Here is a 47481-nt window from a genome sequence, read left to right on the forward strand (position 1 = left end):
CGCACTGACCGTGGTGTTGACCGGGACGCTCGATGCGTTCGGAACGGGGGACTGGCTGCCGACGGTGAACGGAGGAGCGGAGATCACCACCACTACGTCCACGAGGTAGCTGGCGGTGGACCGGGAGGCAGGGAAGTCTCCACTGTAGGAGTAGGCTCCCGCGTCGGAAACTGTCCGCAGCGGCCCTACGCTCATGCCTGATCCAAAGCCGTTGGTGGTTGCCGAGTAAGCCCCTGTAAGCGACTTGTAGCTTGCAATGTACTCAGTATTGGCTGCCATTTGGACCGGTTGGCTGAACATCGCCGTCTGCCACCCGGAGCTGCTTTCGTTGGCGAATGTTACCGTTGCCAGCTGTTGCCCGCCTGCGGTGTAAAGGGCGCCAGTGTGTGTCCCGGTATTTCCGGCCGACTTGTAGAAGCGGACACCGGTGACCTGCCCGGCGGAGACACTGGTGAAGCGGACGCCCAAAGTCAGCGGCACTCCATCCTGGATTTCCGCGATGCCCGGTGTCACGGTGTCGTCATAGAGGCTGCAGGGGCACGAACCCGGGACCGAAGCCGTGGCCGCGGTAGTGAATGTCCACGTACCGCCGGACGTTACCTGGCCTCCGGTGCTGTCGGTGCCGGCCAACGTTGCCGTGTAAACAGTGCTGTAGGCCAACTGGGAGGTCGGTGTGAACGTGGCCTTCCGAGTGGTTGCGTCGTAGCTCGTAGTTCCCGCTACAGGTCCAGCTGAAGACTTAAGGGAAAGTTGGACGCTGGCCGCAGTGACGGGCTTGGAGAACGAGGCGCTCACCTTGGTGGTCACAGCCACGGACGACGACGACGGGATGGGAGACTGCCCATTAACCGTCAGCGGGGAGGTATCGACAGTGCTGAAGAGGGCATCGACAAAGTAGTTGCCGCCGTTGAAGCTGGTGGTTGGGAAGCCTTGCGAGGTGTTGTAGACACCCGCAGGTTCGGCTCCGAAACCACCGACAACCTTCAGGGGTGGGTCATTGAACCCAAAACTCGCCCATTGGTAGTCCTTCGTAGCGTAATGCCCCTTGGGCGCCCAGTAGGAGACCGTGTACTTCTGCCCTGCGGAAACTGCTACCGGCTGGCTGAAGAGCACGCTTTGCCAACCCGAGGCGGTTTCGTTGGCGAAGGTTGCAGTTGCCAGGCGGGTGCCAGTCGAGCTCCACAGGGACCCGATGTGGGTTCCGGTGTTCGCCGTGCTCTTGTAGAAGCGGACGCCGGTGATGAAGCCGTCCACTGAGGGAGTGAATCGCAGGCCCATCTCGTAGGCGCCGCCGTCCCCGGAATCAATAGTTGCAGGCACCGTTTGACCGAACACGCTGTATGGGCCATTGAGGTTCAGGTTCCTGGTGGCCACCGCTCCGATATTGGCGCTGTCGTCCACAGCCCGTACCTGAATTGTGGCTGTGTCCAAGCCCTTCTGGATGTAGCTGTAGGTCCAGGTGCCCTTGCCTTGGGCCGGATGCCACGTGGTGCCGCCGTCGGTGGAAACCTCGACGCCGGCTACTACGCCGCCGCTGTCCGTTGCCGTTCCAGTGACCGTCACGGGCGCCCCATGGGCAATGGTGGCGGCATTGGCCGGCGCCGTGATGGAAACGGTGGGGCCGGTCACGTCCGTGCTCGCGCTCGCAGCCACAAGGCCTGATGCCAAGGTTGCCGGTTGTACGCCCATATCGGCGAACAGGTTGATCTGCGCCTGCCGCATGCGCACGTCGGCTGCGGCGCCGTCGCCGTCGTGTTCCTGGTCCAGACCCCACGTCCACTGGACGCTGCCCGCAGAGAAGACCAAGGCGCCGCTTGCCGCCCGGTACAAGGTGACGTGGTGGGTGGTAGTCCCGGGCTTAACGGTGTTCCCGTAATCCTGAAGGTACTCACTGACGCTGCCCACAGTCGTTGAAAGCTGGATCAGGCCTGACGGCCGGAAACCGTTATCGAGGTCTTCGTCGGATTCGTAGCCCACAGTGTGAGGTGCCAGGGCGGCAGTCGAGCCCGCCGGCAGCGAAGCCAGAGAGGTATTCCGCCACAGCCTCGACTTACCTTCGGCGGCGGAAACAGTCACGGGCAAGTCAGTGTAGTTGGACATATACGCCGTGCCCGTCAGACCGTTTTCAGGCAGGCCTCCGCCATTGGCCTGGGAGGCGTAGCGCGGGTCCCTCCACGTGCCGGTCCATTGGCTGGTGGGGTCGATCTTTCCGTTGCTCCAGGTCTCCTTGTAGCAGGTCAAAGTGCGACCCGCGGCGCCGTCCACGGAGGAGGGCTCGAACCGCGTACGCCAGTACATCTCGTTGCCCGAGAGGAACTGCAGGTTGACGCCCGCGTCGCGGGCCGCAGTTACGTTGGCCCTCTGCGGGCCGGACCAGTACTCGTCGTGTCCGACGGAAAGAAATACTTTGTGGTTCAGCAGTTCAGCGCCACTTCGGTCGGCATCCAGGCCGCTGATGTAGCTGACGTCATAGCCGTTTTGCTCCAGGAACCTCACCATGGGGTATTCGTTGGCGAAGTAGAAGTCCCTGCCCCCGATGCCTCCACGGGTATTCACCGGGCGGTTGTAGCTGACCTTGTAGGCCCGCCCGTTGACGGAGCCCTGATAGAAGTCGGCACCGCCGTAGGTGTTGTAGGCCTGCCAAGTCCGATCCGCCGTTTGGAAAACCACTGACGAGCGGTTGCCGTCATTGCGGACGATGAAGGTGATGTGGCTCTGCCCGCCCGTGTCCGGTCGCGTCAGCAGGGCGATATACACTCCCGAAACAGCGGTGGCGGGAACCTGCCAGGTTGCCGAGACCGCCCATGTGCCGCAGTCGTACAGCTCGGTAGTAACGTCGCTGCGGCAAGCAGGTTGGGTTTGTCGAAGGACTGAAGGAGTGACGTCGGCGATCTTCCTGGCGCCATTGCCGCCGTACCAGCCAGTGCGGTAGATCGCGATGGTGTAGCTGGGTGCTTTGGTGTCGATCTTGAAGCGGATGGGCTGCCCGGCGTTGACGCTGATCTCGGTGGAGAAGCCCTGGATGGTGTCATCACCGGCGCCAAGGATGTCCCACTCCGATGGCGGGCTGCCTGGTTTTGAGTTCTCACAAGCGACGGCGTTTACTACTGGGTCACAGGGACCCGCCGCCACAGCAGCCGGCGCGGTCAGCGGCAGCAATGCCGCCACCATGGCCAAGACCAAAGGGAAAAGCAACCCTTTGAGGGCCCGCTGGGATGGGGTTGCTGAAGGACCGGCCATGAGAACTCCTGGGGTGGTACGCCAATTGCAATGACGGTGCTGCGCCTGCGCGCAGTCCCTGCTTGCCGCTCCCCAGCCAGGGTCAAACCAAGATCTTCAGTTATGGAACCCAGGGTCCTTTGCGGATCGACGTTCCTCTTGCGGGACCGGACCCGGCTGCGGACGAACAGAAGTTCAAGCCAAAGCCGGATCACCGGAACGAACCCACCAAAGTAACCCTTGGCAGGAGTGTAGGGGCGTGGCATGTCCGCCGCAAGGCTTTCCCGCTTCAGATCCGGGGATTTCAGCTGAACAGCAGTAGATTTAGGGGATACAAACACCCAGGCCACGCAGGAGAACCGAAGCGCCTTGCATTTGAAAAGTTTGACCGTCCGCGGATTCAAGTCGTTTGCGTCGGCCACGACGTTCGACTTCGAACCCGGCGTCACCGCTGTTGTCGGTCCCAACGGTTCCGGCAAATCCAATGTGGTGGATGCACTGGCGTGGGTCATGGGCGAGCAAGGCGCCAAGACCCTGCGTGGCGGAAAGATGGAAGACGTCATCTTCGCCGGTACCTCCGGCCGCCCGCCGCTGGGCCGGGCGCACGTCTCCCTGACCATCGATAACGCCGACAACGCACTTCCCATTGAGTACAGCGAAGTAACCATCTCCAGGACACTGTTCCGCACCGGGGGATCTGAATATGCCATCAACGGTGCGGCCTGCAGGCTCTTGGACATCCAAGAACTTCTTTCCGATTCCGGCCTTGGCAGGGAGATGCACGTCATCGTTGGCCAAGGCCAGTTGGACCGTGTCCTCCACGCGACACCCGAAGACCGACGCGGATTCATCGAAGAGGCCGCAGGCATCCTCAAGCACAGGCGGCGCAAGGAAAAGACAGTACGCAAGCTGGAGGCCATGCAGGCGAACCTCGCACGCCTTGGCGACCTCACAGCAGAGATCCGGCGGCAACTGACACCCTTGGGCAAGCAGGCCGAGATCGCCCGCCGCGCGCAGACCGTCCAGTTCGACGTCCGCGACGCCCGCGCGCGTCTCCTCGCCGATGATCTCGTACAACTGACAACCAGCCTGGAAAAGGACGTCGCTGACGAAGCCGCGCTGAAAGAGCGGCGCAAGGTGGTCGAAACCGGGTTGGGGATGGGGCGGCGGCGCCAGGCGGAGCTTGAACAGCAAGCTGCCGAGGCAATCCCCCGCCTCAACGCCGCCCGCGACAACTGGTATCAGCTCTCAGCCGGCAGGGAGCGCCTGCGTTCGCTCGGTTCACTGGCCTCAGAACGCAAGCGCTTGCTCGGTTCCGCGGAAGCCGCCGTCGAATCGGGCCGGGACCCGGAACACTTGGAGCGCCAGGCGGCAAGGGTCCGGGAAGAACAAGCGGCCTTGGAACACGACATCCTGGCCAAACAGGCGGCGCTTCTGGAAGCCACTGTCGCCAAGGACGCAGCCGAAGCGCTCGCAGCCGCCGAAGACAAACGCCTCACCGGTATGTTGCGCGCCGCAGCGGACCGCAGGGAGGGCCTTGCCCGGCTCGCCGGCCAGGTTGCGGCAGCGCGATCCCGGGCGGAGGCGGCAGAGGCCGAACGTGGCCGGTTGCGGGAGTCCCTTGGGGCCGGTGATGAGCGGCGCCGCCAGGCACACAGCGAATTTACTGCACTTGAAGCCCAGGTGGCAGGAGCCGAAGATGGCGAAGAAAGCCTGGACGCCGAGTACGAGGACGCCAACGAGGCACTGGACGCCGTCATCGCGGAGATCGAAGACCTCAAGGCCGCCGAGCGGGACGCGATTCGGGAACGCGATGCCCTGGCCGCCCGACGCGATGCCCTCCAGTTGGGGCTCAACCGCAAGGATGGCTCCGGTCACCTGCTGACGGCCGAGGACGTGCTCGGGCCGCTGACTGGCATGGTCACCATAGAGCAAGGCTACGAAACTGCGATCGCCGCAGCCTTGGGCAGTGCTTCGGATGCCCTGGTGGTGGCCGGCGTGGAGGCCGCCGCGGCGGCAATCACCAGGCTGAAAGAGGACGACGCCGGCCGTGCGGCGCTGCTTCTGGCCGACACCCTGCCCGGGGATGGCGGGGAAGGCAACGACCTGGCGGGTACGAACGAACTGCCCGCTGGCTGCCGGTGGGCCGCCGACGTCGTCAAAATAGCCGACCCCTCAGCCCAGGGTGCGCTGCGGCTCTTGTCCGCTACCGCCGTCGTCGACGACGTAAGGACGGCGGCCCGGGTGGTCCGGGAGCAACCGGGGCTGAAAGCTGTCACCATCGAAGGTGACGTGTTCACAGCGGTGACGGTCCTCGGCGGGTCAGCTACCGCGCCCTCCCTGCTGGAGGTCCAGGCAGCTGTCGACGACGCCGGCGCCCGCCTTCAAGAGGTCACTGCCAGGCTGGAGCGGGGCCGCTTCGCCCTGGCCGGGGCCCAGTCCCGTCGCGCCGAGGCACAGGACCGTGCCGATGCCGCCTTGGAAAGGCTCCATGAATCCGACGCCCGGCTTGCCGCTGTCGCTGAACGGCTGGGCCATCTGAACTCCGTCCTACGCAGCGCGGTGGGCGAAAGCGAGCGGCTTGCCGCGTCCATGGCCAAGGCGGAGGCCAACATCGCCGAAGCGCAGCTGGACCTGGAAGTTGCAGCTGAACGCCTTGCCGCTGCCCAGGAGGTCCCGGATGAGGAACCATCCACCGATCAACGGGATCAACTCGCTGCGGACGCACGGACCGCCCGCACCCTTGAAACAGAAGCCAGGCTCGCCCTTCGCACGGCCGAAGAGCAACTCGGGGCCATCAGCAATCGTGCAGCTTCCCTGGAACGGGCTGCGGCCACCGAGCGCCGGGCCCGTGAAGAGGCCGCCCGAAGGGCCCAGCGCCGCAGGGCACAAGCGCAACGTGCTGCCGCCGTGGTTTCGGCCGTGGAGCAGAGTCTGCGCTATCTCGACATCTCCGTGGATCTTGCGGCCAAGGAGCGCGACCAGGCCGAGCAGACGCGCGAGCTCCTCGAAAAGGAGCTTGCGGATGTCCGGACCGCCAATGACACCCTTGCCCGGGAGCTGGCCGAGCTGACTGATTCCGTGCACCGGGATGAAATGGCACGGACCCAGCAGCGGCTGCGGATCGAGGCACTGGAGACCCGGGCCGTGGATGAATTGGGGCTATCGGCTGAGCAGCTCATCGCCGACTACGGTCCGGACCAGCCGGTTCCGCTTCCTGCAGGGTCCACCACGGACAAATGGGCAGAACTGCGGGCACCGGTGGACGCCAACGGAGAACCCATTGTCGAGGGAATCCCATTCGTCCGCTCAGAGCAGGAAAAACGGCTGAAGAAGGCAGAGCGCGAGCTGGCAGCCCTGGGCAAGGTCAATCCGCTGGCACTCGAAGAGTTTGCCGCCCTTGAGGAGCGGCACCAGTTCCTCAGCTCGCAGTTGGAGGACCTCAAGTCGAGCCGGAAAGACCTGCTGGACATCATCAAAGAGGTCGACAACAGGGTGCAACAGGTCTTCACGGAGGCCTTTGCCGACACCTCCGCCCAATTCGACCACGTATTTGCCCGGCTTTTTCCCGGTGGGGAGGGCAAACTCGTCCTCACCGATCCTGATGACATGCTGACCACCGGGATTGAAGTGGAGGCCCGTCCTGCCGGAAAGAAAATCAAACGCTTGTCGCTTCTTTCCGGCGGTGAGCGCTCCCTGACGGCAGTTGCGCTGCTGGTAGCCATCTTCAAGGCCAGGCCGTCGCCGTTCTACGTCATGGACGAAGTCGAAGCGGCCTTGGACGACACCAACCTGGGCCGCCTGATCACCATCTTCGAAGAATTGCGGGAGTCCAGCCAGCTCATCGTGATCACCCACCAAAAGCGGACCATGGAAGTGGCCGATGCACTATACGGTGTCACCATGCGGGGCGACGGCGTGTCCACTGTCATCAGCCAGAGGCTCAGTTCCGGGGCTTAGCTTTATGAGAAGGTAGGGGAGTGAACGATTTCCTACCCATAATTCTGTCCATTCTCGCTGCGCTCGTAGTGGTCGGCGGACTGGTTCCGGTTCTGCTGAAAGGCCGGAGGTCAGGCTCGAAGTACCCCGGTACGCGCGACGCCAACGATCCCGTGCAGTCCACTGCAGCAGGCGGCGGAACCCTGGTGGAGGACCGCCCGGATGCGGTGAAGGCGCCGGCTCCCACTTTTGACGGGACAGTTGACGGAGCCGGGGTTCCGGATGACACTGCAGGCCTTGAGACCATCGCCATCGACACTCCTGCGCCGGTGGAAGGGCGGTTGACCCGCCTTCGCGCCCGCTTGGTCAAGTCCAACAACATCCTCGGCAAGGGCCTGTTGGCTTTGCTGTCCGGCGACAAGATCGACGAGAACGTCTGGGACGAGGTGGAAGAAACCCTCCTCCTCGCCGACCTCGGCACCGAACCCACGATGCAACTTGTCGACGCCTTGCGTGAGCGCGTCAAAGTGCTGGGCACCCGCAGCCCTGAAGATGTCAGGACCATGCTGCGGGAAGAACTCATCAAGCTGGTTGATCCGGGTATGGACCGTTCACTGAACGTCGACCGTAAAGGTGACCGTCCCGCCGTCGTACTGGTTGTCGGTGTCAACGGCGTCGGCAAGACCACCACAGTAGGCAAGCTGGCACGTGTCCTCGTGGCCGAAGACAAGGATGTGCTGCTGGGTGCGGCAGATACCTTCCGTGCTGCCGCGGCCGAACAGCTGGCTACATGGGGCCAGCGGGTGGGCGTGCCCACGGTGAAGTCCGACATCGACGGCGCTGATCCCGCCTCGGTTGCCTACGAGGCCGTTAAGGCCGGCATCGACCAGGAAGTCGATGTGGTCATGGTCGATACCGCAGGCCGCCTGCAGAACAAGACCGGCCTCATGGATGAACTCGGCAAGGTCAAGCGTGTCATTGAGAAGCTTGCCGAGGTGGACGAAGTCCTGTTGGTCCTCGATGCCACCACCGGCCAGAACGGACTCAACCAGGCCCGGGTATTCGCAGAGGTCGTCAACATTTCGGGCATCGTGCTGACCAAGCTGGACGGTACTGCCAAGGGTGGCATCGTTGTGGCCATCCAGAAGTCACTCGGTGTCCCTGTGAAGCTGATTGGCCTCGGTGAAGGCCCTGACGACCTCGCTCCGTTTGAGGCCGAAGGCTTCGTCGACGCACTGCTCAACTAACGCGCGCGCCCAGCGGCTCGCGGGCTGCCAACCAGCCCGCGGCCGCCAGCAGCAGCACGCATCCGGTGATGGCGAAAGCCCAACCGTAACCCCAGTGGTCGGCCATCAGGCCGGCCACGACCGGGCCGATGATCGCGCCGGTGTCAGCCGCCATCTGGAAGACGGCAAGCACCTTGCCGCCGGATCGTCCGCGTCCAATCACGTCGGCGACGGCGGCCTGCTGGGCCGGGCCCAGCAGGCCGGAGCCGAACCCCGCCACCGCGGAAGCGACGAGGAACGCAGTGAGGTCCGTCGTCAATCCGATAAGGCCGGTGGCCACGCCCGTAATCACGAGGCCCGGAATTAACAGGAACTTGCGCCCCCGCGCGTCTGCCAAGCGGCCGGAAAACGTCAGGGCAAGGGCATTTCCCACGGCAAAGACCGCCAAAGCCCAGGCGGCCGTCTCTGGCCGTGAATCCAGGACAGCCACCGCGAACAGGGGGATGGTGGCCATGCGGACACCGAAGGTCACCCAGCCATTGCCGAAGCTGGAGAACACGGCTGCCCGGTAGGCCGAGTCAGCCAATGCCTCGCCCAGCGCCATGGCTGGTGCATGCCCGGTTTCCTGGGAGACGCTGCCGTTGCCACTGAGCATGGTCCGGACCACTACAGCGGCCACAAGCAGCGCACCGGCATAGGCCAGGAAGGGAACCCGGAGCCCGAAACCCGCCAGCAGGCCACCTGCCACCGGTCCCAGCACGCTGCCGATCAGGAACGCCGAAGCATAAGCGCCGGAAACGCGCCCGCGGCGTTCCGGCGGGGCAAGCCTGATGAGCAATCCCATGGCGGCAACGGTGAACATCACTGAACCGGCACCGCCCAAACCACGGAAAATCACCAGCTGCCAGTAATCCTGGGCGAAGGCACAGGCTGCGGTGGACACCGCCACGATCAAAAGGCCGCAGACGTAGACGTTCCTTTCCCCGAAGCGCCCGATCAACGCACCGCCGGCCGGCGCGAAAACCAGCCGCATGAAGGCGAAGATGCTCACGATCACGGCAGCGGCAGTGGCGCCGACGTCGAAAGTGGTAGCAAATTGCGGCAGCACCGGAGCGACGAGCCCGAATCCCAAGGCGATCAGGAACGCCGCTGCCAACATCACCTTGATGTCACGGGGCAAGGGAACCTTCTCCTGCCGGATCCTTGGAGCTTTGACGGATCGTGGCGACTGGGTCATTCGGTGCTGGTCCTTCTGGTGGGATCTGGCGTTTGAACGCCTTGAGTGACGGAAAACCGGGCTCAGCCTATGAAGTCCGACGCCTGAAACATATCCGTAACGTCGCAGATATGCACCATTTACGTTGGGGAGGTTGTTGTAACGGCCCCGCAATATAAAACCCGCGCAGGTGAAACACTGCGGCACAAAACTCTTAAGCAGGACGCAAAAGGCGTCAGGACAGCGGTTGAACCGCAGATCTAGCAAGAGAGGAACGTGCACCATGGAACTTACCGCAGGTCACGTATGGGTCATGGTGGCGGCGGCGCTTGTGCTGTTCATGACACCTGGTTTGGCATTTTTCTACGGCGGCATGACACGCGCCAAAGCAGCCTTGAACATGATGATGATGAGCTTCATCTCCATCGGCATCGTCGGCGTTGTCTGGGTGCTGTGGGGCGCGTCCATGAGCTCCGGCGAAGGTTTCCTGGAGATCGTGGGCAACCCGCTCGCCACCTTCGGCCTCGAAGGGGTCAGCGCGACTCCGGATGGCCTGATCAAGGTTGGCTACGCAGCTACCTTCGCCATCATCACGGTGGCCCTTATCAGTGGCGCCATTGCAGACCGCGCCAAGTTCGGGGCCTGGAGCATCTTTGTGCCTGTCTGGGTCACCCTGGTTTACTGCCCCCTGGCGTACATGGTGTGGGGCGGCGGCCTCTTCGGCCCTGAAGGTGCGATCGGCAAGGCCCTGGGCCACGCCATCGACTTCGCCGGCGGCACCGTGGTGCACATCAACGCAGGTGTGGCGGCCCTTGTCCTGGTCCTCATCATTGGCAACCGGCGTGGTTTCGGCAAGGACCCCAACCACCGTCCCCACAACATCCCGTTCGTCATGCTCGGTGCGGCCATCCTCTGGTTCGGTTGGTTCGGCTTCAACGGCGGCGCAGCAGCGACTGCTGAACAGGGCGGCCTGATCTGGATCAACACCCTCGCAGCCCCGGCAGCGGCCATGATCGGCTGGCTCATCACTGAGCGGATCCGTGACGGTCACCCGACGTCCCTTGGCGCGGCCTCCGGTGTCGTGGCCGGCCTCGTGGCCATCACCCCGGCTTGTGCCGATGTCAGCCCCGTGGGTGCCCTCGGCCTCGGTGTGGTTGCCGGTGTGGCCTCCGCCCTTGCAGTCGGCCTGAAGTTCCGCTGGGGCTTCGATGACTCGCTGGACGTTGTAGGCGTCCACCTCGTCTCCGGCATCATCGGCACCGTGGCCCTCGGCTTCATCGCAGTCCCGAGCGAAGGCTCCACCCCCGGCGGTCTCTTCTACGGCGGCGGATTCGCCCAGCTGTGGGCGCAGCTCGCAGCAGCCGGCGTGGCAATTGTCTTCTCGGCGGTCATGACGGCCATCATCGCCCTGGCCATCCACAAGACCATGGGCTTCCGGGTCTCCACCGAACAGGAGAACGTCGGTGTCGACCTCAGCCTCCACGCTGAGACGGCCTACGAGTTTGGCGTCAACGGACACGGTGGCAGCTTCCAGCCGCTGCACGAGGCCATGATCGGCAAAACGGAAGCCCCGGCAAGCAAAGCATCCGCAGAAGGCAAGGAGAGTGTCCAGGCATGAAGCTCATCACGGCGATCGTTCGTCCCGAAAAGCTTGAAGCAGTCCGTGAAGGCCTCGAGGCCTACGGAGTCCAGGGCCTGACGGTCAGCGCGGCCAGCGGTTACGGCCGCCAGCGTGGGTACACCGAGGTGTACCGGGGAGCTGAATACAACGTGGATTTGCTGCCGAAGATCCGCATCGAGGTCCTCGCCACGGACGAGCAAGCGGACGACATCCTGGATGTCCTCATCGCCAGTTCAAACACCGGCAGGGCCGGAGACGGCAAGGTGTGGACGGTTGACGTTTACGAAGCCGTGCGGGTTCGCACAGGCGAACGGGGCGCAGCCGCCATCTAAGGCGAAGCCGGACATCAGGGCAGAACACAAGCGGGCCGGGTACCACTTAAGGTACCCGGCCCGCTTTTGCGTTCGACGGCGGCCTCAGCTCCTGACGGCGGTGGGCCAGGAGGCCGGCCCGGCGCTTCCGGCGTCGTATTCTTCCAACGGAACCTCGTCCTTTTCCCAGGCGCGAAGGACGGGCTCGATGATCCGCCAGCAGTCTTCAGCGGTGTCTCCTCGAACGGACAGCAAGGGATCGCCGGTGAGGATGCCTTCCAGGACTTCACCGTAGGGCAGCAGGTCCGCTGCGCTGAGCTGGGCCACCAGGCTGGCTCTGTCCAGGGTGAAGATGTCTCCGGGGCCGTTGACGTCGACATCCAGTTGCAGGACATCAGGGCCGAATCCGATACGGAGCTGATTGGGCGAGTCCACCCCCGAGAATCCCTGCGGCAGGTGCGGAACCGGCCGGAAGGTGATGACGGCTTCCTTGCGCCGCTGCCCCAGCGCCTTGCCTGAGCGGAGGATGAAGGGAACTCCCGCCCACCGCCAATTGTCGATTTCGACCTGCACCTCTGCGAGAGTCTCGGTGTTGCGGCCGGGATCCACGCCTTGCTCGGCCGTGTAGTCGGGCACAGTGCGCTCACCCAGCGTTCCGGCTGTGTACCTGGCCCGGCGGGTGGAGGCTTCGTAGGGCGCTTTGATGCTGCTGGCCCGCAGCACGGTGGCTACGGCATCACGGAGGTCCCGCTCTTCGATGGTGGCCGGGGCGTCGATGGCCAGGAATGCCATGATGTGCAGAAGGTGGCTCTGGATCATGTCCCGCAAGGCACCCGCGGTGTCGTAGTAACGCGCCCGGCCTTCGAGGGCCAAGTCCTCATCGAAGATGACTTCCACTTTTTCAATGTGGTTACGGTTCCAGACGGGCTCAAGGAACCGGTTGGCGAAGCGGAGGCCCAGGATGTTCAGGACCGTGGCTTTGCCCAGGAAATGGTCCACCCGGTGAATGTGGTCTTCGGGGACCAGTGCAGCCAACGTTTTGTTCAGCTCGTGTGCTGATTCCGTGCCTGAACCGAAGGGCTTTTCCATGACCAGTCGCGTTCCTGCCGGCACTTGGTCCCGATGCAGTACTTCGCAGGCCTTCTGGCTGACATGGGGTGGCAGGGCGAAGTAGACGGCGACGGGACCCTCCAGCTGTGCCAGCAGATCAGCCAGGGGGCCGTCGGCTGTTACGTCCACCTGGTGGTAGGAAGTGTTGTTGGCAACAGCGTCCAGTGCCGCGTTTCCGGCCGTATCCGCCGACGTCGACGCCGCCGCGAAAGCGCCCCTCACTCTTTCCTTCCATTGTTCGGGGGACCAAGGGTCGGAGCCGGCACCCACCAGCCTTAGGCCGGGCGCGCGTCCGGCCGCCAGCAGCCCCGCTAGCCCGGGCAGGAGCAGCCTGCCTGTCAGGTCCCCGGACGCGCCGAGGATGAGCAACGTTTTTACAGTTGTTTTACTGGTCACTGTGCCAGCATGCCACCTTGCCAGCGTGACTTGGTACCCTAGATAGTCGAGTCCCGTGGATAACGCAGATTTGTTGTGGTTGAGACACATCTGTTGGGGCAGTAATCGTCAAGACTCTGGTGTGCCGGACCGGCCACCATTCGTAGACCATCGAAAGAAGTGCACGGCGCGTGTTCAATTCACTCTCTGACCGGTTGACAGCAACCTTCAAGAACCTTCGTGGCAAGGGCCGCCTCACCGAGGCTGATGTCGATGCCACAGTCCGGGAGATCCGCCGTGCCCTCCTGGACGCGGACGTCGCCGTGTCCGTGGTCCGTGAGTTCACCGGGCGCATCCGCGAACGTGCCCTGGGCGCCGAGGTTTCGGGGGCGTTGAACCCGAGCCAGCAGATAGTCAAGATCGTCAACGAGGAACTCAAGGAGATCCTCGGTGGCGAGACCCGCCGTATCCGCCTGGCGAAAACCGGCCCGACCATCATCATGCTGGCCGGTCTCCAAGGTGCCGGTAAGACCACCCTGGCGGGCAAGCTGTCCAAGTGGCTCAAGGCCCAGGGCCACAGCCCCCTGCTGGTCGCCTGCGACCTTCAGCGCCCCAATGCAGTAACCCAGCTCCAGGTTGTTGGACAGCGTGCCGGTGTCCCGGTCTTCGCTCCGCACCCCGGCGCCACCTCCTCCGAACTTGAGCACCCCGCCGGTGATCCGGTCGCCGTTGCCAAGGCCGGTGTCGAGGAAGCGCGCCAGAAGCTTCACGACGTCGTGATCGTGGACACGGCCGGCCGCCTCGGTGTTGACGCCGAGATGATGGACCAGGCCCGCCGCATCCGCCAGGCGATCATTCCCAACGAAGTTCTGTTCGTTATCGACTCCATGATCGGCCAGGACGCCGTCAACACGGCGATGGCCTTCGATGAAGGCGTCAACTTCACCGGCATCGTCCTTTCCAAGCTCGACGGCGATGCCCGCGGTGGTGCCGCCCTGTCCGTAGCGTCGGTGACCGGCAAGCCGGTCATGTTCGCGTCGACGGGCGAAGGCCTGGACGATTTCGAACTCTTCCACCCGGACCGCATGGCCTCGCGCATCCTGGACATGGGTGACGTCCTCACCTTGATCGAACAGGCTGAGAAGGCGTGGGACAAGGAAGAAGCAGCCCGGATGGCGAAGAAGTTCGCCGACCAGGAAGACTTCACCCTGGACGACTTCCTCGCCCAGATGCAGCAGATCCGCAACATGGGCTCCATGAAGAAGATGCTCATGATGATGCCGGGTGCGCAAAACATCCGCCAGCAGCTGGAGAACTTCGACGAAAAAGAGATCGACCGCGTCGAAGCTATCGTCCGCTCCATGACACCGCATGAGCGTGTCGCCCCGAAGATCATCAACGGTTCACGCCGTGCGCGTATCGCCAAGGGCTCCGGTGTCCACGTGTCCGAGGTCAACGGGCTGTTGGAGCGTTTCGCCCAAGCCCAGAAGATGATGAAGAAGCTGGCCCAGGGTGGCGGCATGCCGGGGATGCCCGGAATGCCTGGCCTTGGTGGTCCTGGCGGCGGACGCAAGAACGGCAAGAACGCCCCCAAGAAGAAGGCGCGGTCCGGCAACCCGGCCAAGGCGGCCCAGGAGTTGCGCGATGCCGAGGCCAAGCGGGCAAATGCAGCTTCGGCAGCTCCCAAGGGTGCAGCTTTCGGCCAGGGCGCAGCGGACTTCGATCCGTCATCGCTGAACCTTCCCAAGGGCTTCGACAAGTTCCTCGGCAAATAACCGCGCTGGCATCCCAGCGGCACAGGTTGGGATGTCGGAGCCGTCGCATAGGCTGAACCAATGCAGAAGCAGCGCGTAGTCTTCCTTCACGGAGTGGGCAGTTTCGGTGCTGCGGCGTGGCCGAAGCAGCACGGAATGGCCCTTCGCTACGACGCCCTGTTTCTCCGCAGGCACGGCTTCGATCCCGTGGCCGAGCCCGTGGAGTCCGATGTCGCTGCCGATGTTGCCATCGTGATCCAGGCTCTGGCTGATTCGGGCGGAGGTCACGTGGTGGCGCATGAGCAAGGTGCCATTCCTGCCATGCTGGCAGCCGTGGAGCGCCCGGACCTTATCCATTCCCTGGTCCTGGTGGAGCCGGCCTGCCTGTCCTTGACTGCGGAGCTTCCGGCCACTGCTTCTTACCGCGCATTGATGGAACCGCTGTATGAGGTGCGGGGCCAGCTTAACGACGCCGATTACCACCGCGAGTATTACCTGCGTGCCTTCTCTGCTGAAACGGGTGGCTTGGAAACCCTTGAGGCACAGCGCTCGGCCCGCCGCTTGAGGCTGCAGGCGCCCCCGTGGGAAGCGCCGCTGCACATCGTTCCCGGAGTACCCACCCTTGTCCTGACGGGCGGGTGGGAACCCCTGTACGAGGAAATTGCCGCGTACCTCCAGGAGACCGGTGCCCTCCGCCGCGTTGCAGCGGGCGGGCACCGGCCCCAGGATTCATCCGACGGCGATCACATCATCCGCAGCTTCGTTGCAGACGTGGGACGGACCCGGTCGGTTCAGGCATCCTGAGTTCGCGGGACTTGAAGTTCCGGCAAATATACCTTCCCGCCGGCGGCGAGGAATTCAGCACTCTTTTCCCGCATGCCCTCTGCCCTCGCGTCGTCGTACATCCCTGCGATGGCCGCTTGTGACTCCGCCGAGCCATATTCGTCGCGGATATCCTGGCTGATGCGCATGGAGCAGAACTTTGGACCGCACATCGAGCAGAAGTGTGCCGTCTTGGCAGGCTCTGCCGGCAGGGTTTCGTCGTGGAACGACTCCGCAGTGACCGGATCCAGGGACAGGGCAAACTGGTCCCGCCAGCGGAATTCGAACCTGGCTTTGGACAGGGCGTCATCGCGCTCGTGGGCTCCAGGGTGTCCCTTGGCCAGATCTGCTGCATGCGCCGCGATCTTGTAGGTGATTACTCCTGTTTTCACGTCGTCCTTGTTGGGCAGGCCCAGGTGCTCCTTGGGGGTGACGTAGCAGAGCATGGCTGTGCCGTACCGGGCAATTTCAGTGGCACCTATGGCCGAGGTGATGTGGTCATAGCCGGGAGCGACGTCGGTGACCAACGGTCCCAGCGTGTAGAACGGGGCCCCCTTGCACAGTTCCTGCTGCCGTTCGACGTTCTCACGGACCAGGTGGAACGGAATATGCCCGGGACCTTCCACCATGACCTGCACGTCGTATTCCCAGGCTCGCTGGGTCAGTTCGGCCAGCGTATCCAGCTCAGCAAATTGTGCGGCATCGTTGGCATCGGCAGTAGCACCCGGGCGCAGGCCGTCTCCCAAGGAGAACGCGACGTCGTACTGGGCAAAGATTTCGCATAGCTCGTCGAAGTGCGTGTAAAGGAAGTTTTCCTGGTGGTGGGCCAGGCACCATCCGGCCATGATGGATCCGCCGCGGGAGACGATGCCCGTGACGCGGTTGGCGGTCAGCGGCACATACCTCAGCAGCACACCGGCGTGGATGGTCATGTAGTCCACGCCCTGTTCGCACTGCTCGATCACGGTGTCGCGGAAAATCTCCCATGTGAGCTTGTTGGCCTCGCCATTGACCTTCTCCAGCGCCTGGTAGATGGGCACTGTGCCGATGGGTACCGGCGAGTTCCGGATGAGCCACTCGCGGGTGGTGTGGATGTCGTCGCCGGTGGACAGGTCCATGACAGTGTCAGCGCCCCACTGGGTTGCCCACTGCAGTTTGTCCACTTCCTCCGCGATGGAACTGGTGACAGCCGAGTTTCCGATGTTGGCGTTGATCTTCACCAGGAAGGCCTTGCCGATGATCATGGGCTCGGACTCGGGGTGGTTGATGTTGTTGGGAATGATCGCCCGGCCGGCGGCAACTTCGCTGCGGACCAGTTCCACATCGCAGTTTTCACGCAGCGCCACGAACCGCATTTCGGGCGTTACCATTCCCTGCCGTGCGTAGTGCATCTGGGTGACGGTTTTGCCTTCGACGGCGCGGCGGGGCACCGGTTGGGCACCCTTCCATTCGGCAGAGGCGGCGCCCCGCCGCAAAGCCGCCTTGCCGTCGTCGAGCAGGTTGCGTTCACGGCCCGTGTACGCGGCAGTGTCGCCGCGGGCCTCGATCCAGGCGGCCCGGAAGGGTTCAAGGCCCACTACGGGATCGCTCCCGGGGCCGGCCGTCCGGTACACCTGCAGTGGTGGGTTCGACTGGCCATTGGGGGAGGGCTCAAGCGAAATTTCGGTCACCGGAACGCGGATGCCCGTGGCTGGGTCTTCGACGTAGGCCAGCGAATGGGACTTCAGGGACTGCGTAACAACCTCGTTTTGGGCAGGGCTGTGCTGTGTTTCGATGGTGCTCAAGGATTACTCACTTCCTTCGCCGGCATTACCCGGACAGGTTCAACGGTCGCAGGCCGCCTCAGCCCGATCTCAGCCCCTGCAAGGGCCCCCGTGTGGTCATGACGAAGCTACCACAGCTCCCGTGCGCCACCCAGTCACATGGCACCTGGTCAGATGTTGGCTGCACTAGCCGGCCCTGTAGCGGACTAGGATTCTGGCATGCCCAACATCATCGAATTCAGCGGACCCGTGCTCGTCGCCGCAGATCAGGAACGACGCGGGATGTGGTCCGTTGGGGGCACCCTTACTTTCGAGCGCCCCAAGGAGCAACCGGACAGCGTGCTTGACGGCTGGGTCCTGCCGGGATTCGTTGATGCCCACTGCCACATCGGACTGGGCGCCGGTGGAGCGGTGGATGAGCCCACCACCCTCGCGCAGGCCCAGGCGGACCGGGACGCGGGAACCCTGCTCATCCGCGACTGCGGATCGCCCAGCGACACGCGGTGGGTGCAGCAGCGCGAGGACTTGCCCCGCCTGATCAGATCCGGCCGCCATATAGCCCGAAGCCGCCGGTACCTGCGCGGATTGGGTCACGAGATTGAGCCGGAGCAGTTGGTCGAGACCGTCCGGAAGGAAGCCCGCGACGGCGACGGCTGGGTGAAACTGGTGGGCGACTGGATTGACCGGGGCATTGGTGACCTGGCTGCCTCCTTTCCGGCGAAGACGGTCAAGGACGCCATTACCGCCGCCCACGACGAGGGCGCCCGGGTCACGGCACATTGCTTTGCCGAAGACACCATCGACGACATGCTTGATGCCGGTATCGACTGCATCGAACACGCAACGGGTCTGTTGCCACGCCACATTCCACGGCTCGTGGAGCAGTCCGTTCCTATCGTTCCCACACTCGTCAACATCGCCACATTCCCGGATATCGCCGCCCAGGCCGCGCCCAAATTTCCGGGATACGCGGACCACATGACGCGCCTCTGGGAACGCAGGCATGAACGCGTGGTGGAGGCGTACGAGGCCGGAGTAGCCATTCATGCCGGTACGGACGCGGGCAGCGTCATCCGGCATGGCCGGATCGCAGACGAGATGAAGGAACTGCACGACGCCGGCCTGCCGCCCGCAGCGGTCCTCGATGCGGCCACTTGGGGCGCCCGCAAGTGGCTGGGAGCCGAGGCCATCAGCGAAGGGGCGAGTGCCGACGTCGTGATCTGCCATGAGGATCCGCGCCGGAATCTGGCTGCCGTTTCCGCGCTGAAGCACGTCGTCCTTCGAGGGCAGCTGATCCGCTAGGAATAAATTGAAGCTTCAAGTAATTTAGATAGGTAGAACGAGCCGAAAGGCGGCCGCATCGACACCGGGAGCTTCACATGTCCGCTTCATCCAACCAGGACCTATTGCCTGCCGACCTCGCCATGGGCACTGTCATGCTCAAAGTCGGCGACATGAAAGTCATGAGTGACTACTACCAGCGCGCCTTGGGGCTGGAAGTAGTGGCCGAGCAGGACGGTGGCCTCTACCTGGGGCGGGTCGGCAAGCCCGTCGTCCATCTGGCGCCCGCAACCGGTCTCCAGCTGCCAGGGCGTGGTGAGGCCGGGCTGTTCCACACCGCAATCCTCTTCCAGGACCAGCCCTCCTTGGCTGCCACCATCGCAACAGCCGCCGGTTATGAGCCCCGGGCCTTCGTGGGAAGCGCCGACCACCTCGTCAGTGAGGCGTTCTACTTCACCGACCCCGAAGGCAATGGCATTGAGCTCTACTACGACAAGCCGCGCGACGGCTGGCAGTGGGACGGCAAGAATGTGGTCATGGACAACGTGGCACTTCCGCCGCAGCGCTTCCTCCAGCAACACCTGAGCGAAGCCGCGGTCACGGGCCAGCACGAGGCTGCGGCCGGGGTAGGGCACGTCCACCTCCAGGTTGGCGATGTCGCGACGGCCCACACCTTCTATGTCGAGACCCTGGGCTTCGAGAAGACGGCTGGGTGGCATGGCCAGGCGCTGTTCGTCTCTGCCGGTGGGTACCACCACCACATGGCCATGAACGTGTGGAACAGCCGCGGTGCGGGTCCCCGGAAGGACACCTTGGGACTCGGCGAAGTGCTCATTGAGGTCCCCACGGGGGACGACGTTGGCGCGCTGGCCGATCGTCTGCGGGTTGCCGGAGTGCAGAACCACCACACGGGCGCTGAATTGCAATTTGAAGACCCGTGGCGGAACAAATTGCGGGTGGCAGTTCGCCGTCCTGATTCAACTCCCGGAGTCCAGGCAGGCGCTTAGCTGCACTAGGCTGGGCAGTGAAGGTGCAGGACCACCTGTCCTGGGCCCCATGCCCCGTCAGCACGAAGGATTGAGAGTACTTTCCATGGGCTTTGCCGAAATTTTTGTAGCCACCCACGACGAAGCACTCAAGCGGGCAGCTGCCTTGGAAAAAGGTGCCGATGTTGCCGGCCCCGCAGTCCGGATCAACGGCATCACGGACTACGAAGTGGAACAGCTTGGAGACCTGGCGGGACAGGCAGTCCATGCTGCTGGCGCCGACTACGAACTCGCGTTGGTGGATGTCACCAGTGACGCGCTGCTCGGTGTTCCGGAGGCGATGGTCAGGGCGCTGGCCGAACTGCTCACCTACGAAAGCGAGGGCGAAGCAAATGTCCTCGACGACGTCGCTGCTGCTTGGGCTGCGCAGGAAGATATGCCCTTCGAGGCCGCGCAGTCACGGCAGTATGTCCAGCAATTGGCCGCCCTCGCTGCGGACGTGGAAAAGGCTGAGCGGGCCGGGCTTTACGTCTGGTCGGAATGACCTGTCCGCCGGCCGTCCGGTGGTCGCGCGGCCACCGAGTGTGACCAAGAACTCACCGGCCCGTGCGGCGTAAGTCGTAAATGCCGCGGGCATCTGGCACAATAGACAGGTACTCGATCGGTGCGGCCCCTCTCTCCGTGCTCGTGTCTTGTCCTTCGAACCGCCAAGTATGGCCCGCCCCACGGGTGCAGAACGCCCGGTTCAACCCCGTTTCAGAAACAGGAGTGACCACAAAAGTGGCCGTAAAGATTCGCCTTAAGCGCTTCGGTAAGATGCGCGCACCGTACTACCGCATTGTCGTCATGGATGCCCGCGCCAAGCGCGATGGCCGTGCCATTGAAGAAATCGGCAAGTACCACCCCACCGAAGAGCCGTCGTACATCGAGGTCGCCTCTGAGCGCGCTCAGTACTGGCTCTCCGTTGGTGCCCAGCCGACCGAGCAGGTTGCCGCGATCCTCAAGATCACCGGTGACTGGCAGAAGTTCAAGGGCCTCCCGGGCCAGGAAGGCACCCTGAAGACCAAAGCTCCGAAGGAAGCTTTCGTAGCTCCGGAGAAGGGTTCCGTCATCATCCCGGAAGCCATCACCAAGAAGGCCAAGAAGGACGACGCTGCTGAGGTTCCGGCCGAGGCTGAAGCAGAGACCACCGAGGCTGAGTAAGTTGCTGGCAGAAGCGCTCGAGCACTTGGTCCGTGGGATCGTTGACAGCCCTGAGGATGTCAAGGTCAGTGCCAGGAACAACCGTCGCGGGGAGTCCCTCGAGGTGCGCGTTCACCAGGAGGACCTCGGACGGGTGATCGGCCGTCAAGGACGTACCGCACGCGCACTGCGCACTGTGGTTGCTGCCTTGGCTGGTGGCGAGCAGGTCCGGGTCGACGTCGTCGATACCGACCGCCGCCGGTAACGCGCTCAGCACTTTTTGTCTTAGGTCCGGCCCCTTCACCGAATATGGTGGAGGGGCCGGATTGCTTTATCCAACACTTCATCACCGCGACTGCCCGGCGGCGCGGAACAACAGAATTCAGAGGAACCCATGCAGCTCCAGGTGGCCCGGATCGGCAAACCCCATGGCATTCGTGGCGAGGTGACGGTGCAGGTACTCACCGACGCGCCCGAAGAGCGTTTCGTCGCGGGGACCGAGTTCGTCGTGGAGCCGGCCTCAGCCGGCCCGCTGACTGTCCGCAGCGCCAGGTGGAACAAGGACATCCTGCTGCTCGGCTTCGAGGAGATCGCGGACCGCAACGCCGCCGAAGCCATTCGTGGGGCAAAGCTGTTCATCGAAACGGAAGAACTCGACGACGACGGCGAGGAAGGCTGGTACGAGCACGAGCTCGTTGGCCTTCAGGCCCGCGTGGGTGCCCAAACGGTGGGCAAGGTCGCGGCGCTGAACACCATGCCCGCCCAGGATCTGCTGGTCATTGAATCCGTGGACGGCAAGGAGATTTTGGTTCCCTTCGTCGATGAAATCGTCCCGGAGGTCAACGTCGAGGAAGGCTACATCCTGATCACTCCGCCGGCGGGCCTGTTCGAGCTCAATGACGAAGGCGCCGGGGAGCCTGCTGAATGAGGATCGATGTCGTCAGCATTTTCCCTGAGTACCTTGCCCCGCTGGAGCTCTCGCTCATAGGCAAGGCCCGGCAGGATGGATTGCTCGAGCTTAACGTCCACGATCTCCGTACCTTCACCACGGACAGGCACCGGACGGTCGACGACACCCCGTATGGCGGCGGTGCCGGTATGGTCATGAAGCCCGAACCGTGGGCGCAGGCGCTTGAGTCTTTGATCCCTGGGGAGGCGGGCACCAAGCCGGTGCTCATCGTTCCATCACCTGCGGGGGAGCGCTTCAACCAGGCATTGGCCTATGAACTCGCCGAGGAAGAGCAGCTCGTCTTCGCTTGTGGTCGCTACGAAGGCATTGACGAACGCGTCATCGACTGGGCCCGCGACCACTTCTCGGTCCGCCCGGTCAGCCTCGGCGACTACGTACTCAACGGAGGCGAAGTTGCCGTCCTGGCCATGGTGGAAGCGATCGGCCGCCTCCTTCCCGGAGTGGTCGGCAATCCCGAATCCTTGATCGAGGAGTCCCATTCCGATGGCCTTCTGGAGTACCCCGTTTACACCAAGCCGTCATCGTGGCGGGATCATGATGTGCCGGAGATCCTGCTCAGTGGCAATCACGGGAAAATTGCCCAGTGGCGCCGGCATGAGCAATTCCGCCGAACCGCCGAACGGCGCCCGGACCTTCTGGCGGATTTCGACGCCGGTGCGTTGAGCCGCGCGGACCGCAACGCACTGGCAGAGCTGGGTTACGACATCGTGGATGGTCGCTTGCGGGCCAGGCCCGGCGGCGACGCCGCCAACTGAACCTTCCTGCCGCCGTCGAACGTTGGTCCGTGCCGCCAGTTGGCCGGATTGCTGCGCATATGGCAGAATTAACCCTTGTGTCTGCTGGGCTGACACCTGCCACAGGGGGAGTTCAGCCAACAGTCGGACAACCCGGTGACGCCAATCAGTGGCGGAGCCGGACACTAAGAAACTTCGGCGGAAATTTCCGGGGCCCTCGTGCGCTCCGGGCTTGTCCGCCGTAACCCAAAGTGAATGACCTGTGGCGTTCACCAGGAGTGGATTAATGCATATCCTCGATAGCGTAGATGCAGCCTCGCTGCGCAGCGATGTTCCTGAGTTCCGTGCGGGTGACACCCTCAAGGTTCACGTCAACATCATCGAAGGCAAGAACTCCCGTGTCCAGGTATTCCAGGGCTTCGTCCTGGGCCGCCAGGGCGACGGCGTTCGCGAAACCTTCACCGTCCGCAAGGTTTCCTTCGGTGTCGGCGTAGAGCGTACCTTCCCGGTACACTCCCCGATCATCGAAAAGATCGAGGTCGTCACCAAGGGTGACGTCCGCCGCGCCAAGCTTTACTACATGCGCGCACTGCGCGGTAAGGCTGCGAAGATCAAGGAAAAGCGCGACTTCGCCAAGTAAGTCCTGCGACTTACGCAACGGGTCCAGGATTCGTGCCCGGTAGTTCCGGAGCAATCCGCAAAGCAACACAGGATACGAGTCATGGACACAACAGAACGCCAGCCCCGGAAACAGGGCTGGCGTTTTGTTTTGCTGGCGTTGGTCCTTGCGATCGCCATCAGTGGCCTGGTCCGTTCACTCTGGGTGGACGTCTACTACATTCCTTCCGAATCCATGGAGCCTCTCCTGATGACGGGCGACCGGATACTGGTCTCCCGCTCCGATTTCAGCGTCGAACCGATCCGGCGTGGCGACGTCGTGGTCTTCGATGGCCGCGGTTCATTTGCGCCGCTGAGCAGCGGCAAGGGTCCCTTCGTGGATGCGGTCAACGCAGCCGGGCAGTGGTTTGGGCTGATGGGCAGTGATACCACGTACGTGAAGAGGGTCATAGGCGTCCCCGGGGACCATGTTCAGTGTTGCGATGCCACCGGCCACCTCACAGTGAACGGTCAGGTACTTGAGGAACCCTATCTATACCCGGGTGACGAACCCAGCACACAGAAGTTCGACGTCGTCGTGCCGCGCGACCGTCTCTGGCTGATGGGCGACCACCGTTCACGTTCTGCCGACTCCCGCGGGCTGCTGGGCGCGCCGGGCGGAGGCATGGTTCCCATGGAACGGGTTATCGGAAGGCCGGTCCAGATTATCTGGCCACTTGATAGATTTACAGGGATGCCTCGCTCTCCGCAGGCCGAAACATCATCGAAGAACGGACAGTAGATGCCGGACAAAGCTCCCGGGACACCCGAGCGGTACGACGACGACGCGCGGCTCTCGGACGAAACGGCAAGTACGGACGGGGCTGCGGAGACCCGGGCCGAGGCAGAAAAGCCGACCAGGAACCCGGTCATGGTTTGGGTCCGGGAGATCCTCACTGTTGTGGCGATTGCGCTGGTGCTGTCCTTCCTGCTGAAGACGTTCCTCTTCAAGGCTTTCTTTATCCCCTCGGAGTCCATGGAAAGCACGCTGGATGTCCAGGACCGGATCTTCATCAACCTGCTGGTTCCCGGGCCATTCGACCTCTCGCGCGGGGACGTGGTGGTCTTCAAGGACACCCAAGCGTGGCTGCCGCCTGTCGTGCAGAAGCCTGCCGGCCCCATGGACTGGGTGGGAGACACCCTTGAATTCGTGGGCCTGGCTCCGGACGCCAGCGAGCAGCACCTGGTCAAGCGGATCATCGGGCTCCCTGGCGATCATGTCAGCTGCTGTGATGCGCAGGGACGCGTCAGCGTCAACGGGGTGGCGCTCGATGAAAGCTACGTCAATCCTGCCGAAACCCCCTCTCCCCAAACCTTCGACGTCGTTGTTCCCGCGGGTAAAGTGTGGGTTATGGGCGATAACCGCAACCACTCTGCGGACTCCCGGGCCCACCAGGAAACCAACGGCGGATTCGTAAACATCGAAGACGTTGAGGGTAAGGCGACCGTCATCGCTTGGCCCATCAACCGGTGGACCATCCTGGACAATTACCCGGAAGTCTTTCGTAACGTCCCACCAGCAACCCCCGCACAGTAGATGGCAACGACAACAACAGGTCCCAAGGCCAAAGGCAAGACCCCGCCCAAAGGCAAGGCCTTACCCAAAAGCAAAGCAAAGACCAAGAGCCCCCTTGGGTTTCCCACGTTGGATGTGGAGAGATCCTTCCTCTCCCAGGGTGTGCGCCTGCTTGCCGGTGTGGATGAGGTAGGTCGCGGTGCTTTGGCCGGACCAGTCAGCGTGGGAATCACGGTGGTTGACCTGGCTGAGCATGGCCTCTTGGCGGACGTGCGCGACAGCAAACTGCTCAAGCCCGAGGACCGGGACCGCTTGGAGCCCTTGGTTCGTGAATGGGCCTTGGCCTCAGCCGTGGGCCACGCCTCCTCACAGGAAATTGATGAGATCGGCATCATTGCCGCCCTGCGCCTGGCCGGCACGCGGGCCTGGTGTGAAATCCTCGACGCCGGCACCACTCCTGACCTGGTGCTGCTGGACGGCAGCCACAACTGGCTCTCACCGGACGTCCAGGCATCGCTCTTTGACCCGGCACCGACCGGTCCACTGTGCGAAGCCCCTGTGCATACCCGGGTCAAAGCCGACATGAGTTGCCTTAGCGTGGCGGCGGCCAGCGTTTTGGCCAAGGTGGCCCGCGACCGCATCATGGTGGATCTGCACTCGGAGCTGCCCGCGTACGGCTGGAATGTGAACAAGGGGTATGCCACCGCAGCCCACCGTGACGTTATCCGCCTCCAGGGTCCCAGTGCTTACCACCGCACCAGCTGGCACTTGACTGGAGCCGTGGAGGAATAACTCCTGCCAGTCGTGCAGCTGTTGTGTACTTGGCGCGTACCCACCAGGAGATAGTGCAAGATGGAACTATGAGTGCCGAGGACCTTGAAAACTATGAAACCGACATGGAGCTGCAGCTCTACCGTGAATACCGGGACGTAGTTGGTCTGTTCAGCTACGTTGTCGAGACTGAGCGACGGTTCTATCTGGCCAACCATGTCGATCTCCAAGCCCGCAGCGCGGACGGTGAGGTTTACTTCGACCTGACTTTGCAGGACGCGTGGGTCTGGGACGTTTACCGCTCGGCGCGCTTCGTCAAGAACGTCCGTGTGATCACCTTCAAGGACGTCAACGTCGAAGAACTGCCCCGCAGCGAAGACCTTGCGTTGCCCAAGGATGGCGGCCTGGGAGACCTTGGAGATCTCGGGAACTAGGGGAGTTTCGGCCGGCACTGTTCCTCCACAGCCTGCGATTCCGGCCGGTTTACGCACATAGCAGCAGGCCGCCCTGCCACGGTCCGCGTCCAGCCGGAAGGCTGGACAGTGGAGGTGATGGCCATGAGGGCAAAAGACCTGCTGGGCCAATATGGCGAGGCATTGGCGGCGGATTTCCTGGCGGACCAGGGGATGCGGATCATTGATCGCAACTGGCGGTGTCCCGAAGGGGAAATCGACATCGTTGCGATTGACGGGGACACCTTGGTGGTGGCCGAAGTCAAAACCCGGAGGAGCCTGGACTTTGGGCATCCATTCGAGGCGGTAGGAACGGCCAAACTGGCACGGCTCCATCGGCTTGTCTCGTCCTGGTGCCGCGCCCACGACTTCAGGGCACAGCGTCAGCGTGTTGACGTGGTGTCGGTGGTCGACAACGGCTTCGGTGATCCCGTTCTTGAACACCTTCGGGGTGTTGGGTAGTGGGGGTGGGTCGCAGCTATTGTGTCGCGCTGGTGGGCCTGAACGGCTACATCGTTGAAGTGGAGGCCGATATCGGCCAAACACTTCCCAACTTCGTTATTCTCGGCCTTCCCGACGCTGCCTTGAACGAGGCGAAGGAGCGAATCCGCTCGGCCGCGCAGAACTCCGGGATACCTCTGAGCCGCAGGAAGATCACGGCGAACCTCATTCCCGCTTCACTTCCGAAACGTGGCTCGGGGTTCGACCTCGCGATCACTATGGCAGTGCTGAGGGCCGCCAACGACATCAGATCCATCGACGGAACAGTGTTCATCGCTGAGCTTGGCCTGGACGGCAGGCTGAGGCCGGTCCGTGGAATGTTGCCCGCGGTGATGGCCGCCGTCCGAGCCGGCTATCCGGACATCGTGGTGGCTGAGGCGAATGTTGCGGAGGCTGCGCTGGTGCCCGGAGCGAACGTCCGCGGGTACAGAACGTTGGCCCGGCTCGCGTACGACTTTGGTGCAGACCCGAAGGACCTCGTCCTGGGCTATGACCCCGTGGATGAGGACGCCCCTGGCCCGCACGTCGATGGCCTGGTCATGACACCCGACCTTTGCGATGTCTCTGGGCAAGGCGAAGCGCGGCGGGCTCTGGAAGTCGCTGCTGCCGGGGGACACCACATGCTGCTGACCGGCCCGCCGGGAGCCGGCAAGACGATGCTGGCCGAGAGACTTCCTGGATTGTTGCCGGACCTGTCGGATACGGCGGCAATGGAGGTGACCGCCATCCATTCCTTGGCCGCGGTCCAGGCCTCTGCCGTTCGGTTGGTCCGGCGGCCGCCTTTTGAGAATCCGCACCACAGTGCAACGGCTGCGGCCATCATCGGTGGCGGTTCGGGGCTTCCACGCCCCGGCGCCGCCTCACGTGCCCACCGGGGCGTGCTGTTCCTTGACGAGGCTCCGGAGTATGAACGACGGGTGCTGGACGCCCTCCGGCAGCCACTGGAGAGTGGCGAGCTGGTCATCCACAGGTCAGCTGGCACCGCTGCCTATCCTGCACGCTTCCAGTTGGTACTTGCCGCCAATCCTTGTCCCTGCGGCAAAGCTTCCGGAAAAGGGCTGGAGTGTACCTGCACGGCGATGATGCGACGCCGCTACTTCGGAAGGATGTCAGGCCCGCTGCTGGATCGCGTCGATATTCAACTGCAAGTGGAAAGGGTGTCCTTGGCGGACTTCGGTAGCGCCGGGAAAGAAGAAGACACAGGCACGGTCGCAGGGCGGGTGCTGGCGGCCAGGGAACGGCAGTTGCTTCGACTGCGGGATTTCGGGCTCGAGACCAATGCGCAAGTCCCTGGACGTACACTCCGGGGCCAACTTCGGTTGTCCCCGGGAACCACACGGATCCTGGACACCGCATTGGAGCGGGGAGTCCTGACGGCGCGGGGCTACGACCGCGTCCTGAGGCTCGCGTGGACGCTTGCGGATCTTGACCGGAGCGACAAGCCCGATGATGACCACATTGGGCAGGCGCTGGGCCTGAGAGAGGCTGCGGGAGCGGCATGAGCACCATGCATTCGAACGGGAAACGGGAGTGGCAGGAATGAACGAGCAGGACAAGAACAGGACTGCCCGTGCAGCACTGGCGCGGCTGATGGAACCCCAGGACTCCGTGGGCCTGGCCCTGGTCCAGGTAGCGGGGGCTGTTGACGCGCTGGGCGTTGCAACAGGGGAACTTCGGACTGGACCTGCCTTGGAACAGGAGATCTCCGCGGTGCTCCGCGACGCGGGAGGACCTGCAAGCTGGCCGGGGCTCCAGGACAGTCTCAAGCGATGGGCACCGCGTGTTGCCGACTTGGCTCCAGAACGGGACTTGGAGACCATGCGGCGGCTTGGGGGCCGTTTGATCATTCCCGGAGATGACCTCTGGCCGGAACAGTTGTCCGATCTTGGCCTTCAGGAACCCCTTTGCCTGTGGTGGCGGGGGCACGAACAGGAGCTGCCGTCAGCACCCCACTCCATCGCGCTGGTGGGTTCCCGTGACAGTACCGGCTACGGTGCATCGGTCACGGGAGACTTCGCTTATGGACTGGCCCAGCGGGGCTTCACCGTAGTCTCCGGCGGGGCCTATGGCATCGACGCCCACGCGCACCGCGGAGCACTCAATGGAGGAGTAGCCGGATTGCCCACCATCGCGGTCATGGCCGGGGGAGTCGACCGCTTCTACCCCTCCGGGAACGAGGACCTCCTGCGGGCGGTCTGCACCCAGGGAGCTGTTATTTCGGAAGTTCCCCCGGGTTCGGCCCCCACACGGTACAGATTCCTGCAACGGAATTGTAAAATATATGTATTGGCTGCCAAGAGGCACTCGGGGTAGCTACATATTTGAGGAGTGTCTGAAAATGAATGGAAGTATGATGTGGCGCTGTCGTTCGCGGGCGAGCAGCGGAGCTACGTCCAAAAGGTTGCGCGTCCCCTGCAAAATGTCGGGGTGAGGGTCTTCTTCGACGAGTTTGAGAAGGTAGATCTGTGGGGAAAGAACCTTTACGACCACCTGGACGAAATCTACAGTCGAGCTAGCCGATACTGTGTCCTCTTCGCGTCGGAAGCGTACAAGCGCAAGGTCTGGACCGACCACGAGCGGCAATCTGCTCAAGAGCGTGCCATTAAAGAAAAGGGCGAGTACATACTGCCCGTCAAATTCGATGACACAAAGATCCCTGGCCTGCGAGACACCATTGGCTACATCGATGCCAACACTACGACGCCTCTCGAATTGGCGCGCCTTATCGTCCAAAAGCTGGGCCCCCGGAAGCCAGAGCCGGGAATGCCAGCTAACCCAGATGTTTTGCTTGAGATGCTGACCTATGAGCCTAAAAAGCGAAAGGCTCAACGTCGAGCCATCGTCGAGATCGCTCACGACTTCTACGAGGCGCTAGAGCGCATGAACAAGGACGAACGTCGTGCAGTAGGGGCTACTCTGCTTCACGGGTGTGGTGGCGAGCTGCCTGAGTACACGCATATCTCCCTGGACAAACTTAGCCGAATAACTGGTATGACGGCCGACAAGCTCCTCACCGCACTGACTAAGATCCGTTCGCTAAACTTCCAAGTGGTGTCCGGAAACCCGGCAGACATACACGAAGCAGACGACGGTGCACTCATCCCCGACGATCAGGACATTCGGCTTTCCTTCTGGTCCGCCGCTGACCGATTCCAGAAGGCCAATGAGGTTGTCTTCGCAGCGACGAGGCAAGCAGTGGCCGGCGAATGCTCTGATTGTTCCCTGGAAACCTTTGAGCAACTAGACTTTCACCGCCTGACCAAGACCTTCAAGGAAGGTTTTGACCTGCCCTGCGGCGACGACGAGGGCGACGAGGACAAGAGTGCTGTCCCATCCGGTATGGGAGACCTAAAGGCTGGAGCCTGACGCATCGGTGGAAGCGCCCTCAAGGGTGAGACCGACTGTCGCGACATTTGCAGTACCTCCCTTTTGAGGCCCGAAGGTTACCGTGGCGAGTTCTGGGATGACTCCGGCGCCTTTAGTGGGACGAGGCGTAAGCGCTCGTAACTCACTAACTGACCAGCATTTATCCCGTTTTTCGCCAAAAAGCTGACGAGTACTAACTGGGCGCTGACAAGGCACGGCCGCTTCGCGGTCGCGAGGGCATCCCTCAAGCCGTTCTCGGCGAGGTCATGGGCCAGTGCCCAGGAGTTTGAGGTCAAGGTCAGAGTGCCAGAAGCTGGCACATCGGCAAGGGTAAAAACGAGTTCGATGCTTGGTTCAATGGGCTTACGTCTATGGGGCGCCCACAAAACTACGCGCTCCTTTAGGGCATCCGGACCAGACACGACAATTTGTACGGGTGAATCCACTTTAAATACTTGGACTGTGGCGCCCTCGGCTGTGGTTACTTCCATGTTCATTACCCTCCTTCTTGCAGTAGTTGGGATGCTAATCCGTGACTCTACGGGCGAAGCGGGTCGGGTAAGCTCTCGCTGGAAGTATAGGCTTTGTGCACATCAAGGGGATGAACGGGATCAAGAGTCTGCAGGAAGCTTGGAAACAAGCGCAACAGGATGGATGGTCCATCGGTCAAACTCCAAGCCTGACCGTCTTGCGTACCGAAGCGAGACGCGAGAAGTGGCAAGAAGTGGAAAACCGAACGGGGCAAGGAACTACTACCGTGCTTCGTCCCACTTCGCAGTCGGCTGCGCCTTATCCACGTTCAATCAGCGCCGCGTACGGGCTCGATGAGCAACCGCTTCATGTGGACGGTGCACACTTCCCCGATCCTCCTGACGCCGTGCTTCTATTCTGCGAGGCGCCGAATGAGACACCTACAAACGTCCTCAGCATCAAAGAGATGGACCTTAGGCTCGTCAGCGCTGGGAAATATCTTCCATCCGAGTACCTTCGGCATGGAATCTTCATCGTGGGAAGCGGGCCCGCTGCTTTTTTGGCTCCAGTCTTGGAAGATCGAAGGCTCCGATATGATCCAAACGTGATGGAACCTGCGGACGAAAGGGCGCGGGATGCGGCTGAGTACATGCGATCGCTTCAGGACAAGGCCACCCCTGTCCAATGGTCCCTTCCGAATTCGTATCTCTTGATAGCGAATCGCCGGGCCCTTCATGGACGAGCGAAGGTGGACGAAAGCGATGTTGCTCGTGAAGTGACGCGGGTCGCCTACAGAATTGGAGCCCGGGCGTGAGCCATCAGTCGTACGATCACGAGGCGCTCTGGCTGAAAGCGAAACTTTTCATCAGCCGTGCCATGGACGATCGGAACCCCCAGTCCTTCGATGAGCAAGCCTTGTGGGCGTCACTGGCCCTCGAATTGCTCGGCAAGTCCGCGTTGGCAAGGATATCGCCGCTACTTATCGCCGAGCCAACCGAGGAAGGAAAGAACATCCTTGCCGCACTAGGAATCGGCGAGGGGGACGGCAAGTTTACGACCGTAAAGGCGTCGACGGTCTTTAAGAGGTGCAAACGCGCATTCCCGACGTTTGATCTCGCCCTGGCCACGGACATATCGAACGCGCGAAATGAGTACCTTCATGGCGCGGGCGTTGGATTTGGAGGCCAAACTCCTGATAAGTGGTGGCAGAGGTTTTGGAGTTGCGCCAGTACGTTGATTACTGGGCAGGACAGGACTATCGACCAACTGGTGGGTTTCCGCCGCGAAAGGATCGTGGAAAAATTCCTTGAACAGAACCAGCAGTACATGCAGGAGCGATATGACGCGCTCGTGCACCGGGCCCGACAGCGATTCGGGCAACATGCTCGGGGAGATTTGTCCGAGAAAATGCGGAAAGCGTGGAAGACGCCATACCAATTGTCGGCGGGCCTGAGTTACGCAGAGAGCGCTACGTGTCCGGCGTGTTCGAGTTCGGGACTGCTTGAAGCCGAGGAAGTGCAAGATGAGCGAACCGACGGCTATTATGACTCGAGCACTGGAGAATATGATTCATGGGGTGCAGCCGATGCGCTGCCAGACCACTTCTCCTGTTCGGAATGTCAGCTGGTCCTAGACGAGCCCGCTCTCCTGGAATTGGCAGGACTCCACGAACCATTCGAGGTCCAAGGCGACGAATTCCTTCTATCAACAGAGGGTGAATACGGAAACGACTAGTAAGCGGCATCGTGCACGTGTGGAAGTCAGCATTTCCTCATTCCCTGGGTAGGCAGTTCTTCTCCCCTTGACGAGGTATCCTCGCACAGTGAATATTTCAGCGTTAATGGCGTTGCAAGACTGGGGTTCCGTTCCTGACTGGCTTGCAGCTGTCGGAACTATAGGCGCCGTTTCTGTGGCTCTTTGGTTTGGACTCAGGGACAGCAAACGAGTCGCGGATGAGCGCAAGGAAGCGATGGCCGACCGGGAACTTTTCCGGCGACAACAACTAGCAGAGGCTGAGGCAAGAAAGCGGAGTCTGGCGGCCAAAGTGACTGTTATCTCCACCAAGTCACAGTCAGGCTTCCATCCGTCCATGGGGGAACCCCGGCAATTCGTCGATTGGAAGGTGCACAACGGCGGAGATGAACCGATCTCAATGGTGTCGGTCGTGCAAAGGCTTCGCCCTGGGGCGCCAGGAGCGGATACCTCTCCAACAGAGATCTGTAAGACGTGGCCCATGATCGAACCCGGTGGCTCCGAGAAGTTCCGCACTTCGATCTACCAGGATCCACAGGACTTTGAAGCGCAACGGGAGGTTCAGTTCACGGATGGAACGGGCCAGAGGTGGCAACGCAAAGAGTTCGGCACGCTGCGCCCGATAGAGCCAGGTGACCCCGAAGCGCTGAGCATGGTGTTCCTTCCCGCCTGAAACGGGCTTAGCGGACGTCCTCGTCGTCGAGCTCGATTCCGCAACGGCGGCACCGGGCGCCGCTGTTTGGTCCGAATTCGTGATCGGGACACTCTTCGGGCTCGTACGGGAAGGAGTCCTTCATTTGCTCGCTGACCATCATTGCCATTTCGAGCATCTGGGGATCCGTAATGAGGTAGCCATCCTTCGAGCGTTCCCAGAGCCCAGCGGAGACAAGCTCCATTGCCGTAAGTGTTGTCTCGGCTGAGATGTCGTTTAGATAGTCGTCGGATACGAAGCCGGGGTTTCCGCCGCGCAAACTGTTCATCATGCCAAAACTATGAAGTTGGAAGGCAGCGCGGGAAAGCACATGATCGTCTTTGTCCGCGCCTCCTGTCCCCTCTAGCCGTATGAATTGCGTGTGATCATCATCTTCAAAGTCGTTAACCATGCAGCCACCCTACTCTTTAGCTGCGACAGCGATTGAGACTCCTGGAAAGGAATTTGCTGGTCATGGGCGGTACTTTCTCCCGTCCATGTATACGGCGTACGTTGCGTCTGTGAGCGTCATGGTGGGAATGACGCAGTATTCAGTAGTGGCGGCCTGGAAGTCCTTGATCAGTGAGTCAGGGGGCATACCTGTGCCCTTATCTACCTTGTTCCGTCCGCTGGTGAGGATATCGGCAGCGGCGGCGAACTGCTGAGCAGGTGTCATGACTTTCAGCCAATCCGAGCAAGTGGTCTTGGAATAGGACTTTGTCCAGGTCTGCGTATATTTGTCGAGCTCGTCGACTGTCGGAGTGGCCGTAGCGCTCTTTGGCGGCACCGGCGCCGATGTGCCGCCGCAAGCGGTCAGCATCAGAACGGACACGGCCAAAGGCGCTAGCAGGTTCTTCATGATTCCCCCGGATCGGTTGGTGGTGTTATGCGTCACTCTACTCGTCAGCAGAACGCAGCTGGCTCCGGAGCGCCCGCCGACAAATGAGAAAAGGCCCCCCACGCAGCCTGGGAAGTAGGATCCTGGGCTGGCGAGAGACCTTTTGTTACAGGGGCTCCTAGCCGTTCTGTCGGCGAGATTCCCAACAAGAGCGGCGGGTGTTGAGCTTTGTGCAGCGGCGGCAAATCGAATTTCGTCGCCCTCCAGCTCGTCGCCGAAACTGGGACACGAAGCGCGGACCACACTGGGCGCATTCTTTGGTTTCAGGGACTACATTGATCTGATTCCTCTCTTACGGCTAGGGCTTTGGAGGGGTGGAAGTTGCGCGGGCGTGGGCTTCGGCGGTGCGCCGGATGAGGTTTGCCGCTGCTGCGACGTGCAGGGCTAGGGATGATTCCTGGCGAGTCGCTCGTGCGGCTTCCCAGCTCGCCCGGTGAAGCGGGAGCGCCTGGACGGCGATCACTGCTGCTCGTACGATTCCTACGGCGGCGACCTCGGCGGGGCTGAGTATCAGCGGGGCCACGGTAGCGAGCGACGCGGAGCGGAGGGGTGGGGTGGGAGCGGTCTTGCGTCGTGCCATTACTTGGACCACCGTGCACGGGCTGCTTTGCGGGCGGCTCGGGAAACGGAAGGGCGGACGCCGTTCTCGCCTGGCGCTTCGTCGTCTTCGAGTCGAAGGTCGAGAAGGCCGAGGAGGCGCACCAGGATTGTCCGCTGTTGGCGGGCCTCGGCGAGCAGGGGCGAGGGTTTTCCATTAACGACGGGCCCAGTTTTTCGGATCTCGTCCTCGATGATTCGGAGAGTGTCGATTGTTTCCGCACTCTGGAGCAATGCGGCTTGTTCCGGCAGCGATAGTTCGAACTCCTCGACGGCGGCCTTGTAAAGGGCGTGGCCAGCCGCGCCGAGATGGCTGGGAATGAGTTCAGTCATAAGATCTCCTCATGTGGGGTATTGGTCAAGAGGGCTGGTTGCAGCTGTGGAGTGGATTTATCGGCTCTGTCACCGGGGCGATTGCCGCGACATTGGTCGCGTTGCTCGTGCTTCGGCGTACAAACAGGCATCAGCGGGCGTTGGCCGAGGACGCCGCGAAGAAGCAAGCTGAGCTGGCGGAGAAGCAATTAAGCGAGCAGCGATCGAGCCTTGAAGCTCAGCTTCGTCAGCAACAGGAAGGCCTGAATCGGCAGCTGCGTGAACAACGTTTGGAAGCGCGCCGTGAGCGGGAAAGAGCCGCGATGGCTGTCATCGTGAGTGGGCTGACTGGTCTTCGGGCAGGGGCGAAACACCCCGACTTCGATCACCGGCCACACCTGGATCGTGTGACAGAGGGGATCCATCGTTGGCGTCTTGAAATTGGCACGAGCGGCGTTCTCGGTGAAGAGTTGGGCGCTTGGCCAGGCTTCCTATGGCTGGCGCATGATTACGTAAGGCGGTGCCGCCAGAACCATGAGCCGTACACCGAAGGCGCTGTGAAGCTTTACATTAGCTGCCTCGACTATCTACTGGATGCGTGCTTGAAATGGAGCGAGTCCGAGTCCGACGAGTACGGGGCCCTGGGGAACGACATGATCACTTTTCGTAACGACTTTGGTGAAAAGACCTTCAAACTGGAGAACCTGCGCCGGTAGACGCGCACTGTGTAACGGCCGGTAGGACAGCGCTCGCAACTCGGAAATCACGGCACGCACGCCTGGCCTGAGGCGCTATGCCTACCGGTAGAAGAAGAGGGGGCGGGGGAGGAGGTATGCCCCAGGGTCCAAGGCGCCGACTAGGCCGCTTGTTAGTGGTCATTCCTTCGACGATTGGCTCCGGCGCAACTGCGCGAGCTTCTGTTCGATTGCGTTATCGCCTCGGTCTGCTGGGCTTGGCTTCCGGTCCGCACCCCGGTTGCGGCACGTGACCACGACCGGTTTGGCATTCCTCGCTGGGTGGAATTTGCCGCACCCATCGGCGCATGGCACGACGTATCGGCTCGCCGGGATTGCTGACTGTTCTAGGGCCTTGGCCGTGATTTCGGCGGCCTCGGGTTCGGGGCGGCGGCTAATGCGCTCCGCGTGTTGCTGCGCCATTTGCTCGGTTAGCCGGGCGCGGATGTTCTCTAGGCGAATGTCTTGGGGGAGCGCTCGCCAATTCTTATGGGAGAACGGCTTGCGGAATGCGTTCGGCGCGATTCGATGATCGACGCCAGCGAATCGTGCCAGTCCGCTTATACGCTTCTCGACCTCACGGAGGACTGAGGCAGGGACGGGGGCGGCGGTGTTGGTGGGTTCCACGTTGGGATGAACGTTCTTTCTGTGAGGTGATGGGAACGCCGAGGGGCGCCGGATGCTGTGTTCCCGGTGCCCCTCGGGGGTTGTCTGGGGTCTGGCTGCCCCGGGTTTACCGGGCGAGTGCTGCCTTGGCGATAGCGTCCGGGTCGAAGCCGTTGCCGTTGGGGTCGAGATCGCGGGCACGCCGGGCCTTGATCACTTCGTAGAGGGCTTCGGGTGTCATCTCATCGGCTTGGGCTTGGCGCCGGATGCGTTCTTTGGTCGTTTCGTCGAGGTCGTCGAAGTTCTCGGGGAGCTTTGTCCGGCGCTTGGCGGCCTTGACGATTTCAGTGATGTTGTAGCGTTCCATGCTCAGATTCCTTTACGGCTTTCGAACGGGGGTGATTTCGAGCTGTGGGAGGGCGAGCTCGTTGAGGGGGCAGTGTCCATCAGTTCTCGGAGTTGCGGTCGATGATGTCCTGGCGGCGGCCGCGTTCGCGGCTGGCAGCTATGACCCGCTGCTCGACGGTACGGGCGCTCTCAAGGGCTTTTGCCTCGAGTTGTTCGGCCGTCAAAACTTCACCACCGTCGGCAACGACCTGCACTGACGCGGCGGGGAATTCGGAAACCATCTGGGTGACGAGCCACTGCGCTTGCCTTGCGCGGCCGTCGCGGTGGGCGTGGCGCTGAGTGTGCTGGTGATGTTCATGCGCCGAAGGTGAGCCCGCGCTGACATACAGCGCGTCGCGTTTCCGGAGGGCTTCTTCCAGTGCGGCGTGAGCTTCGAGGGCGGCCTCGTGGGCTTCAAGGGCGAGTCGGGCGGCCTGCCGACGGGTTCCGTCTCGGCGGGGGTTGGCGAAAACTGCCATGAGAAAGTCGAGCCCGCGAGCCTTGGCCAGCTGAGCATTTCGGCGGAGTTCCGCCTCGACTTGCGCGCGCCGAAGGACGATTTCGTCCTCGCGATCCTGGTCGTACTTGCGGGCTGGATGCTTAGAACCGCGCAAGTCGTACAGCTCACGCGAGAGCTTCCTTGCCTCAGCCTGGAGGGGTGCGGCTGCCGCGTTCTGGGCCTCGAAGGCTGCAAAGGCCTCGTCGGCGCCTGGGATTAGGGCGCGCTCCTCAGGTAGAGGGAGGCGGACGCCGTCAAAGGAGGCAAGTCCGTTGAGACTGTTCATATGGGCGGAAAGCTCGGATCGGCTGACGGTCAAGGGTGTTCCTTTCGGTGGGTTTACCGGCGCGGGGGATGACGCCGGAGGGCATAGGTGAGGCTCAGGCGCGCGGCTACTCGCCGAGGAGTCGGCGCGCGTCGCGGGAAAGTTGGGCGATCACCACTGGGTCGGCACCGTTGGCGAGAGCGACGCTTTGCTGGGCTAGGATTTCTCGTGCTCGGGCCACTCGGCTTGCTCGGTTCGTGCGGGAGCGGCGTTGGCGGCATCGCTCTGAGCATGTTTCGCGGCGGCCTGTGAGGGGCTGTTTTTTGCAGACTGGGCAGAGCATAGGGTCGCTCCTCTCAACGGGTCGGTTGTCAGGGCAATGTCACGGTTTTAGGCCTAAAAAGAGGCCGGTCGGTCTCGGGTAGCCGGCTTGGAAGCGAGGCGACGGGCGGAGCGCTCACCCGTTGGAAGCATGGCGGGGAGGCTCGACGCCTGTCGTGAGTGGCTGCTCTTCGTCCCCGAGGAGCCACGCGGGACAGTCGTGTCCCTACATATAGAGAGAGCCAGGGACGCTGTTTCTGCTCACGGGAGAGGGAACTTTTCTGGAAAGTTTCGCCGGGGAGGGCCGGTGGCCGGTGGCGGGCGTCGCCGTGGAAGGCTCATGACGGAACCATGACGAAATGACGGAAGAAGCGTCATTTCCTATTAGGGCTTTAAGAGAGAGAGTCTTTAAGGGGAGATAGAGAATGACGAATGAACCGTCATTTCGTCATCGTTTCGCCATGACGCTCGTAAGTTGTCCCTCCTCGGCGCCGTCACCGGCCACCTCGGCGCACGAGAAGGCCCCCGCCGATAATGGCAAGGGCCTTCAGAGCGTTTACACGCGTTCGTTATCTTCTTCGCCTGACGTGAGGCGCTCTTCCTCGGCGCGCACGGTCCTCTCGGCGTCAGTCAGGAGCCAGCGCCGATAGTCGGCGGCGTCAGGCTTGTATGTGAGTTCCATGGGAGGACCAGTGCCGTAGATCCTGTCGCTGGCGTGGTTTGCGTCCCTAATCGTCATAGCTCCTATCCGGCGCGTCGGGGTTCAAATGGGTGGCGAGCTTATGCTCGATCCAGACGCGAGAGATCTCCCTTCCTGAGCGAACCTCAATATAGAGGAGAGCCCTCACGATCTCGCGTTGCTTGTCGAGGTCGAGCTCGTTGAAGCGAGCCAGGACTGTCTTTTTCATGTCCGCGAACTCGGCCATGTTGACTTCGGATTTCACTAGAAGGCCGTGGGCTATGTCTAGCAAAGCGGAAGCCGCGCCTTTCTCAGACCTTGCTCGATCGAGTTCCTTTTCGATCGATTCCCTCGCTGCCTTCAACTCCATCAGGCGGGCGCGGGCGATGGTCTGAGGTATGAGTCCTTCGTCTCGGTCCGCAAGGGTAGAGGCTACGTGAGCGACGTTCTTCTCATGAGCGGCAATCAGTGCGGGAATATTTGACCCATTAGGCGACGCCGGGAAAAGTCCGGAGCCGCCAGTGATGAAGGCTTTGGCGATTTCATCGAGAACGAGGGGTTCGACGATCTTTTTCAAGATGGAGACGTGTGAAAGATCTGCCTTGCATAGGTAGGAGCGCATGTAGGTCATGGGCGTTCCACACTCTCCGCAGTGCATCAAACCGGACAGGAGATGTCGGGGCTTGGGGCCCGGGCTCGTTTTCCTTGCAGGATCGTTGAGGATCGCGACAACTTCGGCGGCCAATTCTGTCTCGACGATGGGAATTACTGAGTCGGATTCAATCACCGCGCCCAGATGGCGAACGCGGCCGGTGTAGTGAGGATTCTTCAGTATGTCGGTGATCCGTCGAGCGCTCCATTCCTTGCCAGGCGACGGACTGATGCCCTCGGCCTCCAGCCATTTGACGGCGGATCTGAGAGACCCTCCTTCCGCTACGTGTGTGAAAAGGCGGCGGACGATCACCGCTTCCGGCTCCCGGGGCGTGATCCCATCGCTTTCGTAGCCATAACGCCGACGGCCCGGAATGGGGCGACCGCTGGCAGCGCGGGACTCGTTGGCACGCTTTTGGCGCTCGCTCTTGCGGCGGACCTCGAAGCGGGCGATTCCGGCGAGCATGGTTGCGCGGAATTCGCCGTCGGCCGTCGTGAGGTCAATTTCGCCGTCGACGGTGAGCACGCGGGCGCCGGAGTCAGCAATGGCGATCATGTCGCGCGGAGAACGCAGGAGCCGATCAATGTCGACGGAAACGACTACGTCGCCCGGTTCGAGTTCCGAGAGCATCTGGTGCCACGCGGTGCCGGGGCCTCGCTCTTTAGCAGCGCTCGTATCGTTGTCTTCGTAGATCTTTCCCACGCCCCAGCCACGAGCCTCGATGAGGGCAGTGCAGCGCTTCTTCTGATTGGCGATACCTTCCGCGACGTCCTCGGACTGGCGGGCATAAATCGCCGCGATAGTGTGTAAACGGGTCATGCTTCTAATCGTAGTTTCTGTCAACGGAACCGGCTCATTGCCGCCCTTGCCTCTGTCACCGTGGTGGTGGAGGCCCGGTGGCGTTCAGGGGCACTGAATACGGCGCATCATGCTGAGTCGATAGGTCGCGTGGTGGCGGCTGTTCCCGGGTCAATCCACAGCGCCAACTCGGCCGGCTGCCACCGCCTTCTCAGGGAAGGGGGAGCCGTGTGCGTGACGGACGTGGGGGAGATCGCCGAGCTCGCCGGAGCCATAGGTGAGTCCGACGCCGAGGACAAAGACGAGGCCGCGGCTGTCCATGATGGGTTGTCGCTGGAGGACCTTATTCTTCTGGATGCACTGCCCCTCCGCTCTTCCAGTTCCGTGGAAAAACTTTCCGTCGTAGCGGGTTTGAGTCCCGTTGCAGTTCGTGCCGGCCTTGGTCGTCTGGGGCTGTTGGGCCTGGCCGTTTCGGAACGGGGTGCATGGAAGCGTAGAAAGAGTGCTTAGCGACTTCGGTAGCCGGCATGTTGGTGCAGGCGCCGGACGACGACTGCTGGCAGAGTTGGAAGAGTGGACGGACGATCACTACCTGCAGCCCTGGCCGACGCAGTCGAGGGATTTCGTCGATACCTTGAGGGTGAGCGCGCCCGGTCGGCCCACACCGTACGTGCCTACACAGCCGATGTCGAGAGCCTTCTCGCTTTTGCAGTTGAAGAGGGGGTCCAAGACCTGGCCCAACTCGAGCTCGGGTCCCTTCGGCGTTGGCTCGGCGCCCAGAGTGAGGCGCGAATGTCCCGGGCTACGCTGGCCAGACGTGCGGCAACCGCCAGGTCCTTCACCGGCTGGGCGCTACGGGAAGAACTGATCTCCACCGACCCGGCGGTACGGCTGCAGGCGCCCAAGCGCAGCAAGTCTCTCCCCGGTGTTTTGCAGCAGCAACAGATCACCCGCATGGTTGATGACCTGAACATCGCCGCTGAAGACGGTGGTCCCATGGCCCTCCGTAACCGGGCCATGGTGGAGCTGCTTTACGCCACAGGTGTCCGGGTCGGCGAACTTGCTGGACTGGACATTGATGACCTGGACCCGGACCGACGAACCTTGCGTGTGCTGGGCAAGGGAAACAAAGAGCGCACTGTGCCGTATGGCGTTCCAGCTGCCCTGGCCGTGGATGACTGGCTAAGGCGGGGCCGACCGGCTGTGGCGGCTGCAGGAAGCGGGCCGGCGCTGTTTCTGGGCGTACGGGGCAACCGGGTCGATCCCCGGCAGATCCGCTCCGTGGTCCGCGAGTTGCTCCAGGCCCTCGGTGACACCTCGGCCACGGGCCCCCACGCGCTGAGGCATAGTGCGGCGACGCATCTTCTGGATGGAGGCGCCGACTTGCGTGCCGTCCAGGAAATCCTCGGCCACAGCAGCCTCGCCACCACACAGATTTACACGCACGTGTCCGTTGACCGGCTCAGGAGCAGCTATCAGCAGGCGCACCCTAGGGCCTGAACATGAACCCACCAGACACCGCACTGGCGGAAAGCAGCAGCGTACGGCAAAATAAAAGCACCACGGGGAAACCTTCAATTCACACTTGAGGGTTAGATCTGTGCCAAGATCGACAGCAGGACTACACAACTGAATAGCCTGTCAGGGCCCACATGAGTTTCATGGCATCCGGCAGCATCGGCAAACATCCAGGCAGAGGTCGTTGGGGAAGACGTACCTACAGCTATGGAGGATGGAATGTCTGTTGCAACAACCCGCGGTGTCTTGTTCGTGCACTCGGCCCCGACTGCACTTTGCCCGCACGTCGAGTGGGCCATCGGATCGGTCGTGGACAAGCGGACCGATCTTGAGTGGACCCCACAACCTGCTGCGCCCGGAATGTTCCGAGCGGAGCTTTCCTGGACCGGCGCTCCGGGAACGGGGGCACAATTGGCGTCGGCTCTTAGGGGCTGGGCACATCTCCGCTACGAGGTCACCGAGGAACCCAGCCAGGGAGTCGACGGTGCCCGCTGGTCGCACACGCCCGAGCTCGGAATTTTCCATGCCGTCACCGATGTGCACGGCAACATCATGGTGACCGAAGACCGTATCCGGTACGCGTACGAATCCGGCGCTGGAGATCCTTCCGCTGTTTACCACGAGTTGTCGTTGGCCCTGGGAGAGGCGTGGGACGAAGAACTCGAGCCATTCCGGCACGCAGCCGAAGGCGCCCCCGTGCGCTGGCTGCACCAGGTGGGCTGACAGCACCAAGTGGGCTGACAGCTCAGCCACGAGATACCCCATAGCAATGAAGAGGGCCCCACCAGATGGTGGGGCCCTCTTCATGTCAAGGACGAGGTCCTTGGGCAAGGCAAGCTTCAGACGTTTCGCACCGCAATGACGGCGTTGTGTCCGCCAAAGCCGAATGAGTTGCTCAGCGCGACGATGTCGCCTGTCGGCAGGTCGCGGACCGAGGTCACGACGTCGAGGGGGATCTCGGGGTCCTGGTTCTCGAGGTTGATCGTGACCGGTGCCTTGCGTTCGTAGACGGCCAGCACGGTCAGGACGGCCTCAACAGCGCCCGAGGCACCCAGGAGGTGGCCCATCTGGGACTTCGTGGCGGAGACCGCGATGTTGTCCACGTGGGAGCCCAGGGCGGCCTTGAGCGCCGTGTACTCAGGCTTGTCGCCTACCGGGGTGGAGGTAGCGTGCGCGTTGACGTGCACGACGTCTTCAGCCTGGATCCGGCCATCGAACATCGCAGCCTTCAGCGCCCGGGTGGCACCAAGGCCCTCGGGGTCCGGCGCAGTGATGTGATAGGCATCCGCCGTCACCGACGTTCCAGCGAGTTCTGCGTAAATGCGGGCGCCGCGCGCGATGGCGTGTTCCTCGGCCTCCAGGACAAGGGCGCCGGCACCTTCACCCATGACGAAGCCGTCACGGTCGAGGTCGTAGGGGCGGGAAGCGCGCTCCGGCTCGTCATTGCGGCGGGAGAGAGCCTGCATGGAAGAGAAGGCGGCCAACGGCATCGGGTGGATGGCCGCTTCGGCGCCACCGCATACCACTACGTCAGCTTTGCCGGACCGGATAAGGTCCAAACCAAGGTGGAGAGCCTCTGTGCCGGATGCGCAGGCGGAAACCGGCGTGTGGGCGCCGGCGCGTGCTCCCAGGTCGAGGCTGACGGCAGCCGCTACGCCGTTGGGCATGAGCATGGGCACAGTCATGGGCAGGACGCGGCGCGGGCCCTTGTCCCGGAGGGTGTCCCATGCATCCAGAAGAGTCCAGACGCCGCCGATCCCGGTAGCAAACGCCACTGCCAGGCGGTCGTGGTCGATCTCCCCGATTCCCGCGTCGGACCAGGCTTCGCGTGCGGCGATGACGCCAAACTGCGTGGAAGGGTCCATCCTCTTGGCCTCAACCCGGCTCAAGACCTCCAAGGCAGGCGTGGAGCACCTGGCAGCAAAGTGGACGGGGAGGTCGTATTTGGCGACCCACTCGTCTTCGAGGGTACGGGCGCCGGAGACCCCTTTCAGCGCGTTCTGCCACATTGTGGGTACGTCGCCGCCGATGGGAGTGGTGGCCCCCAGACCGGTTATGACTACTTTGCGTGCCATGCGATCACTCTCTGTCGGATCAGCCGTCCCGTTCGCTCTGAGCGCGGGCGGCAGGAAAACTTTGGGCGTTATTGCGGCTGTGCCGGGCGCAAGGGCTGGCGCCCCGGCCCGGCACAGCTGGTGTCAGGACTAGGCCTGTGCGTTGGCGATGAAGCTGACGGCGTCGCCGACGGTCTTCAGGTTCTTGACCTCTTCGTCGGGGATGCGGACGCCGAACTTCTCTTCAGCGTTGACAACGATCGTCATCATGGAGATGGAGTCGATGTCGAGGTCCTCCGTGAAGGACTTGTCGAGCTCGACGGCTTCGGTGGCAAGGCCGGTCTCTTCGTTGACGATTTCAGCCAGGCCGGCCAGGATCTCTTCGTTGCTAGCCATTGTTGGCTCCTTTTCTTGTTGTACCGGCTGCTGCCGGAAAGGGGGCAAACCGCGGTTACGGTTTGGGTTTGTCAGGAATATTCAGTTGGCTGGTGGCCGCAGTGGCCGGTCCAGTTCTACGGCAGGACGACAACCTGCGCGCCGAAGACCAAGCCGGCGCCGAAGCCGATCTGCAGGGCAAGGCCGCCACTGAGGCCAGGGTTCTCCTGGAGCAAGCGGTGGGTTGCCAAGGGGATGGAGGCTGCTGAGGTGTTTCCGGCTTGCGCGATATCGCGGCCGATTACCACAGACTCGGGAAGCTTCAGCTTCTTCACCATCTCATCAATGATGCGCATGTTCGCCTGGTGGGGAACGAACGCAGCGAGGTCACTGGCTTCGATGCCTGCAGCGTCCAATGCCTGCTGGGCTACCTTCGCCATCTCCCATACCGCCCAGCGGAAGACGGTCTGGCCGTCCTGGCGCAGGGTCGGCCACACATCCTGGGTTGCCGAAAGGATGGCGGGGTCGTCAATTTCGTCGGAGTGCCTGGCGGACTCGCCGAGCTTCTTGACGTCTTCAAGCGAGTGGGTCATGCCGATGGCGTCCCACTTGCTGCCGTCGGAGCCCCATACGGAAGGGCCGATGCCGGGTGTGTCGGAGGGGCCAACCACAACGGCGCCGGCTCCGTCACCCAAGAGGAACGAGATCGTGCGCTCGTGGTTGTCGATGACATCCGAGAGCTTTTCTGCGCCAACCACCAGAACGTACTCGGCCGCGCCGGAGCGGACCAGGGCATCAGCCTGGGCGACTCCGTAGCAGTACCCGGCACAGGCGGCAGAGATATCGAAGGCCGGTGCCGGCGTCGCGCCCAGTCGGTCGGTCAAAGCAGCCGCAGCCGAGGGGGTCGCGTAGGGGTGGGTGACGGTGGAGACGATGACGGCCCCGAGCTGTGACGCTTCGATGCCTGCCTGGGCAAGTGCTTCGCGGGCTGCGCCTTCGGCCATGTCGATAACGCTGACATCTTCGGCCGCGCGGTGTCGGGTAATGATGCCGGTCCGCTGCCGGATCCATTCATCGGAGGAGTCGATCCACTGGCATACGTCCTCGTTGGTAACGATGACATCCGGACGGTATGCGCCGATGCCCAGGATCCGGGAGTTCTCATTGACAGCGGCTTTGTTCAGTACCGGCGTGCTCATGCCTGTCCCTCCAGTTCAGCAAAGAGTGCGAGAGCCGCGGACAGGTCGTCCGGGGTTTTGACTGCGACGGTCTTGACGCCGGGCATCCCGCGCTTGGCCAGTCCGGCCAGGGTGCCGGCCGGTGCAAGTTCAATGACGCCGGTAACGCCGCGTTCCACCAGCGTTTCCATGCACAGGTCCCAGCGGACCGGTCGGGAAACCTGTGCAATAAGGCTTTCGACGGCGGCAGGTCCTGCCGTGACTTCCTTGCCGTCGTAATTGGACAGCAGGGGAACCGAAGGGCTCTTGGGCGACAACGAAGGCTTGAGGGCTTCAAGGGCACTGACTGCCGGTGCCATGTGGGAGGTATGGAAAGCGCCGGCTACCTTGAGCGGAATTACGCGGGCTTTGGCTGGCGGGTTGTCCGCCAAGGCCTGGAGCTGCTCGAAGGTTCCCGCGGCGACGGTCTGGCCGGCGCCGTTGACGTTGGCAGGGGTGGCGCCGGAGGCTTCGATTGCCGCAAGGACATCGGCGGGATCGCCGCCCACCACAGCACTCATGCCTGTTGGGGTCACTGCGGCTGCCGCGGCCATGCTGTTGGCCCGTTCGCGGACGAAGGTCATGGCCTCGGCTTCGGTGAGGACGCCGGCAAGGGCGGATGCCGTGATTTCACCCACGGAGTGGCCGGCGAGAATGACCGGCAGGGTGCTCAGCTCGACGTCGAACAGGGACTTCGCGGCCACGAGGCCCGCCGCGACGATCAGCGGCTGCGCGACGGCGGTGTCCTTGATGGTTTCTTCGTCGGAGGTGGTGCCATGGGCCTTGAGGTCAATGCCTGCGATCTCGCTCAGGGCGGCCACTTGGCCTTCGACGGAAGGGAGTTCCAGCCAGGGGGCCAAAAATCCGGGGGTCTGGGAGCCCTGTCCAGGGCAGACGATTGCAAGCACGTATCCAGCTTTCCAAATTGCCACGTGATCCACTGGTGTTTCGGTACACCAAGCTCACTGGGTCAGTTTGTAGGAAGTCTACAACGGTTCAGTTCTATGAACGTGACGCATGACGTTCGGGAACGGCTTTGGGCGGGGCCGAAAGCCGGCCTACAACCAGGGCCGTTTGGAGCACAAACGCCTCCCTTGGGAGCAGTGGATCCCAGCCTGTGACGTCGCAGACACGCTTCAAACGGTAGCGCACCGTGTTGGCATGGACGAACAGTTCCCGGGCTGTTGCTTCCAGGGAATGTCCCAATTCAAGGTATGTCCCAAGGGTCTCCACCAGCCCGTTCGAGGCCGCCAGAAGGGGTCGGTAGATGTTCTTGATCAGCGATCTCCGGGCAGCGTCATCGCCGGAAACCACCCGCTCCGGCAGCAGGTCGTCGGCGGCGACGGGCCGCGGGGCGGAGGGCCATGCGCGGGCCGCGGTGAGTCCAGCGAACGCGGCCTGGGCGGAGCTGCTTGCTTCCAGCAGTGATCCGGCTTCGGGGCCATACACCACGGCGCCTGGGGCGAAAAGTTCGCTGAGCTTCACGTAGGCCGTGTCCCGGTCCTGCACCCCACCCAGGATCAGGATGAGACGGTCACCCTGGATACCCACCAGCGCGTCCTCGGCGAACCGTCCTGCAGTGCGTCGCAGTTCGCTGACGTAGCTCGCGCTTGGTTCAGACGGGGAATTGCCCACCATGACGGTGAACCGCTCCTGCGCTTTCCAGCCCAGGGCCGCGATCCGGGACCGCAGGGCATCGGTGTTCTCGCCACGGAGGATGGCATCAACAATCAGCGCTTCCAGGCGTGTATCCCAGGAGCCGCGTGATTCTGCAGCGCGCGCGTAGACGTCCGCGGCAGCGAACGCCACCTCCCGGGAGTAGCGCAGGACGGCTTCACGCAGGGAAGGCTGGTCGGATTCCGGGGCTATGACGGGCACCTGGTCTTCGACCACTTCAACCACGATGCGGATCAGTTGCAGGGCCTTCTGCAGGCTGATGGAGCGGGTGAGCTCGGTGGGAGCGTTGCCAAACACATCGGTAAGGATCCAAGATGGCGAGCTGGGGCGCTCATACCAGGTGACGAAGGCGGCGATACCGTTCTGCGCGACCAGGCCCAGTGCGGAGCGCTCATCGGAACTCAGGCGGCTGTACCAGGGGAGTGACTTCTCCAGTTGACGCATCGTGCTGGTGGACAGTTGCCCGACGTTGGCGCGGAGCTGCCGCAAGGTCTCCGCTTTCTCCGGCGACAATGCCTGGGGCGCTGCCTTGCGCTTTGAAGTTGTTTTGGTGGGCTCTGCCATGGAATGAGCATACGGCCCCGCGGTGGGAAGCTCCATTTGTGCGAAGGCTACAACTGGCGTTGTCGCCCGTCACGTTCGGCCAGGCGTCACGAAGAGCGCTTAAAGCCCGACGGCGGTCCCCACCTTTGGTGAGGACCGCCGTCGCGGTTGGTGCTGGTGACGCGTGACGTCCCGGAAGGGGACTTAGGCGTCTCCGCCTGCTCCGCCGGTGGTGCCGGCGTTCACATCGAGGAGCCGGTACTTGTCGATCGCCTTTTCCACGGCACCTTCTTCAACTTCGCCCTTGGCGGCGAGGAGTTGGAGGGTTTTGGTGACGATGGAGTGGGTGTCGTTTTTGAAGTAGCGGCGGGCGGCTTGGCGGGTGTCGGAGAAGCCGAAGCCGTCTGCTCCGAGGGAGGCGAAGTCGTTGGGGATGTATTGGCGGATTTGGTCGGGGACGGCTTTCATGTAGTCGGAGACGGCGATGACGGGTCCGTGGTGGCCGGTGAGTTGTTCGGTGATGAACGGGGTTCGTGGGGGTTGGCCGGGGTTGAGGAAGGCGTGGTCGTCGGCGTCGAGTCCGTCGCGTCGGAGTTCGTTCCAGGAGGTCACGGACCAGATGGTCGCGGCGACGCCCCAGTCGTCGTTGAGGATTTTTTGGGC

At 62.6% G+C, this 47481-nt stretch carries 44 protein-coding genes, 2 pseudogenes and 1 riboswitch (1 of these 47 cut by a window edge); of the genes and pseudogenes, 28 read left to right on the forward strand and 18 right to left on the reverse strand.

Annotated elements, in window-relative coordinates; translation table 11 throughout:
• Positions 1-3240, reverse strand: partial view of a DUF4082 domain-containing protein gene (locus PQ627_RS07610; RefSeq protein ID WP_274259677.1) — the 5' portion only. 1671 nt of this gene lie to the left of the window's left edge; only the first 3240 of its 4911 coding nucleotides appear in the window; its start codon is at positions 3238-3240; the stop codon falls past the left edge of the window.
• Positions 3241-3588: 348 nt separating this feature from the next.
• Between PQ627_RS07610 and smc the strand changes: the two genes are divergently transcribed.
• Entirely contained in the window at positions 3589-7179 is a 3591-nt protein-coding gene (smc, locus tag PQ627_RS07615; RefSeq protein WP_274259679.1) for a chromosome segregation protein SMC, read from the forward strand.
• A 20-nt stretch (positions 7180-7199) separates the two neighbouring features.
• Complete coding sequence (gene ftsY, locus PQ627_RS07620; RefSeq protein ID WP_274259681.1) at positions 7200-8405, forward strand: signal recognition particle-docking protein FtsY; 1206 nt, start codon at positions 7200-7202, stop codon at positions 8403-8405.
• On the opposite strand, the gene PQ627_RS07625 is transcribed toward ftsY, so the two are convergent.
• A complete protein-coding gene (locus tag PQ627_RS07625; protein WP_274259683.1) occupies positions 8398-9621 on the reverse strand; it encodes an MFS transporter in 1224 nt (407 codons plus the stop codon). The genes ftsY and PQ627_RS07625 overlap by 8 nt on opposite strands.
• A gap of 262 nt (positions 9622-9883) precedes the next feature.
• Here PQ627_RS07625 and PQ627_RS07630 point away from each other — a divergent pair, with 262 nt between their 5' ends.
• Both PQ627_RS07630 and PQ627_RS07635 read left to right on the forward strand, forming a co-directional pair.
• A complete protein-coding gene (locus PQ627_RS07630) occupies positions 9884-11218 on the forward strand; it encodes an ammonium transporter (RefSeq protein WP_144659977.1) in 1335 nt (444 codons plus the stop codon).
• Entirely contained in the window at positions 11215-11553 is a 339-nt protein-coding gene (locus tag PQ627_RS07635; RefSeq protein WP_017199639.1) for a P-II family nitrogen regulator, read from the forward strand. The genes PQ627_RS07630 and PQ627_RS07635 overlap by 4 nt, the downstream gene beginning before the upstream one ends.
• A gap of 84 nt (positions 11554-11637) precedes the next feature.
• On the opposite strand, the gene PQ627_RS07640 is transcribed toward PQ627_RS07635, so the two are convergent.
• Positions 11638-13038: a glucose-6-phosphate dehydrogenase gene (locus PQ627_RS07640; protein ID WP_274259690.1), complete on the reverse strand. Its 1401-nt coding sequence runs from the start codon at positions 13036-13038 to the stop codon at positions 11638-11640.
• Between the two features lie 170 nt (positions 13039-13208).
• Between PQ627_RS07640 and ffh the strand changes: the two genes are divergently transcribed.
• Both ffh and PQ627_RS07650 read left to right on the forward strand, forming a co-directional pair.
• On the forward strand, positions 13209-14792 hold the full coding sequence (ffh, locus tag PQ627_RS07645) for a signal recognition particle protein (protein WP_144659980.1): 1584 nt from the start codon (positions 13209-13211) through the stop codon (positions 14790-14792).
• Between the two features lie 60 nt (positions 14793-14852).
• Complete coding sequence (locus PQ627_RS07650; protein WP_274259692.1) at positions 14853-15575, forward strand: alpha/beta fold hydrolase; 723 nt, start codon at positions 14853-14855, stop codon at positions 15573-15575.
• Here PQ627_RS07650 and thiC read toward each other — a convergent pair.
• Positions 15563-17377 carry a phosphomethylpyrimidine synthase ThiC gene (gene thiC / locus PQ627_RS07655; RefSeq protein ID WP_274259695.1) on the reverse strand — a complete coding sequence of 605 codons (1815 nt, stop codon included), beginning with the start codon at positions 17375-17377 and terminating at the stop codon, positions 15563-15565. The genes PQ627_RS07650 and thiC overlap by 13 nt on opposite strands.
• Positions 17372-17479, reverse strand: a riboswitch (TPP riboswitch). It overlaps the preceding gene by 6 nt.
• A gap of 96 nt (positions 17480-17575) precedes the next feature.
• Between thiC and PQ627_RS07660 the strand changes: the two genes are divergently transcribed.
• From PQ627_RS07660 to PQ627_RS07745, 18 genes and pseudogenes are all read left to right on the forward strand, one after another.
• On the forward strand, positions 17576-18658 hold the full coding sequence (locus tag PQ627_RS07660) for an amidohydrolase family protein (RefSeq protein ID WP_274259697.1): 1083 nt from the start codon (positions 17576-17578) through the stop codon (positions 18656-18658).
• Positions 18659-18735: 77 nt separating this feature from the next.
• On the forward strand, positions 18736-19644 hold the full coding sequence (locus tag PQ627_RS07665) for a VOC family protein (protein WP_274259699.1): 909 nt from the start codon (positions 18736-18738) through the stop codon (positions 19642-19644).
• Positions 19645-19729: 85 nt separating this feature from the next.
• Positions 19730-20167, forward strand: coding sequence for a hypothetical protein (locus tag PQ627_RS07670; protein ID WP_186313530.1), 438 nt, complete (start codon positions 19730-19732; stop codon positions 20165-20167).
• Between the two features lie 236 nt (positions 20168-20403).
• Entirely contained in the window at positions 20404-20826 is a 423-nt protein-coding gene (gene rpsP / locus PQ627_RS07675) for a 30S ribosomal protein S16 (RefSeq protein ID WP_274259703.1), read from the forward strand.
• A gap of 1 nt (position 20827) precedes the next feature.
• Complete coding sequence (locus tag PQ627_RS07680; protein WP_144659985.1) at positions 20828-21070, forward strand: RNA-binding protein; 243 nt, start codon at positions 20828-20830, stop codon at positions 21068-21070.
• A 129-nt stretch (positions 21071-21199) separates the two neighbouring features.
• Positions 21200-21733, forward strand: coding sequence for a ribosome maturation factor RimM (gene rimM / locus PQ627_RS07685; protein ID WP_274259705.1), 534 nt, complete (start codon positions 21200-21202; stop codon positions 21731-21733).
• Complete coding sequence (trmD, locus tag PQ627_RS07690; protein ID WP_274259707.1) at positions 21730-22530, forward strand: tRNA (guanosine(37)-N1)-methyltransferase TrmD; 801 nt, start codon at positions 21730-21732, stop codon at positions 22528-22530. Before rimM ends, trmD begins: the two co-directional genes overlap by 4 nt.
• Before the next feature lie 265 nt (positions 22531-22795).
• On the forward strand, positions 22796-23149 hold the full coding sequence (gene rplS, locus PQ627_RS07695; protein WP_144659988.1) for a 50S ribosomal protein L19: 354 nt from the start codon (positions 22796-22798) through the stop codon (positions 23147-23149).
• 81 nt (positions 23150-23230) lie between these two features.
• The gene (gene lepB / locus PQ627_RS07700) at positions 23231-23908 is read left to right on the forward strand and encodes a signal peptidase I (RefSeq protein WP_274259710.1); all 678 of its coding nucleotides are present in this window, start codon (positions 23231-23233) and stop codon (positions 23906-23908) included.
• Positions 23909-24703, forward strand: a complete 795-nt coding sequence (lepB, locus tag PQ627_RS07705; protein WP_274259712.1) for a signal peptidase I — start codon at positions 23909-23911, stop codon at positions 24701-24703. It abuts the gene before it with no gap.
• Positions 24704-25474 carry a ribonuclease HII gene (locus tag PQ627_RS07710; RefSeq protein WP_144659991.1) on the forward strand — a complete coding sequence of 257 codons (771 nt, stop codon included), beginning with the start codon at positions 24704-24706 and terminating at the stop codon, positions 25472-25474.
• Between the two features lie 68 nt (positions 25475-25542).
• Complete coding sequence (locus PQ627_RS07715) at positions 25543-25887, forward strand: DUF2469 domain-containing protein (protein ID WP_018776202.1); 345 nt, start codon at positions 25543-25545, stop codon at positions 25885-25887.
• Positions 25888-26001: 114 nt separating this feature from the next.
• Positions 26002-26367: a YraN family protein gene (locus tag PQ627_RS07720; protein ID WP_274259773.1), complete on the forward strand. Its 366-nt coding sequence runs from the start codon at positions 26002-26004 to the stop codon at positions 26365-26367.
• On the forward strand, positions 26367-27908 hold the full coding sequence (locus PQ627_RS07725) for a YifB family Mg chelatase-like AAA ATPase (RefSeq protein WP_274259716.1): 1542 nt from the start codon (positions 26367-26369) through the stop codon (positions 27906-27908). Before PQ627_RS07720 ends, PQ627_RS07725 begins: the two co-directional genes overlap by 1 nt.
• 37 nt (positions 27909-27945) lie before the next feature.
• Positions 27946-28701: pseudogene (locus tag PQ627_RS07730) on the forward strand (DNA-processing protein DprA); the annotation flags it as partial.
• A 33-nt stretch (positions 28702-28734) separates the two neighbouring features.
• Complete coding sequence (locus PQ627_RS07735) at positions 28735-29772, forward strand: toll/interleukin-1 receptor domain-containing protein (protein WP_274259718.1); 1038 nt, start codon at positions 28735-28737, stop codon at positions 29770-29772.
• A gap of 1281 nt (positions 29773-31053) precedes the next feature.
• On the forward strand, positions 31054-31977 hold the full coding sequence (locus tag PQ627_RS07740; RefSeq protein WP_274259720.1) for a hypothetical protein: 924 nt from the start codon (positions 31054-31056) through the stop codon (positions 31975-31977).
• Between the two features lie 88 nt (positions 31978-32065).
• Positions 32066-32668, forward strand: coding sequence for a hypothetical protein (locus PQ627_RS07745; protein ID WP_274259722.1), 603 nt, complete (start codon positions 32066-32068; stop codon positions 32666-32668).
• A gap of 7 nt (positions 32669-32675) precedes the next feature.
• Here PQ627_RS07745 and PQ627_RS07750 read toward each other — a convergent pair whose 3' ends face one another.
• The 4 genes from PQ627_RS07750 to PQ627_RS07765 all read right to left on the reverse strand — a co-directional run bounded on the left by PQ627_RS07750 (position 32676) and on the right by PQ627_RS07765 (position 34514).
• On the reverse strand, positions 32676-32978 hold the full coding sequence (locus PQ627_RS07750; protein WP_274259724.1) for a hypothetical protein: 303 nt from the start codon (positions 32976-32978) through the stop codon (positions 32676-32678).
• A 180-nt stretch (positions 32979-33158) separates the two neighbouring features.
• Positions 33159-33545 (reverse strand): hypothetical protein, encoded by a 387-nt coding sequence (locus PQ627_RS07755; protein ID WP_274259725.1) that lies wholly within the window; start codon positions 33543-33545, stop codon positions 33159-33161.
• 337 nt (positions 33546-33882) lie between these two features.
• Positions 33883-34164, reverse strand: a complete 282-nt coding sequence (locus PQ627_RS07760) for a hypothetical protein (RefSeq protein WP_274259727.1) — start codon at positions 34162-34164, stop codon at positions 33883-33885.
• Positions 34164-34514 carry a hypothetical protein gene (locus PQ627_RS07765; RefSeq protein ID WP_274259729.1) on the reverse strand — a complete coding sequence of 117 codons (351 nt, stop codon included), beginning with the start codon at positions 34512-34514 and terminating at the stop codon, positions 34164-34166. The genes PQ627_RS07760 and PQ627_RS07765 overlap by 1 nt, the downstream gene beginning before the upstream one ends.
• A gap of 11 nt (positions 34515-34525) precedes the next feature.
• Here PQ627_RS07765 and PQ627_RS07770 point away from each other — a divergent pair, with 11 nt between their 5' ends.
• A complete protein-coding gene (locus PQ627_RS07770; RefSeq protein WP_274259731.1) occupies positions 34526-35209 on the forward strand; it encodes a hypothetical protein in 684 nt (227 codons plus the stop codon).
• 751 nt (positions 35210-35960) lie between these two features.
• Here PQ627_RS07770 and PQ627_RS07775 read toward each other — a convergent pair.
• The 4 genes from PQ627_RS07775 to PQ627_RS07790 all read right to left on the reverse strand — a co-directional run bounded on the left by PQ627_RS07775 (position 35961) and on the right by PQ627_RS07790 (position 39455).
• Positions 35961-36200 carry a hypothetical protein gene (locus tag PQ627_RS07775; RefSeq protein WP_274259733.1) on the reverse strand — a complete coding sequence of 80 codons (240 nt, stop codon included), beginning with the start codon at positions 36198-36200 and terminating at the stop codon, positions 35961-35963.
• Positions 36201-36279: 79 nt separating this feature from the next.
• Positions 36280-37038 (reverse strand): hypothetical protein, encoded by a 759-nt coding sequence (locus PQ627_RS07780; protein ID WP_274259735.1) that lies wholly within the window; start codon positions 37036-37038, stop codon positions 36280-36282.
• Between the two features lie 823 nt (positions 37039-37861).
• On the reverse strand, positions 37862-38044 hold the full coding sequence (locus PQ627_RS07785) for a hypothetical protein (protein WP_274259737.1): 183 nt from the start codon (positions 38042-38044) through the stop codon (positions 37862-37864).
• Complete coding sequence (locus PQ627_RS07790) at positions 38034-39455, reverse strand: recombinase family protein (RefSeq protein WP_274259739.1); 1422 nt, start codon at positions 39453-39455, stop codon at positions 38034-38036. The genes PQ627_RS07785 and PQ627_RS07790 overlap by 11 nt, the downstream gene beginning before the upstream one ends.
• A 12-nt stretch (positions 39456-39467) precedes the next feature.
• Here PQ627_RS07790 and PQ627_RS07795 point away from each other — a divergent pair.
• The 3 genes and pseudogenes from PQ627_RS07795 to PQ627_RS07805 form a co-directional block, all read left to right on the forward strand.
• Positions 39468-39944 (forward strand): annotated as a pseudogene (locus tag PQ627_RS07795) (DNA-processing protein DprA); the annotation flags it as partial.
• A 63-nt stretch (positions 39945-40007) separates the two neighbouring features.
• Positions 40008-40934 carry a tyrosine recombinase XerC gene (locus PQ627_RS07800; RefSeq protein ID WP_274259741.1) on the forward strand — a complete coding sequence of 309 codons (927 nt, stop codon included), beginning with the start codon at positions 40008-40010 and terminating at the stop codon, positions 40932-40934.
• A 237-nt stretch (positions 40935-41171) separates the two neighbouring features.
• Complete coding sequence (locus PQ627_RS07805; protein ID WP_018776197.1) at positions 41172-41675, forward strand: DUF3145 domain-containing protein; 504 nt, start codon at positions 41172-41174, stop codon at positions 41673-41675.
• Positions 41676-41791: 116 nt separating this feature from the next.
• On the opposite strand, the gene PQ627_RS07810 is transcribed toward PQ627_RS07805, so the two are convergent.
• From PQ627_RS07810 to PQ627_RS07835, 6 genes are all read right to left on the reverse strand, one after another.
• On the reverse strand, positions 41792-43027 hold the full coding sequence (locus PQ627_RS07810; RefSeq protein ID WP_274259743.1) for a beta-ketoacyl-[acyl-carrier-protein] synthase family protein: 1236 nt from the start codon (positions 43025-43027) through the stop codon (positions 41792-41794).
• 129 nt (positions 43028-43156) lie between these two features.
• The gene (locus tag PQ627_RS07815) at positions 43157-43402 is read right to left on the reverse strand and encodes an acyl carrier protein (RefSeq protein WP_011692310.1); all 246 of its coding nucleotides are present in this window, start codon (positions 43400-43402) and stop codon (positions 43157-43159) included.
• 116 nt (positions 43403-43518) lie between these two features.
• The gene (locus tag PQ627_RS07820) at positions 43519-44580 is read right to left on the reverse strand and encodes a beta-ketoacyl-ACP synthase III (RefSeq protein ID WP_144659997.1); all 1062 of its coding nucleotides are present in this window, start codon (positions 44578-44580) and stop codon (positions 43519-43521) included.
• Positions 44577-45506 (reverse strand): ACP S-malonyltransferase, encoded by a 930-nt coding sequence (locus PQ627_RS07825; protein WP_274259751.1) that lies wholly within the window; start codon positions 45504-45506, stop codon positions 44577-44579. Before PQ627_RS07825 ends, PQ627_RS07820 begins: the two co-directional genes overlap by 4 nt.
• Before the next feature lie 94 nt (positions 45507-45600).
• On the reverse strand, positions 45601-46839 hold the full coding sequence (locus PQ627_RS07830) for a PucR family transcriptional regulator (RefSeq protein WP_144659999.1): 1239 nt from the start codon (positions 46837-46839) through the stop codon (positions 45601-45603).
• A 183-nt stretch (positions 46840-47022) separates the two neighbouring features.
• The coding region (locus PQ627_RS07835) for a transketolase-like TK C-terminal-containing protein (protein ID WP_443192747.1) at positions 47023-47481 on the reverse strand (459 nt) is incomplete at its 5' end.

The organism is Paenarthrobacter sp. AB444 (genome assembly GCF_028736865.1).
GTDB classification, from domain to species: Bacteria; Actinomycetota; Actinomycetes; order Actinomycetales; family Micrococcaceae; genus Arthrobacter; species Arthrobacter nicotinovorans_B.

What these genes read in the sequence shown, in the direction of transcription:
- PQ627_RS07650 (WP_274259692.1), top strand. Translation starts at nt 14,853, where the DNA reads ATGCAGAAGCAGCGCGTAGTCTTCCTTCACGGAGTGGGCAGTTTCGGT.
- PQ627_RS07765 (WP_274259729.1), bottom strand. Translation starts at nt 34,514, where the DNA reads ATGACTGAACTCATTCCCAGCCATCTCGGCGCGGCTGGCCACGCCCTT.
- rplS (WP_144659988.1), top strand. Translation starts at nt 22,796, where the DNA reads ATGCATATCCTCGATAGCGTAGATGCAGCCTCGCTGCGCAGCGATGTT.
- PQ627_RS07770 (WP_274259731.1), top strand. Translation starts at nt 34,526, where the DNA reads ATGTGGGGTATTGGTCAAGAGGGCTGGTTGCAGCTGTGGAGTGGATTT.
- PQ627_RS07755 (WP_274259725.1), bottom strand. Translation starts at nt 33,545, where the DNA reads ATGAAGAACCTGCTAGCGCCTTTGGCCGTGTCCGTTCTGATGCTGACC.
- PQ627_RS07810 (WP_274259743.1), bottom strand. Translation starts at nt 43,027, where the DNA reads ATGGCACGCAAAGTAGTCATAACCGGTCTGGGGGCCACCACTCCCATC.
- PQ627_RS07665 (WP_274259699.1), top strand. Translation starts at nt 18,736, where the DNA reads ATGTCCGCTTCATCCAACCAGGACCTATTGCCTGCCGACCTCGCCATG.
- PQ627_RS07750 (WP_274259724.1), bottom strand. Translation starts at nt 32,978, where the DNA reads ATGATGAACAGTTTGCGCGGCGGAAACCCCGGCTTCGTATCCGACGAC.
- PQ627_RS07670 (WP_186313530.1), top strand. Translation starts at nt 19,730, where the DNA reads ATGGGCTTTGCCGAAATTTTTGTAGCCACCCACGACGAAGCACTCAAG.
- PQ627_RS07660 (WP_274259697.1), top strand. Translation starts at nt 17,576, where the DNA reads ATGCCCAACATCATCGAATTCAGCGGACCCGTGCTCGTCGCCGCAGAT.
- PQ627_RS07805 (WP_018776197.1), top strand. Translation starts at nt 41,172, where the DNA reads ATGTCTGTTGCAACAACCCGCGGTGTCTTGTTCGTGCACTCGGCCCCG.
- PQ627_RS07710 (WP_144659991.1), top strand. Translation starts at nt 24,704, where the DNA reads ATGGCAACGACAACAACAGGTCCCAAGGCCAAAGGCAAGACCCCGCCC.
- PQ627_RS07630 (WP_144659977.1), top strand. Translation starts at nt 9,884, where the DNA reads ATGGAACTTACCGCAGGTCACGTATGGGTCATGGTGGCGGCGGCGCTT.
- PQ627_RS07830 (WP_144659999.1), bottom strand. Translation starts at nt 46,839, where the DNA reads ATGGCAGAGCCCACCAAAACAACTTCAAAGCGCAAGGCAGCGCCCCAG.
- lepB (WP_274259712.1), top strand. Translation starts at nt 23,909, where the DNA reads ATGCCGGACAAAGCTCCCGGGACACCCGAGCGGTACGACGACGACGCG.
- PQ627_RS07625 (WP_274259683.1), bottom strand. Translation starts at nt 9,621, where the DNA reads ATGACCCAGTCGCCACGATCCGTCAAAGCTCCAAGGATCCGGCAGGAG.
- PQ627_RS07815 (WP_011692310.1), bottom strand. Translation starts at nt 43,402, where the DNA reads ATGGCTAGCAACGAAGAGATCCTGGCCGGCCTGGCTGAAATCGTCAAC.
- PQ627_RS07775 (WP_274259733.1), bottom strand. Translation starts at nt 36,200, where the DNA reads ATGGAACGCTACAACATCACTGAAATCGTCAAGGCCGCCAAGCGCCGG.
- lepB (WP_274259710.1), top strand. Translation starts at nt 23,231, where the DNA reads ATGGACACAACAGAACGCCAGCCCCGGAAACAGGGCTGGCGTTTTGTT.
- PQ627_RS07785 (WP_274259737.1), bottom strand. Translation starts at nt 38,044, where the DNA reads ATGACGATTAGGGACGCAAACCACGCCAGCGACAGGATCTACGGCACT.
- rimM (WP_274259705.1), top strand. Translation starts at nt 21,200, where the DNA reads ATGCAGCTCCAGGTGGCCCGGATCGGCAAACCCCATGGCATTCGTGGC.
- PQ627_RS07760 (WP_274259727.1), bottom strand. Translation starts at nt 34,164, where the DNA reads ATGGCACGACGCAAGACCGCTCCCACCCCACCCCTCCGCTCCGCGTCG.
- PQ627_RS07790 (WP_274259739.1), bottom strand. Translation starts at nt 39,455, where the DNA reads ATGACCCGTTTACACACTATCGCGGCGATTTATGCCCGCCAGTCCGAG.
- trmD (WP_274259707.1), top strand. Translation starts at nt 21,730, where the DNA reads ATGAGGATCGATGTCGTCAGCATTTTCCCTGAGTACCTTGCCCCGCTG.
- PQ627_RS07715 (WP_018776202.1), top strand. Translation starts at nt 25,543, where the DNA reads ATGAGTGCCGAGGACCTTGAAAACTATGAAACCGACATGGAGCTGCAG.
- PQ627_RS07635 (WP_017199639.1), top strand. Translation starts at nt 11,215, where the DNA reads ATGAAGCTCATCACGGCGATCGTTCGTCCCGAAAAGCTTGAAGCAGTC.
- PQ627_RS07820 (WP_144659997.1), bottom strand. Translation starts at nt 44,580, where the DNA reads ATGAGCACGCCGGTACTGAACAAAGCCGCTGTCAATGAGAACTCCCGG.